Origin of the sequence: Mesorhizobium sp. M0968, from assembly GCF_040319065.1 — a bacterium.
Lineage (GTDB): Bacteria > Pseudomonadota > Alphaproteobacteria > Rhizobiales > Rhizobiaceae > Mesorhizobium.
In genome coordinates, this window is the sequence record NZ_JAMYNL010000030.1 from 1 (window position 1) to 50,834 (window position 50,834).

Annotated in this window: 38 protein-coding genes and 7 pseudogenes; 21 read left to right on the plus strand and 24 right to left on the minus strand. The window is 59.1% G+C overall.

The window, feature by feature from the left end:
* Positions 1–411 precede the first annotated feature (411 nt).
* The 4 genes and pseudogenes from NKH67_RS29240 to NKH67_RS29255 form a co-directional block, all read left to right on the plus strand.
* On the plus strand, positions 412–606 hold the full coding sequence (locus tag NKH67_RS29240; protein ID WP_352473845.1) for a hypothetical protein: 195 nt from the start codon (positions 412–414) through the stop codon (positions 604–606).
* 157 nt (positions 607–763) lie between these two features.
* A complete protein-coding gene (locus NKH67_RS29245) occupies positions 764–991 on the plus strand; it encodes a hypothetical protein (RefSeq protein WP_352473844.1) in 228 nt (75 codons plus the stop codon).
* Positions 992–1,161: 170 nt separating this feature from the next.
* Entirely contained in the window at positions 1,162–1,419 is a 258-nt protein-coding gene (locus NKH67_RS29250) for a hypothetical protein (protein ID WP_352473842.1), read from the plus strand.
* A gap of 265 nt (positions 1,420–1,684) precedes the next feature.
* Positions 1,685–1,861: pseudogene (locus NKH67_RS29255) on the plus strand (DUF982 domain-containing protein); the annotation flags it as partial.
* Between the two features lie 911 nt (positions 1,862–2,772).
* On the opposite strand, the gene NKH67_RS29260 reads toward NKH67_RS29255, so the two are convergent.
* The 16 genes and pseudogenes from NKH67_RS29260 to NKH67_RS29340 form a co-directional block, all read right to left on the minus strand.
* The gene (locus NKH67_RS29260; protein WP_352473841.1) at positions 2,773–3,381 is read right to left on the minus strand and encodes a hypothetical protein; all 609 of its coding nucleotides are present in this window, start codon (positions 3,379–3,381) and stop codon (positions 2,773–2,775) included.
* A 296-nt stretch (positions 3,382–3,677) separates the two neighbouring features.
* The gene (locus NKH67_RS29270; protein ID WP_352473839.1) at positions 3,678–4,226 is read right to left on the minus strand and encodes a class I SAM-dependent methyltransferase; all 549 of its coding nucleotides are present in this window, start codon (positions 4,224–4,226) and stop codon (positions 3,678–3,680) included.
* 124 nt (positions 4,227–4,350) lie between these two features.
* Positions 4,351–5,172 (minus strand): PA3715 family protein, encoded by an 822-nt coding sequence (locus NKH67_RS29275; RefSeq protein ID WP_353032391.1) that lies wholly within the window; start codon positions 5,170–5,172, stop codon positions 4,351–4,353.
* Positions 5,173–5,693: 521 nt separating this feature from the next.
* Positions 5,694–6,050 carry a GYD domain-containing protein gene (locus NKH67_RS29280; RefSeq protein ID WP_352473837.1) on the minus strand — a complete coding sequence of 119 codons (357 nt, stop codon included), beginning with the start codon at positions 6,048–6,050 and terminating at the stop codon, positions 5,694–5,696.
* A gap of 75 nt (positions 6,051–6,125) precedes the next feature.
* The gene (locus NKH67_RS29285; RefSeq protein WP_352473836.1) at positions 6,126–8,426 is read right to left on the minus strand and encodes an AGE family epimerase/isomerase; all 2,301 of its coding nucleotides are present in this window, start codon (positions 8,424–8,426) and stop codon (positions 6,126–6,128) included.
* A gap of 755 nt (positions 8,427–9,181) precedes the next feature.
* A pseudogene (locus NKH67_RS29290) lies at positions 9,182–9,625 on the minus strand (NAD-dependent epimerase/dehydratase family protein); the annotation flags it as partial.
* Between the two features lie 15 nt (positions 9,626–9,640).
* Positions 9,641–10,711: a GDP-mannose 4,6-dehydratase gene (gene gmd, locus NKH67_RS29295; protein ID WP_352473835.1), complete on the minus strand. Its 1,071-nt coding sequence runs from the start codon at positions 10,709–10,711 to the stop codon at positions 9,641–9,643.
* A gap of 254 nt (positions 10,712–10,965) precedes the next feature.
* The gene (locus NKH67_RS29300; protein WP_352473834.1) at positions 10,966–11,103 is read right to left on the minus strand and encodes a hypothetical protein; all 138 of its coding nucleotides are present in this window, start codon (positions 11,101–11,103) and stop codon (positions 10,966–10,968) included.
* Positions 11,104–11,191: 88 nt separating this feature from the next.
* Positions 11,192–11,890, minus strand: coding sequence for an FkbM family methyltransferase (locus NKH67_RS29305; protein WP_352473833.1), 699 nt, complete (start codon positions 11,888–11,890; stop codon positions 11,192–11,194).
* 722 nt (positions 11,891–12,612) lie between these two features.
* On the minus strand, positions 12,613–13,389 hold the full coding sequence (locus tag NKH67_RS29310) for a phosphatase PAP2 family protein (RefSeq protein ID WP_352473832.1): 777 nt from the start codon (positions 13,387–13,389) through the stop codon (positions 12,613–12,615).
* A gap of 45 nt (positions 13,390–13,434) precedes the next feature.
* A complete protein-coding gene (locus tag NKH67_RS29315) occupies positions 13,435–14,772 on the minus strand; it encodes an NAD(P)H-dependent oxidoreductase (protein ID WP_352473830.1) in 1,338 nt (445 codons plus the stop codon).
* Positions 14,773–14,817: 45 nt separating this feature from the next.
* The gene (rfbC, locus tag NKH67_RS29320) at positions 14,818–15,351 is read right to left on the minus strand and encodes a dTDP-4-dehydrorhamnose 3,5-epimerase (RefSeq protein ID WP_352473828.1); all 534 of its coding nucleotides are present in this window, start codon (positions 15,349–15,351) and stop codon (positions 14,818–14,820) included.
* Positions 15,352–15,457: 106 nt separating this feature from the next.
* Entirely contained in the window at positions 15,458–16,540 is a 1,083-nt protein-coding gene (locus NKH67_RS29325) for a GHMP family kinase ATP-binding protein (protein WP_352473826.1), read from the minus strand.
* Positions 16,541–16,572: 32 nt separating this feature from the next.
* Positions 16,573–17,628: an NAD-dependent epimerase/dehydratase family protein gene (locus NKH67_RS29330; RefSeq protein WP_352473825.1), complete on the minus strand. Its 1,056-nt coding sequence runs from the start codon at positions 17,626–17,628 to the stop codon at positions 16,573–16,575.
* Positions 17,621–18,889, minus strand: coding sequence for an HAD-IIIA family hydrolase (locus NKH67_RS29335; RefSeq protein WP_352473824.1), 1,269 nt, complete (start codon positions 18,887–18,889; stop codon positions 17,621–17,623). Before NKH67_RS29335 ends, NKH67_RS29330 begins: the two co-directional genes overlap by 8 nt.
* Positions 18,886–19,539, minus strand: coding sequence for an SIS domain-containing protein (locus NKH67_RS29340; RefSeq protein WP_352473823.1), 654 nt, complete (start codon positions 19,537–19,539; stop codon positions 18,886–18,888). The genes NKH67_RS29335 and NKH67_RS29340 overlap by 4 nt, the downstream gene beginning before the upstream one ends.
* A gap of 138 nt (positions 19,540–19,677) precedes the next feature.
* On the opposite strand from NKH67_RS29340, the pseudogene NKH67_RS29345 reads away from it, so the two are divergent.
* Positions 19,678–19,797: pseudogene (locus NKH67_RS29345) on the plus strand (bifunctional Delta(1)-pyrroline-2-carboxylate/Delta(1)-piperideine-2-carboxylate reductase); the annotation flags it as partial.
* Positions 19,798–19,999: 202 nt separating this feature from the next.
* Here NKH67_RS29345 and NKH67_RS29350 read toward each other — a convergent pair.
* Positions 20,000–20,125, minus strand: a pseudogene (locus tag NKH67_RS29350) (helix-turn-helix domain-containing protein); the annotation flags it as partial.
* A gap of 271 nt (positions 20,126–20,396) precedes the next feature.
* On the opposite strand from NKH67_RS29350, the gene NKH67_RS29355 reads away from it, so the two are divergent.
* The 8 genes from NKH67_RS29355 (at position 20,397) to NKH67_RS29390 (ending at position 30,329) form a co-directional block, all read left to right on the plus strand.
* A complete protein-coding gene (locus NKH67_RS29355) occupies positions 20,397–21,185 on the plus strand; it encodes a WecB/TagA/CpsF family glycosyltransferase (RefSeq protein WP_352473821.1) in 789 nt (262 codons plus the stop codon).
* Positions 21,186–21,347: 162 nt separating this feature from the next.
* Positions 21,348–22,667 carry an oligosaccharide flippase family protein gene (locus tag NKH67_RS29360; RefSeq protein WP_353032396.1) on the plus strand — a complete coding sequence of 440 codons (1,320 nt, stop codon included), beginning with the start codon at positions 21,348–21,350 and terminating at the stop codon, positions 22,665–22,667.
* Positions 22,668–22,677: 10 nt separating this feature from the next.
* Complete coding sequence (locus tag NKH67_RS29365) at positions 22,678–24,402, plus strand: GumC family protein (RefSeq protein WP_352473818.1); 1,725 nt, start codon at positions 22,678–22,680, stop codon at positions 24,400–24,402.
* Positions 24,399–25,739, plus strand: a complete 1,341-nt coding sequence (locus tag NKH67_RS29370; RefSeq protein ID WP_352473817.1) for a hypothetical protein — start codon at positions 24,399–24,401, stop codon at positions 25,737–25,739. Before NKH67_RS29365 ends, NKH67_RS29370 begins: the two co-directional genes overlap by 4 nt.
* Positions 25,740–26,013: 274 nt before the next feature.
* Entirely contained in the window at positions 26,014–27,312 is a 1,299-nt protein-coding gene (locus tag NKH67_RS29375) for a polysaccharide biosynthesis/export family protein (protein ID WP_352981087.1), read from the plus strand.
* Positions 27,218–28,516: a glycosyltransferase family 4 protein gene (locus NKH67_RS29380; RefSeq protein ID WP_352473815.1), complete on the plus strand. Its 1,299-nt coding sequence runs from the start codon at positions 27,218–27,220 to the stop codon at positions 28,514–28,516. The genes NKH67_RS29375 and NKH67_RS29380 overlap by 95 nt, the downstream gene beginning before the upstream one ends.
* Before the next feature lie 277 nt (positions 28,517–28,793).
* Entirely contained in the window at positions 28,794–29,819 is a 1,026-nt protein-coding gene (locus NKH67_RS29385; RefSeq protein WP_352542502.1) for a glycosyltransferase family 4 protein, read from the plus strand.
* A 105-nt stretch (positions 29,820–29,924) separates the two neighbouring features.
* The gene (locus NKH67_RS29390; protein WP_352473812.1) at positions 29,925–30,329 is read left to right on the plus strand and encodes a recombinase family protein; all 405 of its coding nucleotides are present in this window, start codon (positions 29,925–29,927) and stop codon (positions 30,327–30,329) included.
* A gap of 19 nt (positions 30,330–30,348) precedes the next feature.
* Here NKH67_RS29390 and NKH67_RS29395 read toward each other — a convergent pair whose 3' ends face one another.
* Positions 30,349–31,260, minus strand: a complete 912-nt coding sequence (locus tag NKH67_RS29395) for a right-handed parallel beta-helix repeat-containing protein (RefSeq protein WP_353032398.1) — start codon at positions 31,258–31,260, stop codon at positions 30,349–30,351.
* A gap of 520 nt (positions 31,261–31,780) precedes the next feature.
* On the opposite strand from NKH67_RS29395, the gene NKH67_RS29400 reads away from it, so the two are divergent.
* The 5 genes from NKH67_RS29400 to NKH67_RS29420 all read left to right on the plus strand — a co-directional run bounded on the left by NKH67_RS29400 (position 31,781) and on the right by NKH67_RS29420 (position 39,087).
* The gene (locus NKH67_RS29400) at positions 31,781–33,442 is read left to right on the plus strand and encodes a GMC family oxidoreductase (RefSeq protein ID WP_352473810.1); all 1,662 of its coding nucleotides are present in this window, start codon (positions 31,781–31,783) and stop codon (positions 33,440–33,442) included.
* 34 nt (positions 33,443–33,476) lie between these two features.
* Positions 33,477–34,637 (plus strand): glycosyltransferase, encoded by a 1,161-nt coding sequence (locus NKH67_RS29405; RefSeq protein ID WP_352473809.1) that lies wholly within the window; start codon positions 33,477–33,479, stop codon positions 34,635–34,637.
* Positions 34,638–35,072: 435 nt separating this feature from the next.
* Positions 35,073–36,518: an undecaprenyl-phosphate glucose phosphotransferase gene (locus NKH67_RS29410; RefSeq protein ID WP_352473808.1), complete on the plus strand. Its 1,446-nt coding sequence runs from the start codon at positions 35,073–35,075 to the stop codon at positions 36,516–36,518.
* Positions 36,519–36,916: 398 nt separating this feature from the next.
* A complete protein-coding gene (locus NKH67_RS29415) occupies positions 36,917–38,089 on the plus strand; it encodes a PqqD family peptide modification chaperone (RefSeq protein ID WP_352473806.1) in 1,173 nt (390 codons plus the stop codon).
* Complete coding sequence (locus tag NKH67_RS29420; RefSeq protein ID WP_352473804.1) at positions 38,086–39,087, plus strand: nucleotidyltransferase family protein; 1,002 nt, start codon at positions 38,086–38,088, stop codon at positions 39,085–39,087. The genes NKH67_RS29415 and NKH67_RS29420 overlap by 4 nt, the downstream gene beginning before the upstream one ends.
* A gap of 640 nt (positions 39,088–39,727) precedes the next feature.
* On the opposite strand, the gene NKH67_RS34230 is transcribed toward NKH67_RS29420, so the two are convergent.
* The 3 genes and pseudogenes from NKH67_RS34230 to NKH67_RS29430 form a co-directional block, all read right to left on the minus strand.
* Complete coding sequence (locus tag NKH67_RS34230; protein ID WP_502893828.1) at positions 39,728–39,811, minus strand: hypothetical protein; 84 nt, start codon at positions 39,809–39,811, stop codon at positions 39,728–39,730.
* A gap of 1,207 nt (positions 39,812–41,018) precedes the next feature.
* Positions 41,019–41,216: pseudogene (locus NKH67_RS29425) on the minus strand (hypothetical protein); the annotation flags it as partial.
* Positions 41,217–41,617: 401 nt separating this feature from the next.
* Positions 41,618–43,360: a right-handed parallel beta-helix repeat-containing protein gene (locus NKH67_RS29430; protein WP_352473803.1), complete on the minus strand. Its 1,743-nt coding sequence runs from the start codon at positions 43,358–43,360 to the stop codon at positions 41,618–41,620.
* Positions 43,361–43,737: 377 nt separating this feature from the next.
* Here NKH67_RS29430 and NKH67_RS29435 point away from each other — a divergent pair.
* Both NKH67_RS29435 and NKH67_RS29440 read left to right on the plus strand, forming a co-directional pair.
* Positions 43,738–44,020 (plus strand): annotated as a pseudogene (locus NKH67_RS29435) (DegT/DnrJ/EryC1/StrS family aminotransferase); the annotation flags it as partial.
* Between the two features lie 1,225 nt (positions 44,021–45,245).
* A complete protein-coding gene (locus NKH67_RS29440; RefSeq protein WP_353032401.1) occupies positions 45,246–46,067 on the plus strand; it encodes a LuxR C-terminal-related transcriptional regulator in 822 nt (273 codons plus the stop codon).
* A 584-nt stretch (positions 46,068–46,651) separates the two neighbouring features.
* On the opposite strand, the gene NKH67_RS29445 is transcribed toward NKH67_RS29440, so the two are convergent.
* The 3 genes from NKH67_RS29445 to NKH67_RS29455 form a co-directional block, all read right to left on the minus strand.
* A complete protein-coding gene (locus NKH67_RS29445) occupies positions 46,652–47,404 on the minus strand; it encodes a LuxR C-terminal-related transcriptional regulator (protein ID WP_502893827.1) in 753 nt (250 codons plus the stop codon).
* 727 nt (positions 47,405–48,131) lie between these two features.
* A complete protein-coding gene (locus NKH67_RS29450; RefSeq protein WP_352473800.1) occupies positions 48,132–48,788 on the minus strand; it encodes a Crp/Fnr family transcriptional regulator in 657 nt (218 codons plus the stop codon).
* 586 nt (positions 48,789–49,374) lie between these two features.
* Positions 49,375–50,049: a protein-L-isoaspartate(D-aspartate) O-methyltransferase gene (locus NKH67_RS29455; RefSeq protein WP_352473846.1), complete on the minus strand. Its 675-nt coding sequence runs from the start codon at positions 50,047–50,049 to the stop codon at positions 49,375–49,377.
* 297 nt (positions 50,050–50,346) lie between these two features.
* Here NKH67_RS29455 and NKH67_RS29460 point away from each other — a divergent pair.
* Positions 50,347–50,834, plus strand: a pseudogene (locus tag NKH67_RS29460) (helix-turn-helix domain-containing protein); the annotation flags it as partial.

The following is a 50,834-nucleotide window of genomic DNA, read 5'->3' on the forward strand; positions in this document are numbered from 1 at the left end:
GCGCTGTGCAGCAGGATACGAACTGCGGTCGAGGCCGCAGACCGCTTGATGGAGATCGATCCCCCCAGCTTTGAACGACGTCGCGTGGGTTGAACTGCGCCGGCGTTTCATTCGTCGCGGCCTTGCGGCACCCCGCCGCAAGCGCCTGCCCTATTGGCATCACAGCGTGAGCAAACATTGGACAGAAGCATTCCAACGTTCACGATGTGCAACGCGGACGCCAGACCGACACAAATCTTCAGTTCAAAGAGCGAGGATAATGCTGCGGCAAACGAAGGTGGCACGGGGGGTCTTCGCGCGAGCCGGTTATCCGATCTCCCGCTCAGAAATTTATACTTAATATTCCGACGTCCTGATGGAACCCATTCGTTGCGGGCGAGTTGCGGCTCATTGGGAAGAGACTCCCCGAACATGGCAACCAGCAACAAAGCAGACCATCAGTCTGTCTCCGAAGCGTTTCGGAAACTGATCCGTTCCGATGGCTATCGTCATAACCTACAAACGTTCTTAAATCTGGGGGTCGAACCAGAACTGCCGCCAAACCTTCAGTCATTACTTGCGGCTATTGATCGGGCCAAAGAGGGGCCGACCGAAGAAGTCCCTTAGCGCTGGCTGAGCTCAAAGCGGAAGAGTACAGAGGCTCGCTCCGTACTTGTTTCTCTGGTTCCCGCTAAGAAATTTCCATCAAACATTCTTCTTGATTTTTCCCGACAGAGGATCATGAATGTTCCGCGTGGGTTCTCGCTGAGGTGGGAGGCCTAGTATGAACGTTTGGACGAACTGCCGACCGAGCAAAGTGACTGCCCATAAGCTTGTTAAAGAGCTGATCTTACAAGCCGGTCGCGGCCAAATCATCTCCGTGAAAGAGACCATCGCAGCGGTGCGCCGAGCCGGGCCGCATCTGGTGGAAAGTGACTGCGCGCTGGTCGAGCTTATTGTCGAGATTGGCCCAGCCTTTGGCCTGTTCGTCGCGTTCGACCTTCGCGAATAGCCACATGGCAACCCATTGGTTCAACCCTCTATGAGATCGAGAGCGGCACGGGGAACTTCGCGCGAGCTGGTCATCCAATCCCGGCTCAGAGATTCTCACCAAATTATTCGCTTCCCCTTCGGAACCCTTTCACAACGAAAGTGTTTCAGACCGAATGTGGGAACGACCTTATGCCGGCACGACCAACAGCAGGGACAGCCTTTCAACGGCTGATCAGCTCAGAAGATAATCGTCAGATGCTCCGCAACAGGCTTGGTCTCGAAGTCGACGAGAAACTGCCGGCGTCCCTTGCTGCATTGTTGCAGGAGCTTGAGCGGCGAGAGCAGGTCGAGGTTGATTGGAGCGCCACCACTTTGGCAGCGCGGGCTTCTATGGCCTTCGACGAACCAGAAGGAAGCTTCAGTGACCCTCATGGCCATCCTGCGTAGGGGACGTGCCTTCCGAGGGATGATCAGTTCGGAAGACTACTGCCGGAAGCTGCGCAGGCTCCTAAGGTTTGTAGGCGAACCAACTCTGACACCGACGCTTGCCACACTGGCGCGGGAGCTTTCAGAGCAGTCTGAGCTGCGGAAGCTGGAATCGGCCGACAAAATTCCATAGTTGCCCGACATTTCCCCACATGACAACCCACTGGTTCAACCCTCCGATCCCTGTCAAGACTGAGCGTCTCGGGATCATCCGCAATGTCAACAACGCCGAGGCAGCCGGCGAGGAACTGATGAACTGGACCAAGCGTGGCCCTTGTGGGACGTCGCGGTGCGTGTTTGCATGGCCGTGATTTTCGACGAGATGGAACCTGAGAAGGCTCGCAAGGCGTTCCTGGCTGCTGCAAAAGAGGAGGGGACGTTACTCCCCCCCAATGGCAACTAGCTAACTTGGATGGCGGTAAAGATTCTCTGACCAACACCGCCTTCGCGAAAGGAGCTCGCCGCCGGTGAGGAAGAGAGGCGACGGACCCCCCTACAGCGGCTGCACATCACGAAGAATCCGCTGCCGCCTCTAAACCCGCGAGGGCCTACATCGTTCCGTTAGCTGCGGCTAAACGGGGTTGGTCGGCGGGCTCTTGCGGCTTTAAGTTCCTCTTATGGGTCCTCTCTGGTTCTCTCTGACTTCGGATAGGAGGCGCGGGGGTCGCTTTCGCCGCTTCGGCGGTCCCGTCCGGCTGTGCTTTTCGGACAAACGCAAGGTATGAGACCGAAGTATGCTACAATTTTCGGACACGCGTTGGCGGCCTCCATCGTCCTTCGGACGTGGCGCTCGGCCACCAGGCCGCGCGGCTGGTTGTCATCGTCCTCGGCTTCAATTCACATAGTGGCTACGCAGGTATTATTTGAGAAGTTGCACAGCGCATGGAATTCAAAGGATACACGGCCTTCGCGCTAATACGATAGCATCCCACCTTCCAGCTTCTCAAATTAAGCGCCTATCCTGACGCCAGTGTCCGTAAGGACCACCTGTCCTGGCATTGCCTATCAGTGCAACGACTTCGAGCGGGCCGCCGAGCCGCTGAGCAACTGTTGCACAGGACCAAGCAGCGTGGCCCAAATGGCTCAGCGCAGTGCAGCTCTGCCAGCATGCCTTTGATTGATCAGGTGAAACGCGAAGTGGTCCGCGGGGCGTTTCTCGAAACGGCCAAGGAACAAGGAAACCTACTGCCTCGTTAGCATCTGCGACTGAAAGCCCTACTCTCGGCCGGGCTCGAATCTAACAAAGAGCATCGTCGGCTCTGCAGCAAGGCGGCGGTCATGGAACTGGCGAGCGAGGACCATTGGCTTGTCCGACTATCGTTGCGCCTTCAGCAGACGCTCTAGCGTTGAAAAGTCACTCATGTCGCGGTAGGGCGTCAGGTCAAGATCCTTGGGAATCTTCTTGAGCTTCTCTTCGGAGATCGGTTTTTCGTTCTTTTTGTTGACGGCCTGGTAAGCGGACCAGCCAACACCCGCCGCCTTCACGGCATCGCGTTCGGCTCGAAGGGCGATCTGATGCGCGTGCAGGTAATGAAGCCCGAGTTCGTCTAGGAGCGCCTTTTCAACGATCTCGTGCGTTAGCAGAAATGGGGCAAGCCGGACCTTGGCCGATTTCCAATCCATAGTGCGAGGCATATGGCGATCGATATAAATCGTCCTGCCATCTTTGCTGTAGCCAGCAATGTATGGGATATCGAAATCATGAACGATCTTAACCCGACGATGCAGCGCCCGCACAGCGTCACTCAGTACATCATCGTCCAAGTCTTCGGAAACGTGGCGGACTTCATCTTCAAGCTTCATTTTTTCCACGCTGAGACCAGCGGCGCTTCCTCCCATAGACCGGGAGCCTTCCCGTGGACGGCCAACTGGGTGACCGGTGCCGGCCGGAAGAACTGCCACGTCGCCGGCCTTCAAGGACAATGTACGGCCCCTGTTGCCCCGAACCGAACCTTGCCGGTTCCGCGCGCAACCCCAAGCACTTCATTTTTGCGGGAATGGTAATGAACGTAGTGGTAGATGCCGTCCCGCCAGCCGCTACTCCAGCCATTGACCTTGAAAAGCTCTTCCAGCACGGCTGCGGAGTCAACCTCAATGTCAAAGGCATAGGCCCGACGTCCATCCGCAAGGTGCTTTCTGCCGGCGAATCGGGCTCTCCCGGGACTGCGTTGCAGGCAGGCAGCGGGTCTGCGCCCGCTGCTGCCACATGGATGTCATCTCTATGGCTGCGGATTTCGTAAGGCGGGTTTCTCAAGCACGAGCACATGACTACCAAGAGGCGATGTGTGAGTGCTCTTGACCTGGAACCCCTCGTCAGAAAGCGTTTCGATGAATTCGCCATCCGTTCCAGGCGGAACGCGGGCAACGACGTTTGAGGTGCGCCTCACAATATTGGAAAGCACCGTTCGCGCCTTGCCTGGGCCGATGTTGCGCTGCATGTGCTGATAGACGGCCAGCAGCAGGACGATATCGTATTTCGGTAGAAGGATATTGCCGAGGCGCCGGCTGCCAAGATTCAGGCGATCGAACCTGGCATGTACCGGGGAGCCACTCAACAACATCTTTGCGGTCTCGATGTGCGGCTTGGCAATGTCGATCCCGTGGATCGAGCTGGGTTTCAGCTTGGATATCTCATAGGCGACAACACCCATATTGCAGCCAACATCGAGAATGGATTTTCCGGCGTAGTCGACCTTTGCGGAGAATAGCCCGTCAAGTCTGTCGTCCCACGTTCCGGCAAAACCCCTTTTGAATCTTGACCACCACAAATCATCAGCTCCTTTGAGAAGAGCCCCCTTGAGCGCCTCCTACCACGAGAGAATTAACGGTCGATACCCGTTCAACTGGAATTGATGACATTGACGAACCAAGGCAGGGACGTGTGCGGCCGCCTCACAACCCCATCACCTTGAGTGCCGCGGGAACCGCATAGCGGCTGCCATCATAGCGCATCCAGTAGGTCCGCTTCGCAGGCTTGCCAGGATGGGACTGGCATTCGCCATTGTGGTCGGGGGAGGGATTATCGGTATTCGACCGCTCAATCGCGGTGATATCGTGATAGCCATGATCGTGATAGCCATGATGGCGCGCCGGGCTTATCGCCAGGCTGACCTGGCTGGAATGAAAGTATCCGGCGCAACTACCATCGCTATCGCCGCCAGAGCCGGCCACCACGAGGCCGTCGAGCACCACGCGTAGCGTATCGCCGGTGAGAGCGTATAGCCGCAGGTCGGTTCCAGTGAAGGGAGCGGTCAGCGAATGGTGCGCCATTTCGATGCGCAGGCCGAATGCGCTGACATTGGGGGCCAGTGCATAGCGGCCCGTCTCGAATTCCACCTTCTCGATGACAATCGCGTCATCGGTCATCAGACCGGGCTGGAGCAGGCGCTGGCGCACGCGCCGCGTATTCCTGTCGACGACCAGAAGCTCGATATCGCCGACATGCAGGTGGTCGCCGTTAGCGCTGTCAATCAGCGGCACTGCGACCAACAGCAGGTCGACATGGGCGGGCCAAATCTTGCAGACCAGGCCAAATGGCGCTTCGCTCTCCGTGAACGTTGAGGTGATGCTAGTATGAGGTTCAAGCGTGAACGAGGTGCCGTCGGCGCTCTTTCGGGCGTTGGGATAGGCCTGCTGCACCAGCGCGGCGGCATCCCCGCAATCGCCCGCCGCGGCCTTGGCGGGCGACAGGCTGGCAAGGGCGGCGCCGAGCAACAGGACAGGCAACACTATTCGCATGGAGTTCTCGCGTCGCAGGGCCGGGTTCGGCCAGGGCCCTTCTACGCGAGATTGGTGGCGGCGCACAGGGCAGGGAAGTGACGGATAGCTCCACCCGCTGCGTCAGGACCATAGGTATCCTGGAAAGTCGTAAAGTCCGAGCACCCTTAGGGACGGTGATCATGAGAACGCCGCCCGAGCGGCCAATTTTTGCTGATGCTGTTCGAGCTACCTGAAACAGATACTGACAATGTGATCTCGATTGACTTGTCGCGCTCCGATTAGAAGCGCTCCGAGAAGAAACCTCTACAAAACCGGACCTCGCCGGTCCGTCAAGCGCACCTTCTAGGGTGTACATTCGTACATTCCAAAATTAACTCGGCATGACCTCCGTTTCTGACCCCTGAGCCGGGCGCGTTCGCTGTCGGCGCGGTATCAAAGCAGAACCAATGCCGCGCCTGCTTCGGCTTTCCGAAACCGCAGCGTGTCTTTCCTTGAGACTTGGCAGCACGGCGCGTTCAACGGAACCGTGCTGCCTTCAATGTGCAGCCAGTTATCCAATCAGCCGGCGGGCTTGTAAACGCGGCAGCCTTTTTGGCGGCTGCGAGCGCCGCCTTCATGTCGAGTTCTTCCAGGACAACTAGCTCGTTTATCCAGCCGCTTGCCTGGACCGCCAGTGCTAGGTCCATCCCATCGGCCTGGTCCGGAACCTCAGCATTGATGACAATATCATAGGCGCCGCGAGTAAACATCATACCGGATACCTTGCCACCAACGCTTTCCAAAACCGCCTTGATTGCAGCTTCTCGGTCTGAGCCTTGCATCAATCCCTTGTAGGCATGGGGCGGACAGTTTCCCAGGATTGTCACTTTCATGGGTATTCCTCCCGATCTTGTACTAGTTTCGTTATTGGTCGTTTGACCAACACGGAGCTATGGCGGACGGTTGGGTCAGCCGTAACCCTGCATCGCAACGTTTTTGCTCACATCCAAAGCTGGCAGCGGGAAAGGTTCGACTTGCCCTGCGGTCTTGTCCAGATACTGCATCAACGCCGTCACGAGGTGGTAGAAAATGCTCGCGGGCACCTCCGTCGCCAGTGACCTTCCGCGCTCGTCAATTCTGTCGATCCACAAGCCTAGCGGTGCGGGATCGATATGCCATTTGAAGAGGCGGGCGACACGAGCTTCGATCTCAGGTTTCAGATCAGGCCCGCCGATGCCGTCCAGGGCGACGGCCGCCTTGACGGCTTCGCATTGCGGCCAGCTGCGGGAGAGCCGGTCGAAGGGAATTCCCTGCCGCGACACGGCTGCATAAGCCAGGCCCGTGGACCGGTTCAATCCGCTTGCGATCGCCGACGAATAGAGCTTCCTTGCATAGGCTGCCAAGTCTTTCTGCCCGCTTGCCCGCGCGAAATCGATGAGGAGCGAGGCCCATTCGAAATGGTGCCCTGGTTCGGTCCACTGTCCCTCCTCTCCCGACAACGGTAGCCAATCGACATCGAAATGTTCCCCAAGCGTCCAGCTCTCCTGATCGAAGAAATGGCACCGGAAGAGATCGACGACACGTGCCGCCCGACGGAGATATGCACGCTCGCCGGTGACGCGATGCCAGGCAAGGAAGGATTCCAGCATGTGCATGTGCGGGTTCGAGAACCGCACCCCCTTCCAGCCGGGGGTCTCGAGGAAGCCGTTCAGGCTGACGTCCTCGAGATGGGTGTCGATGAAATGGAACGTCTCTTGTGCCAGCTGCAGGGCATCCTGATGGCCGCATCGGTGAGCATGGGCAAGCGCCAGGAGCACACAGGAATGGTCGTAGGCGTCCTCCGTCGGGTCAGCCACGCTGCCATTGGAATTAAGGATGCGCACCCAGCCACCGCGTTCGGTGCGGCCGTGTTTGGCGATAAACTCGATGCCGTGGTCGATGAGCTTGTCGGCCGGTCCAACCCAGCCGCGTTCTTTGGCCACCGCGAACGCGTAAATCTGGCGAGCCATCGTCCGCATGCGCTTGGGTTTGCCCAACGGCCTTGCATCGAAACCGAGCGCCTCGTGGAAGCCGCCATACGCATCGTCGACACCTGCAGTGGACCACAGCGGCAGGGTTTCGTTGAAGAGCCAGTGCTCGACCCGCTTGCGCCATGACCCGCTGATGATGACCCGGTCGTCCGACCCCGTGAACTTCGTTTCAAGGCGTCCGCTCTTCTCGAGTTGTTCGACGACTTTCTTCGCGTTCTGGCTGTGGCTGACAGGAGCGACGAATACCGCGTCCGGTGTCGTCACCACCGCCACATGCTTCATTCCAATGACTGTCAGCAGTCTGCCCTGGCTTCTGAGATAGGAGTTGCCGCAATCCATGGCGACAACGTCGCCCATTACGACATTGCCGTCGCGGTCCGTCGGGCTGGCTTCCAGCAGCGATTGCCACGATCCAAGGTCGTTCCAGCGGAAGGAAGCCGTAACCATCGCAATACCGCGTGCATGCTCCATGACTGCGTAGTCGATCGACGTCGACGGGACAGCCGAATAGAAGCCCTGGGGCAGGTAGATGCCCAAGACGTCGGTCCGTGCAGCCTTATGGGCCCGTTCCGCGGTGTCCCAGATGTCTGGCCGGAACTCGAGAAACGCCTCCCGCATCGTGTCGGCACGAAACAGGAAGATGCCGGCGTTCCAGTAGAATCTTCCCGAAGCCACATATTTGCGGGCCGTCTCGGCATTGGGCTTTTCGACAAAATGTGAAACGGCGGCCCCGCCGTCACCATTTGCCGTAACCTCGATGTAGCCGTACCCGGTTTCGGGATGGGTCGGCCTGATGCCGAATACGACAATGCTTCCTGAATCGGCGGCAGGCATGCCAGCCTCGACGGTTTGCCAGAATTGCATTTCGGTCGATATCTGATGGTCGGAGGGCACCACGAGCACAAGCGCGTCACCGCCATATTCGGAGATCGTCTGCAACGTGGCTATGGCCACTGCAGCGGCGGTATTGCGGCCGACGGGCTCGAAAATCGGTCTGCCGCCGTTCAGGCCGAGCGGACCGATGTCCGAGATAACGCGGTCGGCATGCCGTTCGGATGCTATCAGATAGATCGGCGTCTCGCCGTCCGAGCGCGCCTTGAGGCGCCGGACAGTCTTCGCAAGCATCGAGCCGTCGCCCGAAAGGTCGTGGAATTGCTTGGGATTGTCTTCGCGCGACAGCGGCCACAGCCGCGAGCCGACGCCCCCGCTCATCACAAAACTGACGATCCGCTCCGGCATGATCCAGTCCTCTCAAATTTTCTGGTTGTAGGCTCCGACCTCTGGATTGCGGCGCAGCACGGCATCGACAGCCTCGAACATCTCGCGACGAAGACGAATGTGTTCGGCCTGGCTTGTCCGACTGTGTCCTGGGTCACGCATTTTGCTCGGCTCTCGCGCAGACAGGCGTAGCACGCTGCCGGGCGGGAGGCTCCTTCATGAATTGGGGTAGCCCTAACGCCCCGATTGGCACCCCCTAGTCCAATAGGAGCATGCCTGTCGGCGACCGAAAGGATGTCTCGTGCGTGCTGCTCGGGCTGACGACAAGGGTGGGCTGGGCTGCAACATGCCGGTGACCGCGTTCAAGTTCCGGTTCCGCGAGAATGGCGACGAAAGGCATTTCGGAGGCTGGCTCGCCTTCTCACGCCTTTCAAGGAATCAGCGGAACGTCGTCTGTTCAGAGAAGGAATGACGGATTAGGCCGCGCTCTCATTGGACCGACGCAAACGGCGAGTACCCGAACGCACGCCCGCGAGATCGATACCTCACGAGAGCGGCTGCCGCCCACTCTGCCAAGGGCGCAGGCCCATAGGTCCAGAATTGGCGGCGTCTATCTTTCGTGAAGTTGCAGGCACGCCTAGGCCGAAATACTCCCAAAGCGAGGTGAACCAAGCGCTTTTCTGGAGTCGGAGAACTTCAACTGGGGACGCTGACCGGCAACTCCCGGCGTGCCAAGCCGATTTTCCGGAACGGCCCCCAGGGCGGCAAGCGGATCAACCGGCGATCTTGGCGATAGCGTACCACTCGTTGGTGGGTTCCAAGGGGCCTGTGAGAAGCGCGTCTTCCGGGATCGGCTGTGGCGGCAGATTCGGATAGATGCAGGATGAGCCCAAGAACAACAGTCGGCCAACGTCACACTGGAACGCGGCGTGGATGACATTCGTTTCGATCAGCAAGTTGTCTCGCAGGAATTCGGCCGGATAACGATCGTTGGCGAGAATCCCGCCGACCTTTGCGGCTGCAAGGACCACGGCGTCGGGCCTGGTTTCTGTCATCCAGCGATGCACGGCGTCCTGATTTCGAAGGTCGAGAACGTCGCGCGGTGCCATTAGGACCTCGCAGTTTTCCTCCTCCAATCGCGGCGCCACAGCCGAGCCGACCATGCCGCGGTGGCCAGCCACGAATATCCGTTTTGCGTCGAGCCGGTAAGCGTTGTTCATGACCGGTGGCGCTTTCTAGACGCTACTGTCCATATGCCAGCTCTCTCGCTCCAGACGTTTCAGATCGGCGGCCACCATTTCCGCCACGAGGTCGCTGAACGTCGTCTTAGGCGACCAGCCGAGCTTTGAGCGGGCTTTCGCCGGATTTCCCATCAGGAGATCGACCTCCGTTGGACGGAAATGGCGTGGGTCGATTCGGACGAGGATCTCTCCTGTCTTGCCATCCCGGCCGATCTCGTTCACCCCCTTACCTTCCCAGACGATGACACGGCCGACTGCCCGAAAGGCACGCTCTACGAACTCTCGAACCGAGTGGGTTTCGCCCGTGGCGAGGACGAAGTCGTCTGGCTCGGCGTGCTGAAGAATCCGCCACATGCCCTCCACATAGTCGCGAGCATGCCCCCAGTCGCGTTTCGCATCCAGATTTCCAAGATAGAGGGCGGACTGAAAGCCTCGCTCGATACCTGCAACCGCACGTGTGATCTTGCGGGTCACAAACGTCTCGCCGCGCGTGGGGCCTTCATGATTAAACAGTATGCCATTGGAAGCGAACATTCCGTACGCTTCACGGTAGTTGATCGTGATCCAATAGGCATAGAGTTTGGCCGCCGCATAGGGAGAGCGCGGGTAGAACGGCGTCTTCTCCGTCTGGGGCACCTCCTGGACTTTGCCGAACAGCTCGGAGGTTGATGCCTGATAAAAGCGCACCCGCTCTCCCATCTTCAGGATGCGGATGGCTTCAAGCAGCCTGAGTGTGCCAAGGGCATCGGCGTTGCCGGTATATTCAGGCGTCTCGAAGCTTACCTGGACATGGCTTTGGGCCGCCAGATTGTAGATTTCGGTAGGGCGCGTCTCCTGAACGATGCGAATGAGATTGGTCGCATCGGTCAGGTCGGCGTAGTGGAGAAAAAAGCGTGCGTCCGGTTCGTGCTGATCGACGTAGATGTCGTCGATGCGGTCGGTATTGAAGGAGGAGGATCTGCGTTTCAGTCCGTGGACAATATAGCCGTTCTCCAGCAGCAGTCTGGCAAGGTAGGCACCGTCCTGACCGGTCACACCAGTTATGAGCGCAATGCGATCTGTCATCGGGTCCCATCCAATTCTTGAGGGCTGTGGTGGCGCCGTCGACCGACGGTCTGCCCCACACTCCTCTAACGAAAGGCGAAAGTGCCTTGTTCTGCCAGAGTGTCATTGTGGGAGGCACGCCAGCAAAAGGAGGTAATCCCCACCGCTCGATGCCCGTCCCAGCTACTTCCCGTGCGTCCCCTTTCTGGTTGGCTAGCCTCTTCAGCCTATGCTCCTATGGCATGGACGTAGCCGCCCTGCCGCGAGCCGTCAGTTCACAAGCGCTTGCGCCACAGCTTCTCCGGGAGTTGCATGCCGGCCATGCTGCCGTCGGCAATGCCGAACATGTGGGTCGGCTGATCAGTGCGGCGCGGGCGATGCCTGCCGAGAAACGGTTCGCGTTCGGCCTGCATCTCGGGTCACTTGGCAAGCGTGGCGTCAGGTTGTTGCCGACGATCCCCGCCACCGAGCGCGGCTTGTCGAAAGTTCTCGTATGGCTTGTTATCGGGTCAGCAAAAATGACAATTCGTGGCCCGCAGGAGAAACATGGAACAGGGTGTAACCCTGGCCCTTTATCGCTTCCACTGTTCGGTAGGTTTGCTCCACTGGAGTGCGGTGCCACCAGTGGTGAAACTCGACGAGAATCTGTCTTGGTAAGACATCAGATCCAAGCACCTCTGGAAGGACGTCGTGCTCTGCCCCCTCGACGTCGAGTTTCAGCACATCGATAGTTGCCAGTCCGAGCATATCCAGGATAGTAGAATAACGCCTCACGTTGCAGATAATGCTCTTGGCTGTAACCAACTTCGTGGAAAAATTGCTGCGTGTGTCATCTTCGTACACAGCAAACGTTTGCTCCCCGTCGAAATTAGATATTCCCAAGGGGTAGATCCGCACAGTGGGAGGTAATTCCTGAGCGGCAATCCAGTCAAGACTGGCCGGAGTCGGATCAAACCCAAAGACCTTTGCACCGAATACTTTGCTGACTTCCAGATCAAATGAAATATCGTCCCCTAAGCCAAAGGAAAGAACAATAGGGGAGGGGGCAGCTAGAAGAGGCTCGACCGCAACGACCCAACCTCCATATGCGGAGCCGAGTTTTTGTGTAGGAATGGAGCATTCGGGCCGGAGAAGATGATCGAATCCTAAGGCCGCTCTTACAACTCGCTTACAATACCGGAGCCGATCTGGATTGTACATCAATGGTTGCCTTTGGCTTATTCCTAGTAGCTGTTCCGCTTGACTGCGCCGTCCTCACTGTGTCCGCCGTCCTCACTGTGTCCAAAATAGACAACAGCGCCAGATGAGGTTCAGTCTGGCCTAACGCGGAGCGGCTATCGCCCTGTGAATTTTACATCGATTCCCTCCCGCGACCAGAGTGTCATTGTGGCAGGCGCTCCAACAAAAGGAGGTAATCCCGTCGCTCGGCGTTCGTAACAGATGCTGCGGGAGCATCGCCTTGGGCTCGGCCAACGTCGTCGCCCTACCGCGTAGGAAGTAGGAGCCGCCCGCTGCGAGCGCCGGCTCACGAGTCGCCTCGTCCCCGGGGCCGTGCCGGCTACTGCGGAGCCAAAGAAGTGGCAATCCTGTTCGTTGCGGAGCTGAACGCAGGAAGGGCGGGCAGTTCGAATCGGTCTTGGCGGGTTGCAACGAAATTGACCTTGGGTTCGCCGATCGGAGAGATCGGGCTTGTCGAACAGCGCGGCGCGCGCAGTGTGTTGGGTACCTCAAGATGGCAGAGGTAGTAGGGCAAGTGGAAGCCGTAGAGCGGCCTTATCCAGCTTGCCGGATGCCTAATCCGCTTCATTGAGGTAATCCGCCGCTGTTGCGAACACGTTTCAGCATGATTGTTGTTGTCCGGCCAAGATGACGCTTCAGCGCGGCGATGCACGTCATGTCGCTGGCCGGCTTCACACCAGTTCCTATTGCAGAAGCCCTTTGGCAAGTTCGCGCAACTCCTGGAACGCAACAACGAGGTATGAGGCCAGAAAGCTGCACAGATAGAAGCTTGGTGGGGCGCCGCGCTCCCACCGGAGAACCAGGGCGCCGAGTTCAAGGCTCGGGTGCGTTTGTGCTACCCATACCAGGGTGGCGGCCAAGGCGAGGCTACCCAGAGCATTGGTCGGGTAATGCAGCCCCAAGTAGACTCGAGCAAGCTCTACCACCAAGGTGCAGGCCAGGGCGAGCAGTCCGAGTTCGAAGCGAACGAGAAGAATGGCGATCGCTAGACCCGCGAACAGAACCGCTCGCTCGCTGGGGAACCCGGGGGTGCCGGCGAAAGGCGCTGAGCGCAGAACGGCAGCGTCGCCCAGAACGTCCGGGATATGAAGCCCAAGTGCGGAGTCAAAAATCGGCTTTGGCGTCGTCGGCAGAGTGCCCTGCAGGAAATGCGCGACGAGCGCCGCGAGGACAGCTGCGCAGACGCCGCTCACCAGCCTTGCCCTCGATTCCGGCCCGTCATGGGCGAACCAGCAATACCAAAGCAAGGACACAACTATAGCGCCCTCGGTTGTTGGGTAGACGGCACCGAAAGCGAGCCGGCTGGCGAAGGGCTGATTGCTCGCTACGGTGTTGACGGCCGTTGCGAGGGGCCTGTCGATCCAATCCGGGTTAAGGGCCAGGAAAGTCGTACCCACAAAGAGGAGGCAAAGCGCGGCGGCCTGTGTCAGGCAATGGAAATCGGACATCGGTTCGGCCATCTCAACTCTAAGGTTCGGGCGGCGGAACAACTGGAGTCCCGCTAACTAGGCGGTTGCAGAAACCTCGCGGCGCAGGGAGGCTACAGAGCGGCCGAAGAAGGCAAGATCCTGCTCCCGGCGCAGTGTGTCGCAAAGCCGCCCGATCGGAGGCTCGATATCGTCATAGCCGAGAACCTCGTCCCGCTTCACGTCGCGCAGCAGCCGGCAGCCCTCGGCGAGCCCGATCGGCACAAGCCGCTCGGCGTTCACCGTTCGCGCGTTCTCGCAGAGCCCGTAGGTCATGTAATGTCCAAGGCCATCGAGGATCTCTCCGGCACTAAGGTCCCGCTTGGCGGCGGCCACCACATCAACGGTCGGCGCGCCCAGGGGCGCAATCGCAGCATCGCGGAATATTGCGGCCCTGGCGACCGTGGAGGGCACCTCGAAATGACACAGATGATAGGGCCAATAGAAACAGTAGAGCGGTCCGGGGCCCATCTTGTAGAGTGAGAGATAGTTCTTCTCGACGGCATCCTCTGTGGTGCCAAGAACGAAGATGCCGGGGTTGGGCATGGCGCCGACACAATAATCAACTATCCCCGGCCCCTCGAGGAGCTGATTGAGCGGATACCACCCGACCGCCCCCTGGATCGGGGTACCAGGCTCGACCACAGGCCCGTACATGCCGCGCTTCGCCACCCGCATGCCTGTGGCGTTGGCGACGATGGCGTTCTCGAACGAGATCTTCGTGCCGTCCGCGAAGGAGGTGACCATTGGGGCCTTCATCCCCCACTTCTTGGCAAAACCCTCCTGAGTCGTCGGATTTCGGTAGGGATCGTGCAGGCCCTTGATGTTCCCGCAAAGCACCGGACGTATGCCCAGGCCCCTGACCCAACGGTAGAGGTTCATGATAACGCCGGGCTGATCCCCCTCCACATTGGTGAGGACCACTCCTGCCCGGTCGGCATACACTTTCAGGATCGGTCCGATCGTGCCGTCGAGTTCGGCGTTCATCAGAGCAACATGCTTGCCGTGCCGGATCGCCCGCATTGTGACGTGAGCAGCGAACTCGATCGCGCCTGTCGCCTCGACGACGACGTCGATGTCGTCGGCCTCGCAAATGTGCATCGGGTCGGCCGTGATCGAGCGGCGACCGCGCGCCACGAGATCCTCAAGCGCTTTGGTGCTGGTCGCCTCGGTCACGTCGTCTTCACCTGCGGCGGCATAGGCATCTCGCGCCTTTTCCACGTGCCTGTTGGAAATCGCCACGAGCTCCATGCCTGGGACATATCGCAGCATCTGCAGCGCGATGCCTTGGGCCATGAAGCCGGCCCCCACCATACCCACGCGAATTGGCCGCCCCTGAGCCTGGAGCCTCTCCAACTCCCTGTCGACAATGAACATTTACGTCTCCCCTGTGCTGCTCCCGAAAGGTCGGGTGGCGAAAGGTTAGCGGTCATAATCGGGCCAGCTTCGGTCCTTTTCAGAAATCAGCGCCGGCGCATCCACCGGCCACTTCACTGCGAAAGCAGGATCGTTCCAGCGAACACCACGCTCGGCCGCCGGTGTGTAGAATTCGGAGACGAGATATGTCGCCTCGGAGTGGTCCTCCATGGTGAGAAAGGCGTTCGCGCAGCCCTTCGGGATGACCAGCATCCGTTGGTTCGCCGCTGACAGTTCCACCGTGAGGTGCTGCTTATAGGTGGGCGATCGGGAACGCAGGTCGATCAGCACGTCGTACAGGCTGCCCCGGATGCAGCGAAGCATCTTGTCCTCGCACTGGGGAGCCAGCTGGTAATGGAAGCCGCGCAGTGTATGCTTGTGCCTGTTGTATGAAATATTCACCTGCACGACACGATCCGGAAGCCCCTGCTCGGCAAACTCCCGCGAACACCAGCCGCGTGCGAAAAAGCCCCGCTCGTCTTCGAATTTCTGCAGTTCCACCAGGGTGGCGCCGGGAATATCGGTCTTTGTGAAAAGCATCGTAGATCCATTGGTCAAATGAGTGTCACGTCGGGTTGCATCTCCGACGATCTCTGCTCAGGGTGGCTCGCGCCGGCGGTCCTCTTGTGCGATCGAAGGACGGCCATCAGACTTGCGCCGGATGCAAGAGGCGCGAGCCGTGGACTTCATAGCCGATAGGCACATAGGCTAGGTGTGAGAGTGCGCGTCTTACACTTTCCCGGCGTTCCGGCTTGACCGCGAACATAAGGAATCCGCCGCCGCCGGCGCCGCACAGCTTGCCGCCTTCCGCACCTGCGTCCCTGGCGAGGTCGTAGTGGCCATTGATCGTCGCGTTGCTCACGCGGGACGCCAAACTCCGCTTCATCTCCCACCCTGCGTGAAGGACGGCACCGAAGCGCTCTACGTCGATGACGGGCTCCGCAAAGATCTCCTGAAGCATGAAGGCGTCGTCCCGCATCCGCCTGAGCGTATCGAGATTGCTTGACGTTTTCGCCTTCTGCTCTGCCAGCACGGAACTGGCCGGCCGCTGATGCGACGTCCAGAACATCATCAGGTTGCTGAAGAGATGTTCGATGGCGCCATTGCGCACCCGCTGCGGCTCGACCGTTACCGCGCCGTTCGGCTGGAAGCGGAACAGGTTCATGCCCCCGAACGCGGCGGCATACTGGTCCTGCTTGCCAATCGGCTCCTTGAGGATGTCCATCTCGATGTGACATGCCTCTTCGGCCAGTTGGCCAGGGGTGACACGTTCTCCCCGGAATGCATGCAGGGCGTTGAGCAGTCCCACCGTGAACGAGCTCGACCCCCCCATGCCCGTCGAGGCAGGCATGTCTCCGACCGTCGAGATGTAAATCGGCGGTTCGATCTCCAGGAAACGCAGGCATTCGCGAGCGATGTTGTTCTTGATCTCCCCTATGGTGTTTACCTGCTCGGTCTGTGAATAGTTCAAGCGGATGGGTTCATTAAAGATCTCGCTGTGACGCTTGACGGTGACATAGATGTACTTGTCCACTGCCGCGCTGAAGACCGCGCCGCAATCGAGATTGTAGAAATCGGGCAGATCGGTACCGCCGCCAGCAAAACTGACGCGCAAAGGAGTGCGCGTCAGGACGAGAGACGGTAGACGCTGTGCAGCGCGATCGATGATGGTCGGAAGGTCCAGTCCTGAGCGGCGCTCCACCGCTTTGGTCCCGTCTAGCTGTTCCATATTTTCCCCCTTGAAAATCGACGGAATGAAAATTAGGCAACACGCGGCTGTGCGGTTCGCCAGCGCAGCTGACCATCGAGCGTCCCCGCCTTGAGCAAATGATCGAGCCAGCGCAGCCGCGTGAAGCGCTTGTCGGTAAAGTCTTCAAATCTAAGTGCGATGGAGCGGAACGCCTCGCAAAGGTCCTGTGCTCCCTTTCGCGCTGTCCACTGAAACTCGAAATCCGGGAAAGTCCGTGAGAACTTGCTGAAGTCCGCCTTGTAGGTCCTTTGATCCGCGCCCGGCTTCGGTGTCATTGTGAGCTGCGCGCCGGCGACGGCCTCAACGGCGATCTCCGCTATCTCGCGCACCTGAAGATTGAGGCTTTCAACACCCATGTTGAACGCCTCATTGTGGATGTCCTGTAGCGGCGCCTCCAGCATCAATTTGAAATAGCGCGCGACATCCTGGACATGAACCACGGGCCGCCATGGCGTGCCATCGCTGTGCACTTCGACACGTCCAGTGGTGAAGGCGCTGCCCACGAAATTGTTCAGCACGGTGTCGAAGCGCATTCGCGGCGACAGACCATAGACGGTGCCGTTGCGGCAATAGACGGGCGAGAACCCGTCGTCCGCCAGCGCGCGCAGCGCTTCTTCGGCAACAACCTTCGATCTTGCGTATTCTGTTTGCGGCGCCAGCGGGGCGGTTTCGTCGACGACGGCGGCTTCCGACATGCCATACATGATGCAAGAGGAGGAAAATAGGAACCGCCGGATGCCCGCCGCCTTGGCCATCGTGGCCAGACGAACTGTTCCTTCCGCATTGATCTGCCTCGTCCAATCCGCGTTGAGATTTCCGATCGGGTCGTTCGAGAGTGCCGCCAGATGGATCACCGCGTCAAAGCCCTGCAGATCCGGGGGTTCGATGGCGCGTAGATCCTTTGTGATCTCGGGCACACTGGTATTGTCGGCTCCCAGGGTGCACGTACGAAAATATCCCATATCCAGCCCGACCACCTCATAGCCCGCCGCCTGCAACACGGGCACCATGACAGAACCGAGATATCCATTGTGTCCGGTGACGAGAACGCGTGTTGGTTCATTCATGTCTGCCCTCGCTCCGCTTCGAAAGGAGTTGACGGGTGAGGTCCAGAAGCGAGCATCGCTCGCTTACTTGCGCATATAGGCAGTCCGCGGCTTCGGCCGCTTGACGGTCACGATCGTCATCGCCGACAAAGAGTGTGCGTGTGAGGTCGAGATCAAAGTCGCGCTGTGCCTGATACAGCATACCGGGTTTGGGCTTGCGGCAGTCGCAGCCGTCGTCCCAGCCGTGTGGGCAGTGGTAGATCTCCGCGATCTTGCCGCCGACGGCTTCGCACTCGGCGCACATGCGCTGGTGAAGCGCCTCGAGATCAGCGGCGGTCATCGCTCCGCGCGCTATCCCTGCCTGGTTGGAGATGATGATTATGCGGTAGCCAGCCTCGTTCAGAAGGGCCAACGCCTGCTTTGCACCCGGAACCCACTCCCACTGGTCCCATGAACACACATATTGAGCCCGTGGCGGTCTGCAGTTGAGTACGCCGTCCCTGTCTACGAGCATGGTTTTTTCGCGGCTAATAAAGCGCTCCGTCGCGGGTAGACGCTCGATCGAGCCCACGCTGTAATAGCGGTGCTCGCTCACGAAGCCGGCGAGGCGATGCTGCGTCGCGAGCGGCGTGTAGATGGCCTCCTCGAAGAGGGTGTCCTCGTCGGGCAGGAGTTCGAGGGCGAGATCGGTTAGTATGGCATAGCTGATCTCGACTCCCTGCAGCCCGGGCGTGGTGCGGAGCCGGTCGAAGACGGTCACATTGTCGTTCGCATCAAGGATCACGCTGCCGCGTGAATAGCCGTCCTTGTTGCTGTAGACCGTAATCATTCCAGGCTTGCCGGCCGCACAGAAGCGTTGCCACAGCCGCTCCATGCGCATCGGCCAGTAATTGTCGCAATACAGCAGCAGGAAGCACGGATCTATGAGGTGACGGGCATTGGATACCCGGCTGCTGGTGAGGTCGTCGGGACGGGTGACGGCATATTCGATACTGACCCCGAACCTGCTGCCGTCGCCGAAATGGTCCATCACCACATGGGGCAAATACCCGAGTAGAAGAAGAACCCTTTCGAACCCCTCCTGCCGCAGCTGTTCGATCTGGTATTCCAAAAAAGGGCGGCCGAGCACCGGCACCATTGGTTTCGGGCGATCGAGTGTGATCGGCCGCATGCGCGTGCCACGCCCGCCGGCCAGGATGACCGCCTGACGCGGCCGGCTGTAGCCGCGGCCTTCGACATCTGCCTTTTGCAGGCAGGGCGAGCTCGGCAGGACAATATTCATTGACCGCGCTCCGGTCGGTCGGCGATGAGGTATCGCGTGATGGCATGACAGATCGCGGCGTGGACGTCCTCGACGAGTTCGTAGGTGCCTTTTTCGGACCGCACCCATACTGGCTGATCGACGAGCTCTTTAAGCGTGCCGCCGTCAAAACCGACAATGCCGATGGTGGCTACCTTCCTTTCGCGAGCGAGTTCGACTGCCCGCACGAGATTAAGCGAGTTCCCGCTGGCTGAAATCACTATGAGCACGTCACCCGGCTCGGCGAAGTTCTCCATCTGGCCGGCAAAGATACGCTCGTAGCCTTCGTCATTGCCGAGTGCCGTCATCCAGGAGACGTTGTCTGTCAGGCCTATGACCCGGATTGGCTGCCTTCCCGAGCGTTTCGTGGCCTTACCGAGGTCATTGACCCAGTGGGAGGCGGTCGCTGCGCTGCCGCCGTTGCCGGCGACGAAGACTGTGCCGCCCGCATCGCGTACGGCGCGCAGCAACTGTATCGCCTCCTGCACGGCGTCCGTATCGATCTGCGCCAATGCGATGCAAAGCGATGCCAGATAATCCTGTGTGAATTCTTTAGGCTGCAACCAGAGGGCATCATCCCGCGAAGATTTGCGACATGCCGTCACTCCCTGATCGATCGCGAGCTCTGTCATGCCACCCTCGATTGCTGCAATGGTGAGCGATCATCACAGCGTGCGAGCACTTCGAGTTCAATTGCTATTCCGAACGGAAAGCTGGCGGGCGGCGCTCATCGGAGGTACTTAAAAGGAATATCCCTTGTTCTCCGTACAGCTGACACGTCGGCACATGGCCATATCGGCGTCAAGATCGTCACGGTGTCGCCCGACAACAATGCCGTAGGCAAACCCGCGGTGATGGGGCTTTACCTCCTGCTCGACGGCGCGACGGGCCGCTCCTTCCATGCGCTCTTTCGGCAGCACGGAGAGAACAAGTTGATAGATGGGTAACGCTTTGAACCGGATACCCGACGAGACGCTCCAGTTCGCCGATCCGAGCCAATGCCTTCGAAAGCTCGTCAAGCGCTTCCGACGGCAATGCCGGCGCTGCACCGCCCGGGTCGTCCGCCTCACCTAGCCGGCGTACCGCTCGCGGCGGACCCATGCGACCGCGCAGAGCTGCTGGCCCGCCTGCACGAAACTGCTTCTGCCAGCGATAGAGACCCTTGCCAGAGATGCCGAGCTCCCGCGCCAACTTGCTCATATTGGCGCCCGCAGCCATGCGTTACACCGCCGCTCTCTTGAATTCGCCACTGAACCGCCGCCCCGGGTTCTTCTCTCCTCATCAGCTCTCCTTAACGAATGGAGAACTGTTACCCTTTTCGTGTCTCAGAATCGGGGTGCACCACACCGGTTCGGACAGGATATTCGGATATTCCTTTTAAGTACCTCCGATGAGCGCCGCCCGCCAGCTTCCCGTTCGGAATAGCATTTGCACTCGAAGTGCCCGCACGCTGTGATGATGGCTCACCATTGCAGCAATCGAGGGTGGCATGACAGAGCTCGCGATCGATCAGGGAGTGGTGCGCGAGCAAGTGCTTGGGGTACCCGTGCACGCGCTGGGCTTGGCGCAGGCAGTCAACTGCGTCTTCGACTGGGCCCTGCGGCGGGAGAGCCGAACGGTTTTCCTGTGCAATGCCCACAGTGTCGTCACCGCCCGCCGCAATCGCGCCCATGCCGAAGCGATGGATAGCGCCGATCTTGTCGCGCCCGATGGAGCGCCGGTGGCCTGGATGCTGAGACGGCAGGGACACGCGGATCAGCCGCGCATCGCCGGACCGGACCTGATGTGGATTTGTTGCCGGAGGGCATCGGAACTGGGCTCGGCAATGTTCCTGTACGGCGGCAGCCCGGGCACTCTCCAGCGTCTCGAACAGTGCATTCGAACCGAGTTTGCCGGCATAAACATCGTGGGCTCTTACTCACCTCCGCCCCGCCCTCTGTCGGCCGAGGAGGATGAGGCAGTGGTCGGAATGATCAATCAGTCCGGTGCGAGGATCATGTGGGTGGGGCTCGGATGTCCCAAGCAGGAAAGCTGGATGCAGGCGCATCGCGGCCGGATCAATGCGGTCATGTTAGGGGTAGGAGCAGCTTTCGATTTCCACGCCGGAGACGTCAAACGGGCGCCGCAATGGATGCAGAAGAGCGGGCTGGAATGGCTGCACCGGCTCTTCCAGGATCCCCGCCGGCTGGCGAGCAGGTATCTCGTGACGAACAGCCTGTTCATCCTGGCTTTGTTGCAGGCAACGCTGCTTCCCAGGCGCAGACTTCGTGACGGTTAGAGGGAGGCGGAACCAGTGAACACACTTGGACCGCCGTATTGCCGATCTGCGCCAACTTCTTCACGGCCGGCTGTTCTTTGGCGCTGCTTCTGGGAGGCGGCGCTGCCATATCTGGACTGGGTGGTTTGCATTGCCTCGACAGGCACCTGACTGGAGGCTACCATGACCCTGAGCAAACAGGCCGCCAGTCTGGCTGTCCTGCATGTCACCGACGTCCTGCAGCCGCTGATCATCTTGCCCTATGCCGGGCGTGTCCTCGGACCCATGAGTTTCGGGCGCTACGCGTATGCGCTCGCCATCGGACAACTCGCTGCCGTCGTTGTGGCCTATGGATTTCATTGGACGGCGCAGCGCAGGGTAGCTTCCCTCCGATACGAGCCGGCGGCGATCGCGTCCCTGGTTGCTCAGGTCATGGCCACCAAGGCAGTGCTGTTCATTGCCGTATGCCTGGTGGGCCTTGTGCTGGCCGGCGACGTGCTGGCGCTCAGTAGGCCGACATTCCTGTGCGCGATGCTCTCGGCCGCCGGCGGCATTATTTTTCCGGCATGGCTCTTCGTCGGCCTTGAACGCGCCTGGCAGGCGGCCGTCGCCGTGGTTGTTGCTCGCGTTCTGGCGCTCGTCTGTTTCGTCGCCATGGTCGCATCACCTGACCAGGTCGCACTCGCCGTTGCCATCCAGAGCGCAGTTCCCGTCGTCAGTGGCGTCATCTGCTTACCTTTCATCCTTCCCATTGGGTTCGGCGGCTTCAGGTCCGTCACGCTTTCGACGATTGGAATGCAGCTGCGCAATGGCTGGAGGGGATGCCTTTTCATAGCCGTGGAGACTGCCCTCGTCACCCTCCCTGTTGCCCTTGTCCAGCATTTCGCAGGCTATGTCGCAGCCGGGCAATATTCTGTCGCCGAAAAGTTTCTGTTAGCCTCGAGAGTATTTATCAAGTTGCTTATGGATACTTTCATACCGAGGGTTTCATACTACGCTCATGTCGATCCGGCTGCCGGGGTTCGATTGATAAGAAGATCACTATTCACCGTAGCGGGCGGGGCGGCGATGAGTATTGGAATGTTCTTTATTGCTCCATACATAATTTTGATTCTGTTTGGAGATAAATTTTCAGGAGCGACACCTATAGTGCGTGCGATGGCAATCATACCATTTCTTATGAATATAAATACATTCACATCAAATGTATTTATGTTTAGTTACGGATATGAAAACGAATGGGCGGCCCTTAATGCAGCCGGTCTGCTAGTATTCCTGGTGGCCGCATATTCTTTGTCTTTCGTCATGGCGGAGCAAGCCATTGTTTACGCGATGGTGGCGAAGGAAGTCGTCGTGCTGGTGGTTTCAGCCGGCTTCTTCCTCATTGGCGGAGCTGCAGTCCTTCGCACGGCGGCGGCTTGCGACGCAGGCCGGGTGCGAGCACATCCCCCGGCGTCCCAATCCGCGCCGTTGGAGCACGAGGCCGATCGTTTCCAGTCGTAGGAGAGTCTGTATGTTCGCCACCGATCACTTCGTCGTTCAGCCGTCCGGGTCGCCTCACCAGCAGATACCTCCCAAGGATCGCGACGAGCTGACCGTGAAAGACATCTTGAGATTTATTCGAAGCAGTTGGCGCCTTTGCCTCCTCTGGATGGTTGTAAGCCTTGGTGTCGGCGGCGCATATACAGTCCTTTCGCCTGGATATTACAGCGCTTATGCGACGATCCTCCTTTCATCTCCGCCCGCTCCGCAACCGGGCGAAGCTCAGGCGGATGAGAGGGTCTATGTAGAGAGCCAGATACAGGTCATTCAGTCGGACGAAGTCGTCGGACGTGTTGTTGACCACACTGGCTTAGCGGAAGACGAAGAGTTTGTGACGGACGACAGCTTGCGCACCCGGATATCCAGCTATGTGCAGGGCCAATTGGCGTCTCACTTCGGCACCGAACTGCCGACGGCGGAGCCAAATATTCGGGATGAGGCGATGGTCCTTGTGAGGCGCGCGTTTTCCGTTCTTCAGATGGGTTCCTCCAGCGCCGTCGAGATCGGGGTCACCTCTTCCGATCCTCAGTTCTCCGCCATGCTCGCGAACGCGATCGCCGACGGTTACATCGGAAATCAGCGCGAGCGCAGGCAGGCGGCTGGCGCGGAAGAAGCATCTGATCTGCACAAGCGGCTGGCGGAACTTCGGGAAAAGGCTTTTGTGACCGAATCACTGAAGGAACTCCAATCGGACCCTGAATCTGCGGAGAGGGCAAGAGTCCTTTTCCGCGAGCAGCAGAGCGCGGCCGAGGTTTATCGCTCGCTTTACAATGCCCTTCTGCAGCGGACCCTCTCCGATTTTAGCGCCTCGTCGCTGATCCCGAGCGCAAGGGTCATCACCGCGGCCGAACCGCCTCGCCAACGCAGTTGGCCGCCACCCGTCCTGATGGTAGCCCTCTCCGTTATGGCCGGTGGGGTTGCCGGCGTTGGTCACGCATTGATCAGGCAAGCAATGAACCACCGCCTGATAACGGTCGAGGATGTGCACAGGTCGACCGGCCTTGATCGGATTGTAGGGATACGCAGAATTCCCCGCCGCAGGTGGAATGTTGTGGGGCCATGCGAGCAGTCTTTGCAGCCCGTCTACTCAAAGGACGCTCCCGAGCTTCACAGCTCGCTGAGCAAAATTGCCAGCCGTATGCGCGGAGTTCAGGGCCGCCAAGGCGGATTTGTAATCGGCGTTGCTTCACCCCTCGCGAAGTCCGGAAGCTCCACGGTGGCGGTTCATCTCGCAAGGCTCATTGCGGCGACCGGGCAAAAGACACTGCTCATTGATGCCAATTGGCAAAAGCCATCGATGAACCAGCCAATGGTGAACGCGGAGCCAGGTCGCAAGCTCGCAAGGGCGTTTGCCATCATTCCCGCGCATCAGGGAGGGCTGGAAGTTCTGGTTCTCAGGCCCACCGGGTCAATCTCCGAGTTGAATGCCTCGCTCTCCATCTCCGCTGCACTCCAGCATCTGCAGCAAGAATACAGTTGTATAGTGGTTGATTTTCACAGCACCGATCGCATCGCTGATCTGGAAGCTGCCATGGGCGTCATCAACGAGGTCCTTTTGGTGTTGCAGGCACGCCGCACTTTCGCGGATCACCTCAAAGGAATCCTGCGCATCATCCCTGCAGAGAAACTCTCGGCAGTAATTTTGACCAGGATGAACCGTGCGGCTTTCAGTCCTAACCGGGAATACAGGCCATGACCTCGCCAGCGACATTGTCACGCAGGAAGGGTTCAAAGCCGGTCGACCTCGTTTCCAGCCATTCCCCTGACGTGCTCGACTACACCCTCTTTCTCTCGGGCATTTGGCTGGCCTGCGCCCTCGCAATATCCCTGCGCCTGCTTGGCCTTTTCTTCATAGTGGTCCCGGTCGGTGTCTGTCTGGCCTATGCCTTGCTGCGGCAGACGGTGCCGCCTCGTCTGCTCGCGGTCTACACCGCCTTCTGCCTCTTCATTGCCCTGCTGTCCAGATACAGGCTGATGCCGGATTCCTGGCAGGTTCACTTCCTTCAAGAAGCAGTCACAAGGCAAATCGTCCCGATTGTTGGATTCTTCGCCGTCGCATGGGCGTCCAAGGCTTATTTCCGCCGCAGGCTGATGAGCGGCAATGCCTTTTTTGGTGCACCCGTTTTCCTGTTCCTGTCTCTCGTTGTCGCGCCGGCGGTGATGTTTCAGCAGGACGTGCAATATCCGCGCGCATCTGGGCAAGCCGCGATAGTGATTCTTTATGGTGCGCTGATCAACAACATGGTCATTGCCGTGTTTTTCATTGCAGGCGGTATCTTTCTGACGAACGACTGGCGCCGATACGGCGGCATTTTGCTCCTTTTGGGAATAGCCCTCGCCAGCCCCTTGGCTCAGTTCAAGGTGCTTGCGGTCACGACGATCGTCATTCTGATTGGCGTGCCCGGCCGGTTGATGGCCGCAGCTTTGGCGACCGCACTGACTTCGGCTTATGCCGTCGGGCTCAACTTCATACCTCAAACCTTTGCTCTGGACCCGAACTCCGGGATCCGACTCGCGTTCATTTCGGACGCACTCGTATCCGTTGCGGATACATACGGGTTTGGCATCGGATTTGGGAGGGAATCTGTCCGATGGCGATACGAGTTTCCCGGATTCGAGGATATTACCTTTCTTCCCGACACCCATAATATTACGCATGCCAGAATGCTTGAGGTACTCTCGACAGGAATTCACAATTCGTTCTTTCAAGCCATATTGCGGACGGGGGTCATTGGTTTCATTTTGATCGTGTCTGCCATTTTGGTGGCCTTCCCGCCAAATCGACTGCCACGCGGTGTTCGCAATCATGCGTCCACGGTCTTCATCACGATTTTCCTCGCCATGTTCGTCAATCCGGCCCTGGAGAGCCCTCTACAGATTGTGGGAATTGCTTTCTCATACGGCTATTTGATTGCGCTTCGCGCCAGCGTTCCGGCCTTGGCTGTGGAACTTCCTCCAGTTGAACCGGATCGAACGCAGCATTACGCTTGTTCATACATCGGAACGAACATGGATGCGGCCCTCCCGACATAGGGCAGGCTATCGGTCTCGGTAGAAGGGATCGCGTTGTACGATTTTGGCGCGGCAGGAGCAGGGGAGCCGTCCACTGATGTGCCCGCTCATGCGGCGGCGCCGTGCCGGTCCATCAGGAGTGCCTCGAAAGAGCCAGCGAGCCAGCCATTTTGCCTCGGCCTCGGCTATGCCTCTTCTGGTAGCATAGGGCCATCCACTGCGCAGGTTCGCCCGCGCCGGAGAAACCCGTAATAAGCCGCCCGTAGAGATACGGGGGCAACCCGTTGGGGGACCCATGAAGCTGTTGAGATCCTTGTTGTCGGCGCTGTCGATGACCATGGCTTCGACCCGCCTCGCTTCGTTTGCTGGCGCCATCGCTCTGATTCCGACAGCGGCACTTGCCGACTACAAGCTAAAGCCCGGAGATACGCTGGAAGTATCGGTCCCTGGTATTCCGGATTTCAGGCAGCGATTGCTGATCGGAGTGGACGGCGAGGTGAACTTGGCGCTGGTTGGAGCGGTTCAAATCAGCGGCCTTTCCGTTCAACAAGCGCAGGAAATAATCGCCGGCAGTCTCGCCAGCAAGCCCTATCGGCGGGGGACCGAGGACGGCCGTGAAATAACGCAGCTGATCCAGACGGACCAGGTCTTCGTTTCGCTTGCCGAATACCGGCCCATCTATGTTTATGGTGATGTGGCCAGGCCGGGAGAGTACATCTTCCGGCCGGGTATGACCGTCCGACAGTCTGTGGCGGTTGCGGGTGGCTACAGCGCTGCCCAGGTTCGCATCGCCAATCCGCTCATGGAAGCGGCCGATTTCCGTTCCGAGTACAAAGCCCTATGGGCGCAATTCGCAACGGAACAGGTTCGCATTTGGCGCCTTCGCACCGAACTCGGCGAAGAAGTCGAACATGTCGAGAACGCACCGGTGCCTGAGGCGCTCGCCGAACGATTGAAGCAAACGGCAACAGCGCATATCGAAGCTCGTCAGTCAGACAGTGAAAAGGACAAGGAGCTTCTGCGACGTGCTGTCGAGGAGGCTAACATGCAACTGGGGCTCCTGTCTGAAAAGAAGAAGAAGGACGAGGAGGGAAGCCAGGCCGACACCGACGACTACGAGAGAGTCAGGACGCTGTTTCAGAAGGGCCTGGCGGCGACCACGCGCCTATCTGAAGCCCGTCGAGCGGCGCTTATGTCATCAACCCAACTGCTCGATACGATCGTCCAGGCATCGAACATCGAGCGCCAGCGCGGCGAATATGTCAGACAGATGAACAAGATCGACAGTGAACGACGAATCGCGGCCTTGGGAGAGCTACAGGAGGCCTATATGAATCTGGCCCAGACCTCGGCGCGTCTTGAGGGTACTGCGCAGAAGCTGGCGCTTACAGGTCAAGCGCAATCCACCTTGCTGATAGCCGCGGGTCGGCCCGAGATAACAGTGCATAGAAAGCGAGAGCAGGGCGCCGAGACGCTCCCTGGCAGCGAAGATCTCGGGCTTGCGCCCGGCGACGTTGTGGAGGTCGTTTTGCCAAAGGTCGACTTTTCCGGAGCCGTCGCGTCGTCGCCACCGGCGTCCGGGATGCCGAATTGAGATTCGGACGTGGCGGACTGCGATGCGCGTCTTAATGGTTCATAATTTCTACCAGATAAGGGCCGGAGAGGACAGCGTGGTTCGGGAGGAGCTCGCGTGCCTCAAGCAGAATGGGGTCGACGTCGAGCTGTTCTCCGCCACGAATGACGATATCGTGTCGGTCGCGCGGAAGATTTCTAGCGCCGTGGGGGTCATCTACAACCCTCATTCACGGCGGACCCTGTCCCGAAAATTGGCGGAATTTTCACCGGATGTCGTCCATATCCACAATTTCTTTCCTCTCCTGAGCCCCTCCATCCTGGATGCGTGCCGCGAGGCCGGCGTGCCATCAGTGATGACCTTGCACAATTTCAGGATTCTCTGTCCCAGCGCCTTGCTTTATCCCGATGAGAGGCTTCGGGAGCGAAGTCTCCGCCACGCCTGCTGGTGGACTGTTCCGAAGAAGGTCTACAGGAATTCCCTGGCGGGCACGCTCGCCGTCGCCGCAATGGTCGAGTTTCACAAGCGGGCCGGCACCTGGTCCCGCAAGGTCGACCGCTTCATTGCCCTTACCGACTGGGCCAGGCACAAGCTTGTGGAAGGCGGCCTGCCGGCCGAACGCATCGTCGTCAAGCCGAATGCGGTTGCCAGGCCGCCGATCTTCGGTGACCTTCGTCGCAATGGAGGGCTGTTCGTCGGACGACTGGATGAGCACCACAAGGGAGTGGCCACGCTGCTCGAGGCGTGGAAGGAGATCGACTATCCGCTGCGGATCATCGGCGACGGGCCGTTGGCTCCGCTCGTCGAGCAGTCTGCGGGCGAGCGCGTGGAATATCTCGGGCGTCAGTCGCGCGACACGGTGCTGAAGGAGATGCAGGCTGCAGCATTCCTGCTCTTTCCGTCGAAAGGCTATGAATTGTTTCCCATGACCGTCATCGAGGCCTTCGCAAGCCGGCTGCCGGTCATCTGCACGGATTTGCCGTGGATCAAGGGGGTCGTTGAGCCAGACGTCACCGGCCTTGTCGTTCCTGTCGGCAATGCCGGCGCGTTGGCCGATCAGGTGCGCTGGGCGCTTTCAAACCGATCTGCCTTGCAGGAAGTGGCAGGCAGGGCCTATGCCGCCTATCAGGAGCGGTACACGCCCGAAGCAAACTTCAATCGGCTGATGGCCATCTATGAACCCCTGGTCAGGCGCCCGATCCGGGCCTTAGCGGCAGTGTCGTGAGGTGGGCCGGAACATGGGCTGGCAGGAACCGACCAGGGCGGCCCATAGGGCAGACCAAGCTTCACGCGTCAACAAGCGCAGTGCGGGCCGGGGTACTCCCCATTTGCTCGAGGATCGATCCTGCCGCCTCGCATACTTCGGCGAGGTCCTCTTTTGCTTCCATTGCTGAAACACGGTGCCACTGGAGGCTGCGGCCGCCCGCAGGCACCTGTTGTCACGGTTCGATCGAATGCGCATTGTCTTGACCCGGCGCGAACCTTTGGATTCACCTGATGGTGTGAGCATCTTCATTGTGGCACTTGCCCAGGCGTTGCTCGAACTGGGGCACCAGGTGCAGATCGTGGTCGGCACCTTCGAAAGCGCGAAATTCCAGCGACTTCTTTCGCCTCGCCTCAAGTTGCCGATAATCGGATTGAGCCGCACGCGGTTGACCGGACCGGCCTCAGTCGCGGCATGGCTGCGGGCGATCGGTATCATCAATCGGTTCCGGCCGGACCTTGTCATCCACAGCGAGACGGTGCCGCTACCGCTGCGTGGCACGATCGTCCAGGTCGTTCACGATCTCGAGAGGCGGAAAGGGCCGCTTGCGGCAGTATGGCGAGCCATTCGACGCGCGAGCATGCGGCGCTGCCACTACGTCGTCGCCTCCACGACCGAGCTTCAGGAGGAACTGGTGCGAGATCTTGGGCTGCCAAGCGACCAAATCCTGAAAATTCCCAAATGCATCGATCGCCAGTCATATGCGTCTCGTGGGCTGGCAGAGCGCGAGCGGGCAATCCTCCATGCCGGCACGTCGCCCTACAAGGTGCCAGAGGCGACGATCCGGGCATTCGGCGCCCTCAACGACCCTTCCGTACGGCTCTACCTGACGGGTGACATCACACGACCGGTGACGAAGGCGGTCGACGCTCTTCCTGAAGCGATACGGGGGCACGTGGTCCTTCTCGGGATGGCAGAGGGAGCACGCGTTCGCGAACTACACAGCCGCGTTCGCGTCGCCGCTTTCCCCACGCGCTATACGGTCCCTGTCGCCTCGGCAACGGTGATGGAGGCGATCGCCACCGGCACGCCCATCGTCGGGTCTTCAAGGCTCAGCCGGGATCTGCTCGCGGATGGCGTGAATGGGGCAGTGGTCGAACCACAGGCCGAGGCGATGGCCGCAGCGCTGAAGGCTGTGCTGGACGATGATGACCTTTGGTCGCGTTTGTCGGCAGGTGCCGGCCAGTGGGTGGGACGGTTCGATGCACAGGGAGTCGCAAAGCAATATCTCGAGCTCGCGGATCTCTGCGGACATGGGAGATGACAAAGGGACTGCCGAGCCGCAGCGGCATTCAGGCTCGCAGATCGTCAGCGGCTTCCTCGGGCACCTTGGACCCTCGCTGAAAGCTTCTTACGATTGGGGATTGCGATGATCATCGGCTACTGTCGTATCAACACCTTCGAACCCGCTGCCAGGCTGGAGGCGCAAAAGCTTTATCTTGCCCGCTTGGGAGCCGAGAAGTTCTTCTGCGAGAAGACTGGCATATTCGGTTCGACGCCGGAGCTCGAGAGGGCGATCGCATGTGTCAGGAAAGGAGACGTGATTGCGGTCACGAAGCCGTACCGTGTTGCGCGCACAACCCGCGAAGTGCTGGCGCTCATCGAAAGGCTTGGCAGCAAGCATGTCGGTCTTCGCATCGTCGACACACCTATCGATACGAGCACGACGACGGGACGCATGATTCTTGCATCAGCGCCTCTCTGGACGCTTGGGATGTCGCCGTCGCGGTCAATGCTGTCAGACCTGCTTCTCTTTTGGCGTCGTCGTCGATAGGGCCACATCGGATCTCTGCTCACTGCCAGTTGAAGGCAAGCCGCAATGGCGGTCTGGGATCAAATGGCTTGCGCTCGATGGACCAACCGGCATGCACGGCCGCCCTTTGCCAGATGAGGTTGCGGGGACTGGCGAGCGCGTAGACGCAGCAGTCCCTAACACTGTGCTTTTCAGCGCCTTCTGATATCCGGGTATGGAACGACAGGCCGTTGGATGTCGGGGTGTCCCTGCCGTCCCGTGGCTCATTGTAGGTGTCCCGGCTCCGGCAGCGGTTGAACGAACAACCGCCACTGCCGACCTTGCCCTGCGGAACGGCCGAGAAGGCGCCGTTGCCCTGTTGAACGGCATCGACGTCATCGACCCGGCAATTGAAGCTTCCCTCCAGCATGACGCCAGCGCCCGTGGGACTGTTGTTGTAGAAGACGAGTCCACGTCGAATTGTACAGCGATCCGAGTGAAAGGCGGAAATGTTGTCCTCGGTCCAGGAGGTGGGACCGTTCTCGGCCGAGAATTCTTCCAGGCTCGTATCCGGAGAGCGGTCGAACTGCACATTCTGTCCACGGGGGAACGGCCCGCGCGCGTCGTGGAGTTCGAGGAAGCTCATCTGGGTGCCTGGACAGTCGAAGACATAGATATTGGAGGAGCCGCGGGACGCCTTGACACGGATGATGATCGCATCGGGGCAGCTTTCCAGCTCTATGTTGTTGCGGTTCTGGCTTGGTTCGGTCCCCGGGGGAACGCCGACATGATCGATCTCGAGATCCTGCAAGCGTATTCCGGCGGCTCCGCGGGCGTATATTCCGCTGCCCATGGCATGACGAATGCGGCAGCTGCGTACGATGACGCCCTGATGGAGTGCCGTGATCCCGTTGCCATAGGGGGCGTAAATGTCAAGGTTTTCAATGATCTGCCCATCCGCGCGCGTGAGCACGGGTCCACTTGGACGCGCAAGGGAGACGGCACCCCCGAACCATTTATCGCCCGATCGCCCCTGGGCCAGAGGCACCGCTGCACCGACGGCACCCGAGGCAGGCAGCGCTAGCAGCCCGGCAAGGAGACGGCGCCGATTAAGGCGCCGGGGTTCAAGAGACTGCCGGCCGCGCAACATGAAATTTATCAGCCCGCCCAGTTCGGGTGCCAAACGTCGATTCGGCTTGTGCGGAGACGTCGAGGTGGCCAACGCGATGCAGATAAACCCTACCTCTCGGCAAGGCGGCTTCTTCGGTCAGGTTGTCGTCAGGCATCCCCATTTTTCCCCTGTGCGCCAGCGGCGCAGGTTCGCGAAGAATGCACATCGGCGGCAGGCTTATGCACGCACAGCACTTCGCACACCATCTCTCCATTCTGGCCGCCGCGAAAGCCCTCCATAAGGCTTAACTCCGATGGGCAAAGTGCCATCGGCCGGATTCCCTGCCATTCTCTGAAGCTGGTAATAAGCGGAGCGCGAGGCGATGTCGGTTGAAGCGGACGTCTTTGACTATGTGATCGTCGGAGCCGGGGCGGCAGGCTGCGTCTTGGCCAATCGTCTGGCGGCTGATGGGACCAATATGGTCTGCCTGCTCGAGGCGGGCCCGGCCGACAGCAGCATCCTTCTGCACATTCCGGCGGGACTCTACAAGACATCCTCGAATCCGAAATATGCCTGGCAGTTCGACACGGAGCCTAGTCCGGGGACGGCCAACCGTTCTATTCCGATGTCGCAGGGCAAGACACTAGGCGGTTCGACCGCAATTAACGGGATGAACTACAACCGCGGCGCGGCTGCAGACTTCGACGAGTGGGCCCACCAGGGCAATCGAGGCTGGGGCTACGCCGACGTGCTGTCCTATTTCAAGAGAACCGAGCGGAGGCTTGGGGCATGCGATCCCTTCTACCGCGGGACGGACGGACTGCTTCCAGTTACAGATTGCGATTGGCGACATCCACTATGTGATGCATTCATCGAGGCCGCGCTCAATGCCGGCATCCCGCGTAATCCCGACTACAATGCGGCAAGCCAGGCCGGTGTGGGCTACTATCAGCGCTATATCGATAACGGATGGCGCGTGAGCGCAGCGCGGGCTTTCCTACGGCCGATCGCCAGAAAGAAGAACTTGGACGTCCGCACTAACGCGCAGGCCACGGCCGTCCTGTTCGAGGGAAAGCGTGCCATCGGCGTTCGATATGGACGAGGGGGGCCGGGTCATCCCACCAGCTGTGTGAAGGCCCGTCGAGAGGTGATCCTCTCCGCTGGCGCGGCGAACTCACCAAAGCTGCTGCAGCTGTCAGGCGTGGGTGCTGCGAGAATGCTCTCCGGCCTTGGAATTCCGGTTGTGCACGAATCCCCCGGTGTCGGTGCAAATGTTCAGGACCACTACATAGTCCACCTGATCGCCCGGGTGGAGGGCATCGAAACGGTCAGCGGACACGGCTTCGCCCTCCTGCGCGAGGCAGCGAAATGGATGCTGGGCCGCCCGAACTTTCTCGCCGTCAGCCCGTCGCTCGTCTACGGGTTCGTCAACTCGCGGGATCTTCACTCCACCCCCGATATCCAGCTTGACCTTGCCCTGGGCAATTATACCGATCACGGTGGCGCGCGGCGGTTGCCGGTCATCAAGCTTGGCTATTATCAGTTGCGACCGAAGAGCGTCGGACATGTTCGGGCGGTCTCGGCAGATCCGTCACAAGCGCCGCTGATCCAGCCCAACTATCTCGCCGATGATCAGGACCGACAGGTCGTCATCAACGGCATGAAGACTGTGCAGCAGCTGTTTCGGGCCCCCGAGCTCAGGCGCTACAACTGCACGGAAGAGCTTCCCGGCCCGAAAACAACGGACGACGCCGACCGGCTGCAGTTTGCCCGCGAAACCGGGCTGACAGCCTATCATTTGTGCGGATCGTGCCGGATGGGCCCATCCGCTAGTGTTGAATCTGTCGTGGACGACCAGTTGCGGGTCCACGGCCTCGAGGGCCTGCGGGTCGTTGATGCTTCCATTATGCCCTCCGTTCCCTCGGCCAACACTTCGGCCGCTGTCTTTATGATCGCGGAAAAGGCAGCAGACATGATCCTGGGTCGGCAACCCCTCCCGGCACTGGAGCACTATGCGCCGGGCCAACCTGCGGCGGCCGAATAGTTGAAAGTCGAATGACAAGTGCCGGGAGAATTCCTTGAAGAGACGTACACTGGTTGCCTCTGAATTCAATGCGAAGGACCGGGCTCACTTTGCGTCGGCGTATGAGTTTTGCCGCATCGTTGCCGAATGCGAGGATGCCGATCTGATCGCCCCTGGCATCGACAACTACCTAACGAGACGCTTTCACGCCATTTTGCCAAAGCACGACCCTCACAACGTCCAGCGTGACTTCAACAGACTGACAAACGCGTTTCGCAAAGGGCTGGGGTTAATGAATGCGCCAAGCATTGAGCATGTTCGGCTCACGCAAGATTATGACCTTTTCTTCTTCGTCGCCTGGAGTCCGCAAAGCCTTGTAGAATTGTCTCGGATCCACAACTGGCGCCGCCGATGCAAGGTTGCTGTCGCGTATCTGTTCGAGCTCTGGTCGAGCACTCTCGAAGAGGACCGCCGATATCTGAAGCTCCTGGACCAGTTCGACCACGTGTTCCTGTTGCACAGCGCGTGCATACCTCGCCTGCCTCAATACACCCGCACGCCCTGTTCCTTCCTTGCCACGGCCGTCGACGGCCTCATTGCAACGCCGTACCTATCGCCGGTCAAACGCGTGATCGACGTATACTCGATCGGGAACCGAGCCGCGAAGATACACCGACAGCTTCTGAAGCTGGCCGAAGAGCGGGACCTCTTCTATCTCTACGACACGCTCGCAAGCACAGATTCCCGGGTGAAGGCGTGGCATGAGCATCGTTTGCTGCTCGCCAATATCATCAGGCGCACGCGCTATTTCATGGCTTTCAGTCCAGCGACGCTTGCAAACTCGAAGGCCGTCACGGTTGCCGGCGAGCAGGTGCTGCCTGCCCGTCTTTTCGAAGGGGCCGCGGGGGGCGCCGTCATGCTTGGGACCGCGCCGCAATGCGCCGAATTCGGCGCGCACTTCGACTGGCCAGACGCAGTGATCGAGGTATCACCAGACTCGAGCCATATCGCAGACGTAATTGGCGAACTCGACGCAAACCCCTGCCGTACGGAATTGTTGCGCCGGACAAGTACGGTCCGTTGCCTGGAGATGCACGATTGGGTCTACCGTTGGGATCACATCCTAGCCACGATCGGCATGCAGCCGCTCCCACGCCTCCACGTTCGCAAGCTCCAGCTGCGACGGATCGCCGCCGATGCTATGGCGCTCGCCTAGACGATCAGGCCCTAAAATGAGACCCGGTTTCGGGTTCGGCGCTCAGCGGTGCCCAAAAAAAGAGAAAGAGCGGCAGTTTCGAACCGGTCGCTTCCGTCGGAGCGTCCGCCGCTCCAGGCCTGCGCGCGAGAGCATATCATTTCGAGGTACTCGAAAGACTAACAGGCGCCGGAAGCGGGCAAGGAAGGTCGGTGTGTCCGCCGGCTCTACCCTTTGGGGTTAGAGCTTATGCCGAATTGGATTCGCGCAGTGTCGCTGCCATGCTCTGGCCATTCCCCGTGCTACCGCAGCCACCGCAATCGAACTTCGCGTGAAGGGGCAATGATCGCAGGCGAGGGGTGCCACGTCACGCTGGGCACTCCGGTGGTTTTCAGCAGAGGAGGGGGGTCGTCCGATGTTGGTCGATGAATGCGGCTTCGAACGCAGGTGAACGTCATGGCACTTCTTCATGAAGGCCCCCGTGCGGGCGCCACGTCAAACGCACCGCGGTGGAACGCGCCCCTCAAGGTCAATGTTCTTCTGCAGTCGTCTCCGCTTCTCGAGGCAATGTCCGTCGTGCTGCTCAGCATCGGCTCGGGAATGGTATATGATCTTGTGAGTTTCGGACATTTCGGCGAGTACGGCCGGAACTTCGGGCTCGGTGTTGTTGTAGCCGCCCTTTTTTCGACTTCCGCATATGCGCGCGGCCTGTATCTGAGTTCCGAGCTGCGGTCGCTGGCCTCTCAGATCAAGGAGGTCGCGCTGATCTGGACGGCGGTCTTTCTTTGCCTGTCGGTTGTGGCGCTTGCACTCAAGGTGGGAGACATGTTTTCGCGCCAAGCCCTCATGCTGTTCTTCGTGACGGGACTTGGCGGCATCATCTTCGTGCGCCTTGGCGCCGGACGACTGTTTGCCTCGCTGACCAGGTCGGACATGCTTGCCAAACCGCAAGTAGTGATCGTAACGCAATCGGACGTGCGCGTGCCAAGCGGCGTTGTCCAGGCAATCGAGGCTTCCGGATGCCAGGTCTGCCAAACGATTGCATTGCCTGCTGCATCCAGCGAGAGCTCGCTCCTTGAGTGTATGGATAAGCTCATTGAACATGTGCGTCGGCGTTCGGTCGACGAGATAGTCCTTGCTGTCAGTTGGGCTGACATATCCCTGATTGAGAAAATCACGGCCCACCTTTGCGTGGTCGCGGTACCCGTAAGGCTCCTACCGGACCACGTCGTTAGCGCACTCTTGAAGCGACCTGTCGTCAACCTGGGGGGGACGAGGGCGATAGAATTGCAAAGCGCGCCCCTGACGGCGCCTCAGCTCCTGATGAAGCGGCTCTTCGATCTTGTGCTGACCACTGTCGCCCTCCCATTTCTTCTGCCCCCTTTGGCCGTTGTTGCGGCGCTGATTGCGCTCGAATCCAGGGCGCCGGTGCTCTTCTGTCAGCGTCGGGCCGGGTTCAATGGCCGCACGTTCAAGATCTATAAGTTCCGAACGATGACGATCCTGGAGGACGGGCCCATTGTCCATCAAGCCTGCAGGGGCGATCCCCGCGTCACCCGCGTTGGGCGCATATTGAGAAGGTTTAGTATCGACGAGATTCCACAGCTATGGAACGTGCTGAAGGGCGACATGTCGTTGGTAGGCCCACGGCCGCACGCGCTCGCGCATGACAGCGAATACAGCCAGATCATCTCTCTTTATCCGGCTCGGCACAAGGTGAAGCCGGGGGTCACCGGCTGGGCACAAATAAATGGCTGGCGCGGCGCGACGCCTGATGTTTACATGATGATCAAGCGTGTCGAACACGATATGTGGTACGTCAACAACTGGTCGGTCTGGCTCGACGTAAAGATCCTGCTTCTGACCATCCCCCGCATCTGGACGGGGCGAAACGCCGTCTAGCCCAACTTTGCCGATTTATGTGGCAAGTGATTGATTTGCAAGGAGTGGCGGCTGGCCGACGACCCATCGATTGACTGCCAAGCGACACCCCACTCGGAAAAAGCGAACCTCTTCTTCGGTATAAATTGAATACGACTTTGGGTGAGGCTCGACACCATGAGAGGTGCGGCTCTACTACAAAAGGCGCTGTTACAGAACAACTGAATGCAAGCGATGATCAGGGCGAAAAACAGCGACCGCTCAATGCATAACCTGCGACTTCAAGCAAAAGTGCCCGCACGGCAACGGCATTGGCAAGTTACCGCTTTGGGAGCGGAGGGGGAATGCCATCAAGATCGTGTCTCTCTGGTCGTGAGTTCCACTCGAATCGAACGATCTCCACGCCCAGACAAACGAGGATGACGGCTTCTGTGGGCCCTCAACAAACCCGAACCACTGACCGAACTGCGGAGCCTCCCCTTGTAGAGTACGCTACGGCGAGGTTAGTTCCCCAAGGTCGGCTTGCATGCATCAAAGGGCAAAACATCCTGCTCAGTTCAACGCAGGGGGTAGTCTTTGCGCTCAATGACACTGCGGCGGATATCTGGCGCTCGCTTGAAGAAGGCGTGCCGGTCCAGGCTATCTTGGGCGAGATGGCAGCCCGTGGCGTTGATAGGCAAGAGGCCTATGGCTATGTCGAGGCTGCCCTTCAAGACTGGGAACGGCTCGGCCTAATCCAGCCTGCTCCACCGCCGTGCCCAACCGCAGCTCATCAACATATCTGCCAGGTCGTTGCTGTTCCAGGCGTGTGTGTGCGCATACTGTATCCGGCTGCCGTCGCCTTTCCGGCCGCGACCGTATTTCAGCATCTCGAAGTTCGAAACAGGGCCGTCGACGTCCTATTCCATCTGGTTGAGCGTGGGCAGCGGATCCACCTGTTCCGGGATGGCCACTGGACTGATTCCTGTGGTCGAGACGAGATACCCATTATGGTCAAAGGGCAACTGCTGGCCGAAGTGCTTGGGCACAGTGAATATGAACTCGCCCTGCATGCGGCGGCGCTGTTCAAGAACGGCCGCACGCTCCTCCTTTGTGGTAACCCTGGCTCGGGCAAGACGACCCTGACATTGGCGCTGGTCCACGCGGGGTTTGGCTTCGCGGCAGACGATGTGACACTTCTCGACTCGGCCGGACAGGGTATCGGCCTTGCTTTTGCGCCTTCAGTCAAATCGGGATCATGGTCCATTGTCGGACAATATTTCCCCGAACTCGGCAGGTCTCGGGTTTACCGGCGCCCCGATCGCAGGCGTGTGCGTTTTCTTGTGCCTAGGGATCATGTCCCTCCCGTTCCCCGGCCCGTGGGCTGGGTGGTCTTGCTCTGTCGGACGCAGGATGCCAAACCTTCCTTGCGCGTGATTGACCCGAGCGAGATCCTGGGTGGCTTGCTGAACGGCGCCTTTGCGCGGAATAAAGAGCTAAGTAGCACTGCGTTCGACGCTCTTTGCCAAGTCATCCGATCGGCAGAGGGCTTTTGCCTGACCTATGCCAAATTGGGTGACGGGTTGGAACTGCTGAAGGCGGCGTGCCGATGAAGCCTACCAGGGACGCGTTCGAGTCCCTGATCGCGGGACTTAACGGGCGCCTGGTGGTAACGGCCGACTGGCTGGCGGTGATTGCACTCGCCAACCACACTCTGCTTACGCCCGTCTTGTGCGCCACTCTTGCGCACACGGGCCAGCTTGACCGGCTCCCCGAAGAAGTGGGCCAGTATCTTCAGTTCATTTACGGCTGCAACCGGGAACGCAATTTGCGCTTGCGCAGGCAGCTGAATGAAGCCGTTGCTGCCCTCAATCAGGGGAGCGTCGTTCCGGTCCTGCTCAAAGGGGCCGTTCCCTTGTTCCTTTCGTCGAGCGGCAGGGTTCCCGACAGAATCATGAGCGATCTCGACTTGGCTGTGGAAACGACAAAAGAAGGGGCTGCCCGGGCTTGTCTTGCCAAGCTTGGCTACGCCGAAGTGACGGTCGCTGGTGGCATGGCGCGCCCGCAAGATGTCGGTCTCCTGGAGCTCCGGCCGTACCGGGAGATTGACCGCCAGCCCCCGAGGCTTGCCCGCCGTCACGGCCTTAGGGTGAAAATCCCCGCCCCACAGTCGAGGGCCCTCCACTGGATCATGCATGATCTCATCAAGGAGGCGGACTACTGGCGCGGAAGGACCGACTTTCGCCACCTTTATGATCTGGCACGGCTGGCGGAACAGCATAAGCTGGATTGGGCGGAGCTTCGAACATGCTTGCCCGATCAGAATGCGCGGAATGCGTTCGATACTCAACTCTTGGCCTTGAGTCACTTCTTTGGCGTCAGAGCACCGGCGCAATATGTGCGGCGTCCCTTGGTTCGCTTTCAACACTGGCGGCGCGTCTTCCCCTTGTACCATCCCGTCCTCGGCGTTCCATTGCGCCTGGTCGGCAATTCGCTGTGGGGTATGTGGCGACTCCTACATGGCGATGGCTCGGGCCGACGGAGTCCGCTCGACTTTGGACGCCGCGCAACCAGCATCCTCCTTGACGGCGATCTCGGGTCAAAAATGTAGTAATACTTAATTTCCTGGTTGTATCTTGATGGCGGCTTGTCTTCACAAAATGCATATGTCAAGTTAGAGCGTTGGAGTTGTTACACAATGATAGGAGTACATTCGATGGAGAGCGGGAAGTCTGCCAAAGGAAATACAGACATCCAAGTGCCGGAAGAACAGGCGCGTCGAGAATTTCTAAAGAACGCCGGGCGTTTTGCTGTTGTAACACCTCCATCCATTGCTCTGTTGCTTGGCACGAGCTTAAACTCGCAAGCTATTGCCGCATCGCATGGCGCGCGTCCCGGGAATGGATTGGGCGACACGGGCCACGTCCACTCTGGTCCTCCTAGGCACAATCCTTAGAATGGTTGCTTTGGTCGTTCTGACCGTTCCTCGTCTCTGCGGTCTATCCTGATCCCGTCTAAGCAAGGGTCGACCGCAAGGAGGTCAGTAGCGCATGCCGAGACTGAACGCGTCCGTTAGAGGTTGCTCAAGTAGGACAGCACGGTCAGCGCGCCGCTAGCAACGACCACTTCCGCCGGCATACCGGGCCTGAGTTTTTCCATACCGGGCCTGAGTTTTTCGCGGGACCTGTTCGGGGAACTGAGAGACCTACACGGAACCTTTCAATTCGTAGTAGGGCTCTCGCGTCACTTCCTCATGGGGCGCGTCCGCCGGCAACGGTCTCCACCTCGCCGATCGCAACCGGCGTCGAGCGAGCCTTGAACGAAGGCAGTCGCATCTCGGCAGGAAGGCCCTCGGCAACATTGTTGATGTCGACCGGCGACTCTTCGCCGGACGGTCAGAGTGTCGTCATCAGGGATGATCTCCATCAAGGGTTCCCCGGCGCGAACCGACGGCTCGTATCGTGTGTACCTTAAAGCCGACAACGCCCCGGACCGCGGTGCGCGCTCGGTCGGTTGAGCACGTCATCTGCAACGTGCACCTTTTCGCCAGCTTCGGCGAGGCTGGCGACATGTCTCGGCAGTCGTGACCAGTTGCTGCCGTCGCTCGTCGCCCGAACGTAGCGCCGGCACCGCGGCAACCCGTCTGGGATGGAGGGCGCGCCGGACGGCCGGCGTCAGAGGCAGGCGTCCGGGCATCGGCGGGTTCTCCTGGAATATGCTTTCCAGGCGCGCATGGGCGCTGCGCGCGGACACGATACTTTCGATTGCATGATCTCGTCGGGGCAGGCGCCCGACCATAATGAGTGACGCCGCAAACAGGCAAACAGGACGCGCCCCGAAGATTTCCTGGTTGATAGCCAGGTACGCACCGACTCCCATAATGGCCGTTTGAATGGCCATGCGCAGAAACTTTGGATAACGCAAGAAGAGTGCCGCTGCGCTTGCCCGCGCAGACGGACTAACTGAGCCCTTCCTCGGGGATACCGGTGCACGATGACCTATCCCGAGCCGCCGGCGCTACCGTCGGCCGTTCCCAAAGCGGCCTGACGGCATGCTACGACGGCTCGCTATGGCGCAAGATGTCGACGAGACCGAAGTACGATCGGGTAGGTTGGCGTGGAAAAGGCGGGGCTATGGGCTCTGGATGCCCGCGCATCTGCCTTCCTGCTGGTTAGGAGAGGGACAGCCCGCCAGGCGGTCAATTGTAGGTTGGCCGACAGACGGGTGCTCCCGCGGCGCAACCGGACGCGTTTGCCTGGAGAGAAGCAAGCACCGGTTTCCTGCGGCTATAAGGCGTGCCGAGGCGCATATGCGGAATCGGCGGCTCGCTCACAGTGACGATAGAGCTGTTCCCGACCCGCAACGGAGATCTGAGCCTTTAGCGATTCGACCGGATCGTAGTGCCGGATGGATAACCTCGGAATTACACGAACTTGTCAGTGCCGAGACGTCCGCTGCTTCGAGGATCAGAGTATCCGTTCGATGAGAAGCCATGTCGCGCGACGCCGGCGACCCAGGCGCCGGCAATGACGCAGTCGACACGTTATAGCCCTCGGGCAGTCCCAGGATGAAATCATGAAACGCCGGCGAGCGATGCCCCCTCCATGGGGATAGCCGGATCGGCGAGCGCGATGTTCTCGCGAATGGACCGGTTGAAGAGCACGTTCTCTTCAAAACGACGCCGATCTCGCGTCGAAGCCAGGTTGGGTTGACCACCGGCACATCGACGCCATCGACCAGCTTCACAGGCCGGCTCGCTTCGACACATCATAGGCCTGCGCCGCAAGGCTTGGGAAAGACGTCGCTCGATGGCCGAAAGAGCCAGTTCCTCTCGACGCCACGGCGTCAGACGGGCATTCTTGTGAATATTGATTTAGTACCCTCCGGTTAGTGCTGAAAGTCGGTAACTCCAGTCTCCTCGGTTCGGTCCGCATCGACTACAACGGAAAGCTCACAACTCGAGTCCGTTCCATCCCGATGACATCGGGATGGAACTCCATTGAGCGTGATCTTCTCCGAAACCGGGCTCCCCTTTTTGGTACGCTGACCTTCGGTTCGGGATCATGGCTTTTGAGGTACTGTGATCCAGTCCTTATTTGCCAGGGCAGCCCTCGCGGGATGTTAGTTCCCCGCATAGTCCTTCAGGTCACAAAAAACGAGGCTGCGGTGAGCGACAGATGTGGAGAAAGGGTGGCGAACTGTGTTTGAGATGCGCCGCCGGCCCCGTCACTGTCGAAAGAGAGCGCCCCAGTTTCACTGTTGTAGATGATATGATCGGAACTGTCATGCGCGGCTGCACCAACAAAGAAAGCTTTGGATGGAAGCCCTCCCGGCTGAAGCCCGGCAAAAACGGTATCGCTGAGATGGAACGTGTCCAGGGAGCGCTTGAAGTCGGTGATCTTGTCGACATTGCCGGCTCCAAGAGCAGTATTGAACGAGAAGGCATCGTGGCCGCCGTGACCGGTCAAGACGTCGGCGCCAAGCCCGCCGTTGATGACATTGTTGCCGGCATTGCCCTCGATCGTCTGGGCGAACTCGTTGCCGGTGAGGCTCATCGTCTTCGTGCCGGACGGGTTGTTGGTGGCGAGATGCTCGATTTCCGAGCCGGCCGAAAGCGCATAGCTCACCGAGGCGATCACACTGTCGTTGCCGCCGCCCACTGCCTCAACCACCTTCTCGTTGGCATTGTCGACATAGTAGGTGTCGTTGCCGCCATAGCCGATCATCGTGTGGCCGCTGGTTCCATGCAATACATCGGCGCCGCTGGTGCCGTACAAGGTCCCATCGCTGGTGTCGCCGGAAGGAGGGACAGTCCCGGTTCCAGATCCAGTGTCAGTCCCGGTCGAGCCAGTGATTGAGGAAGTGACGCTCGCGTCCGTGACAGTGCCGGTCGAGCTATCCGCTGCGTAGTCCCAGGTGAACTGGTTATCGACGTGTGCCACTGGGGTCGCCGTGGGATCCTCGTGCACGTCGGCCACGACCGCCTTTGACGCGTCCCAAATGATGTTGTTGGGATTGCCAGGGTTGGTGTAGCTCGAGTTCAGGATGCTGACCCCACCGGAGCTTACATTCCAGATCAGTCCATTCGACGAGGGAAGCCCGCGGCCTTGATCCTCATCGATACCGTCGAACGACCTCGTGTGATCGAAGGTCACATCGCTCGCGTAGGAAGAGAACGCGCCATTGCCCTGATGGATGGCGTCAACGTGATCCACCCTGCCGCCGGTCGATCCGTTCTCGAACATGACGGCCACTCCGGTCTGAGAGTTGTTACCGTCGATCACCCCATTTGAGATCGTCGTATTCGGGCTGCCATATACCGAGACGATGTCCTCCGGATGCGAACTGCCGGCGTCGTTTACGGCATGGAAGTCGGTTAGCGAACTATTGCCCGAGTTGTTGAACTGGACGAACTGACCGCGCGGCATTGGGCCATGGAAGTCGTAGCCATCGACGCGTGAAAGACTCGCGCCGGGCGAGTTCACGAGATAGATGCCAGTCGAGCCTTCCCGCACTGTGGTGTTATGAACCGTCAAGTTCGAGGCGTTTTCTGCGTTGATGTTGTTGATGTTCGGGCTCGTCTCGGGGTCGATTCCCGCCGGCGGGTCGGCGTTGATGACTTCGGTGTTCTCGATTGTGACGCCGTTTGCGCCCGATACCACCACCCCGTCACCGTCGACGTGATGAATAAGACAATTGCGCAGGATGACATTGTCGTGCGTAATCGTGACCGCGTCCCCGTTGGTGACGTAGATGTCAAGATTTTCAATCACCTGGCCATCATACTGCGATTGGATCGGTGTGGTGGTGTAGGTAAGACCCTGCGCCGGCTGCGTCGTTGCCGTCGATGCGGAAGTGGTGGAAATGGGAGCTTCGGTCGTCACTCGGCTGCCTCCGTCGTCGCGCGTAAGTTGTTCAACCTTTCCGAGTGTGTCCCCAGTATTTCCTTGTTGCGACTCATCGATCTCATGTGTTTCTCCAGTTAAAGTAATCTCTAAAGTATCTCCAAAGACACTCACGGACAATAAAACGACAATCTATCGTCTTAACGAAATTCTGACAATACAACCAGAAATTTCATGTGGGGATATAATGCTAACGTTCATGACCATAATACGGCGTTGATAAGGCTATACTGAGACTCTCCCGGGCGATTGGCCTTGCGCTCAAGCTTGCGCCTACGTCGAGTTGCAAACGTCGTCGAGTATGTCGGATCACGCGTGAACTTACCCCCGAGGACAGGAGACAAGGTCATGCACGCATGAACGTTACCGATACGGTCCGGCACAGCTCGAAACAGGTGATCTACGAGGGCTATCCTGAATCGGCTACAACTACCGACGGACCGACCTGCACGCTGCCATCGGCGTGAGCAACTGCAACGGCTTCCCGCACTCGTCACGCGGCGGCAGCTTGCGGCGCAATTCGGTGAGCGCCTTCGCGACATCGCCCAACTGGAGACACCTACCGAGCCTTGCTGGACTCGCAGCAATTGGCAAAGCTACTGTGTGAAATTCCCCCACTGGTTCGACCAGCGGCCCGTCTGCCTCCGGAAGGGCGCGGCGTTTGCCTGTTGCGATACCGAGGCGATGCGGGAGCACCTCGCCGAGATCAGTCGGAGCGCCGACGACGGCGCGCATTCGGTGCTGATCCTGATCAGGCCGGATCTAAGTGACGCGGCCGGACAACATCACTCTGATGTTCGTGCCGCGCGCTCACTGGAACTGAACCCAGTCGAACCCCGCGGCAATTCATGACAAGGGGCTCTCCAATGTATATTCAAGGACTACGACGAGATCCTCAATCATTGCTGCGCCGCGAGGAACAAGCTCCTTTTCCAACTCCGGAGGACCTGCGGGCCCGGTGAGCCGCTGTCGCAATGTGGTTCTTGGCGCAGCAAAATGTGCGAGACCGTGCCGTCTGGGCGACAGTTTTGATATGCGCCCGCGCGGCGTGCTGCCGCCAGTCTGACAGCAATTGGTACAGGCTCGATGATCGGAATTGAAAAGCGCGAGCGCAATGCGACTGCCTGCACGGCAAGCAGTCGCACCGATGACGATTGCCTCTGCCGCATCCTCAGCCTCACACGCGCGAGCCAGGGCCCGCTTCAAGGCGGACGGAATCCATTAGTCCGACAACGTCGCCTTGTGTAAGTCGCTCGCCGGTAAGAGAGCCTCGTAACCATATTTGGCCACCCGCTCCAAGACCAGCCCCGTGTAGTCGTCACGACCGAGAATCGGAGACCGTCGCTTGCCGCTTCGATCGTTCCTGCCTCGGCGATCCCGGCAACCGGAATGCACGACTTTAGGTGCAACTGGTCCATTCCAGGATCCCCGGCGCCGTGGTTCGCCGTGGTTCTGCGCCGTCATTCTGCTATGTGGACGACCTGATGCACGGCTTGACGCGTCAGATGAATTAAGACGCGAATCGACCAAGCTCTCAACCTTGGCAATCATATCGAGGTAGCCATAGCGGAACGGGCCGTCTCATGTGTTCCTTTCATCGGCGCGCGGGAAACCAAGCCCGGTAATCCTCGCGGCCGCGCAATCCTTTGCTACGATAGGCTGAGTCGATGAAACCACGAGCTCGGGTTCTTGACCAAAAGCCCCAGGTTGAAGATTCGGATACGCCTCGATGATGCTGCCCTACGCCTAAAGAGGGTATTTTGGTGTACGGTTTTCCTGGCGTAAGGTTAAAAAAGAAACTGTGCGGTTGGCGCGTGGAGCACCTAATCGGCGCGTGTATCCCAATCGCGCCGGGTGAGAATCGATGATGACAAGGCAATCTTTCATAACCGTGCTTGTCGGGCCAAGCGAGTTACTTCGAGAAGGTGTTAGTCGAATCCTGAATGAAGAAGATTTTCGTGTTCTTTTCTCTACGGCTTCTGTTAACGATCTTCTGCAAAAGCCGCTACCGCATCACCGGTCGATCTTGCTAATCATAGATATCGGCGGTGCTGATGCGGAAGCTGAATTCGCGCAGATTGCTGAGTTTAAGGCGATTTACCCAGCCAGCCATGTCGTTGCGCTAGCTGATCACTGTCGCACGACCGATATAGTCTCAGCCTTTCATGCGGGGGCTGACGGGTATCTGACAAAGATCGCTGCTTACGACACCTTCATCAAAGCCCTCGAATTGGTTATGCTTGGGCAAACGGTACTACCTGCAGAAACTTCGATGGTTATTGAAGGTATAAGACAAGGTTCGAAAGATGAACCGATAGCTGATGAGTTACCAGAGGTGGAAGGTAAATTGGATAGTAGAGATCAAGAATTGGTAATTTTGTCGAATCGCGAGAACTGTATTCTGCGCCGTTTGATCCATGGGGAGTCAAACAAAGCCATCGCGCGCGAAATCAACATTGCCGAAGCTACGGTGAAGGTACACGTCAAAGCCATACTTAGAAAGATTCGAGTCCGCAACCGAACACAGGCTGCAGTTTGGGCGATGAATCATGGTATGCTTACTCGACCGTCTGGCAACGGCGCGCCGGGGAACGATACGCTGGTACCTCAGGAATCTCACCACCGGCATGATCTACTTGAAGCAAAAAATGCATACCTCGTTTTCGACAATCGTCCTCCTATCTGACCTGCGACAGAGCTTCGTTTTGGCTGGTGCACTTTCCGAAGCCTCGTTCCCGATCAAGGACGCATGGGCTCAAATCATTCCGGGCGATGGCCGAAGAAGCGGTGGAAACTTTATCACAGGGGCGTATCACTTAGGTCCGGTTGTTTTTTACCCGTTGTCCTCTCTGGCTCAACAGCGGTGGATTCCGAATTAGATCGCCTCAAACAGTTTAAACTCTGCGTGATTGACAAAAATCATAAGAATGACGGATATTTACTGCCATTTTGAATTTGAGGGATTTTTCATTAAATGGGCCAAACAAAAACTGTTTCTGGTTTGTAGTTCAGCGAAACCCGGATAGGAACGGTTGAAGGCGGAGAATGCGGCCTCCTGGTTTGGAAATGCGACCAACCGGTGGCGGTCCTTATCCAGATCGAAGAGGAAGCTTACTCCACCAAGGCAATGGCTCCTCGAAACGGGGTTCGGGCTGCTGAGCGCGTCTGGCTAGACAGCCGTTCAGCTGCCGATTCCGCCCTTGGACCTTCAGCAGTAGAATGCGGCCGCGGGACTCACGCAAGTTGGGAGGTTACGCTTGGGCTCACTCCTCAGCCAGAGTTTCCTTCTGCGAGAAGATCGTTGACCTTGCAGGCGACTTCCGTGCGGTTGGTCGCCTTTAGTTTCTTCATGATATTGCGGATGTGGACCTTCACCGTGCTTTCGCGTAAATTCAGTTCGTGGGCGATCATCTTGTTCGCCTTGCCGCGCCGGAGCGCTTGCGCAACCTCGGCCTGCCTAAGCGTGAACATGCCTGCCAAAGGCTGCGTGTCGCTGCTGCCCGAATCTATCAGGTGCCGCATAGCAAGGACACTGCTCGCCGGCACGAAGATGCCTCCCGCTGCCGCAAGGTTGATAGCCTCGACGCAGACATTGATTGCAACAGAGGTCGGAATGTAACCGCGTGCACCGCATTCGAGAGCGGTCAGTATCTGGGCAAGGTCTTCGGTGTCGGCCAGGACGACCACAGGGACTGATTTGAACTCGCACGAAATATGCCTGATCTCGTCAGCGATGCCACGATCGGTGACCTTCCGACTGCCAAGGTTGAAGAGTATGGCTGCAAGGGGAGGGGCCGATCTCTTTCTGACGCGCCATTCCTCGATGGACCCCAAGGCGGCGACATCCATGCCGAGTTCGTGGTCCACGAGAGCCGATGCGAGACACTCGCGGTCCAGAGCCCTTCCGTCCAAGATGAGGAGGCATTCCCTGCCTGTCTGCCCTTGGTCGATTCCCGGTCCGCCGGACGGAACTTCTGACTGACTGGCCGAATTACAATTGTGCAGTCCTGCCGTGGCACCCATGTCAATACTCCCTCTTTCCCACACAAGCCGTCTCGCGCTGGCCGACATGATTTCCGCATTCTCTCGCAGTGAAAGTTTGGTACTGCGCGTTTTGAAGGGTCGAGACTCGATTACCCCATTTGCGTCGTTGTCAGTTCCCCAACCCCCAGTGATACCCAGCGTGGGGTAAGTGTAGGGGTTATTTATAAGCAGTCTCTAACATAGATTGCTTTTTTGGTAATTTTCAGGGAACCGATGCCAAGCTGGACCCAAAGGGCTGGATTCTGTGCGAAAGGCGCATGCATTGGACACCCAGCCATCTTCAGCCCAGCAGACAGCCGAATCTGGATCAGCGTGTGCCTCCGACATTTCATAGGCAGACCAGAACCGCCGAAAGTGCCGTTGACATTGTCGGGGGACAGTGCTGGCAGCATTGGCTCCCCACTTTAATCGAGCAGGCCTTGGTAAGCGGTCCTCTGCGCATAATTTGGCAGCACGCCGCACTCGCGCGATAGGCCGAGTTGCCGCGGCCACGATGATCTCCCTTGTCACACTTGGTCAGCACGCACGGGTTGCGTTCCGCTCGGCCCAACCGTCGACCGCCTCGAGCCGGATACCGCTGTCGTCGAGACGTCAGGCGTCCTGCGCACGACCAGCCCTCCATAAATGTCGTCTCGAACTGTTCCGGCGACGGAACGACCGTTTTCATTTTGGCGTCCATGCGCTGGCGTTCAAAGAGAGATAGCCGCTACCTGAGGTACTCGCTGTCGAATCCGGCTGTTTCGACCAGCTTCTTGCGGTTGATCACCTCTACATGGCCTGACTTGAAAGAGACGAGATCGGCCTTGCGGAGCTCCCTTAACGTTCGGTTGACGTGAACCGTGGTCATTCCGAGGATGTCGGCCAGTTCATGCTGGGCAAGAGGACACTCATATCTTCCATCAACCGACAGCTCAACCATGGAGAGCCTCTCTTCCAACTCGAGCAGGAAATGGGCGGTACGCCTCATCGCGTTCCGCCGCCCGGTATTTATCAGATGTTCGGCAAGGATGGCGTTCAGGCGCGCCAGCGAGGAGGCGATCTTCTTCCCGATTCGGCCGTCCGACAGGATCGCCTCGACCAGTTCCTTACTGGAAATTTCATAGACAGCTAGTTCGGTTATGGACGCCAGCGACGCAAGACGGGGTCCGTCCAAACCACGGTAACCGACAACGTCCCCCTTGAGGGGAGTGTCTATGATCTGCCGCTCTCCGTCTGGCAGCGCGTGATAAAGTATAGCCCAACCCGATTTTACAATGAATATCTCACCGTTGTCGTCTTCCTGGCGGCATATCACCGAATGGGGTTTATAGGTTTTTGCGGTAACACCGAGAAAATCGTTGTTCCCCCACTCGTCCTTCGACAACGTTCCCCCTATGGGATGCGAGCACATGAACTCCAATAGTGTCTGCATGAAGAATCGGCGAGTTTGATTTTATTTCCATACGACTACAATAGTTTCTCCCGGATAAAGTCGGCCGAACGACCTCTTAGCGTAGGGGAGGGGTGGCCTAATGTCCTCGTCTGTTTGAATGAGGTAAACTGCGTTTAGATCAAGGTGTTGCAAGCATCAGGTGGTTAAGTCTCCCCGCTTGAGCGAGACGATCCACGGCAAGGCCTGCAGAAGTGTGGTATCGAGGGCCGTATGGCGGGCCTCCTCGACGCGCGTGTCGTCGTGCATAATGACAGATGTCGCGGAATCATTTTGCGCCTCGGTCGTGAGGAAATCCCGCGGACAGGCATTCGCCCGCAGGCGAGGCCGCCGAAGACTGCGCTTCCTCAGCAGACTATGCTGGCGCCGTATGTCGCAGTTAACTCAGGCCACGCTGCGGATAAGCGTGCCACAAGTCTGCGACGTGTTGTTTCTCGCGTTCACAAAGGGCGAAGAAACGCGGAAGGCTGGCATCTGATTGACGGCGGAAAAGCGCGGTCGCGTCAGTTGTCGCACCTCACTAGACGGTTTCGAGCCGGCCGAACCGAACCGGGATGAGTTTCCGGGTCTCGAGCTGCCCTGCCGCATCCTTGTCGATGACAGTCAGAAACTGTGCTTCTTTAGATCCCAAAGGCAGAACCAGCCGTCCCCCCGGCTTGAGTTGCTTCAGAAAAGCCGGCGGTGTCTGCTCAGCCGCCGCCGTGACCAGGATCTTGTCGAATGGGGCGTGCTCGGGCCAGCCGCGAGACCCGTCTCCGACACGAATGCCGACATTGGATAAGCCTAGCTCCTGCAGGAGAGCCTCCGCACGGCTTACGAATTCCTCGATGATTTCTACGCTCCAAACCTGCCCGGCGAGTTCCGCGAGGATTGCGGTTTGATAGCCCAGGCCAGTGCCGATCTCGAGGACCGCCTCGTGCGGTTGGGGAGCGAGGAGATCGGTCATGAGAGCGACGATGAATGGCTGCGAGACGGTTTTATCGAAGCCGATCGGCAGCGGCATGTCCTGGTAAGCATAAGGTGCAACCGAGGCTGGCACGAAGCGATGCCGCGGCACTCGCCGCATCGCTGCCATCACCCGCTCATCGAGCGCTGCCTTGCCGAGTTCTTCGCTTGCAAGGTCGGTATGGATTGCAATCATCTCGACCATGTGCCTGCGTAGGACCGCAAGGTGCTCTTCGTTCATTGGCTTCATGACGGTGGGGCCTTCCTCAACCAGCTTGCTGCCGGTGAGCATTATATCCTGTTCGTCACGGTAGCGCCCGCCATCGTTTCCATTACGGGTGCCCACGGCAAGCGTGGGTGACCGTCTTGGCAGGCTATCGCCGGCGGCGACCCTGGAGATTCTTGTCGATGCCGGCTCAATACTCCCCAGACGTGCCGTTTGAATCTTCCCCAGTTTAGCGCTGTCGCCGGTCTTCCGGAGCGCGCTCCGGGAGACCGGCGGCGCGTGATCGTTGATGCTTCTCCTGATGGTCGGGAGAGGGATTCGGTGATCAAGATCGGGGAGATGATGATGATACTGGATTTGCATCGGCAGGGCCTGTCGCTGTCGGCGATCGCCAGGGAGAGCGGGATCGACCGCAAGACGGTGCGCAAATACATTGCGCGCGGGCTCGAGGCTCCGGCCTACGGACCACGCAAGCCGCGTCAGGCGGTGATCGATCCCTTCACGGCCTATCTTCGCGAACGTGTCACGCGATATCCTGGGCTCACCGGCAGCCGGCTTTTCCGCGAACTGAAGGACCTCGGCTATGGCGGCGGCTACACGGCCGTTACCGACTTCCTGCGCGACGTCCGTCCTGCCGCGGCGGAGCGTGGATACGAGGTTCGCTTCGAGACCCCGCCCGGCGAGCAAGCGCAGGTCGACTTCGCTCAGTTCAATGTCGTCTTTGCCGATGAGCCGACCACGCCGAGAATCGTCTGGCTATTCTCGATGGTGCTTGGCTTCAGTCGCCTTATCTGGGCACGCTTCGTCGT

Coding starts and splice junctions, on each gene's coding strand:
- NKH67_RS29240 (WP_352473845.1), top strand. CDS start 412: ATGGCAACCAGCAACAAAGCAGACCATCAGTCTGTCTCCGAAGCGTTT.
- NKH67_RS29245 (WP_352473844.1), top strand. CDS start 764: ATGAACGTTTGGACGAACTGCCGACCGAGCAAAGTGACTGCCCATAAG.
- NKH67_RS29250 (WP_352473842.1), top strand. CDS start 1,162: ATGCCGGCACGACCAACAGCAGGGACAGCCTTTCAACGGCTGATCAGC.
- NKH67_RS29280 (WP_352473837.1), bottom strand. CDS start 6,050: ATGAAAGTGACAATCCTGGGAAACTGTCCGCCCCATGCCTACAAGGGA.
- NKH67_RS29285 (WP_352473836.1), bottom strand. CDS start 8,426: ATGCCGGAGCGGATCGTCAGTTTTGTGATGAGCGGGGGCGTCGGCTCG.
- gmd (WP_352473835.1), bottom strand. CDS start 10,711: ATGACAGATCGCATTGCGCTCATAACTGGTGTGACCGGTCAGGACGGT.
- NKH67_RS29300 (WP_352473834.1), bottom strand. CDS start 11,103: ATGCAGGCCGAACGCGAACCGTTTCTCGGCAGGCATCGCCCGCGCCGC.
- NKH67_RS29305 (WP_352473833.1), bottom strand. CDS start 11,890: ATGTACAATCCAGATCGGCTCCGGTATTGTAAGCGAGTTGTAAGAGCG.
- NKH67_RS29310 (WP_352473832.1), bottom strand. CDS start 13,389: ATGGCCGAACCGATGTCCGATTTCCATTGCCTGACACAGGCCGCCGCG.
- NKH67_RS29315 (WP_352473830.1), bottom strand. CDS start 14,772: ATGTTCATTGTCGACAGGGAGTTGGAGAGGCTCCAGGCTCAGGGGCGG.
- rfbC (WP_352473828.1), bottom strand. CDS start 15,351: ATGCTTTTCACAAAGACCGATATTCCCGGCGCCACCCTGGTGGAACTG.
- NKH67_RS29325 (WP_352473826.1), bottom strand. CDS start 16,540: ATGGAACAGCTAGACGGGACCAAAGCGGTGGAGCGCCGCTCAGGACTG.
- NKH67_RS29330 (WP_352473825.1), bottom strand. CDS start 17,628: ATGAATGAACCAACACGCGTTCTCGTCACCGGACACAATGGATATCTC.
- NKH67_RS29335 (WP_352473824.1), bottom strand. CDS start 18,889: ATGAATATTGTCCTGCCGAGCTCGCCCTGCCTGCAAAAGGCAGATGTC.
- NKH67_RS29340 (WP_352473823.1), bottom strand. CDS start 19,539: ATGACAGAGCTCGCGATCGATCAGGGAGTGACGGCATGTCGCAAATCT.
- NKH67_RS29355 (WP_352473821.1), top strand. CDS start 20,397: ATGACAGAGCTCGCGATCGATCAGGGAGTGGTGCGCGAGCAAGTGCTT.
- NKH67_RS29360 (WP_353032396.1), top strand. CDS start 21,348: ATGACCCTGAGCAAACAGGCCGCCAGTCTGGCTGTCCTGCATGTCACC.
- NKH67_RS29365 (WP_352473818.1), top strand. CDS start 22,678: ATGTTCGCCACCGATCACTTCGTCGTTCAGCCGTCCGGGTCGCCTCAC.
- NKH67_RS29370 (WP_352473817.1), top strand. CDS start 24,399: ATGACCTCGCCAGCGACATTGTCACGCAGGAAGGGTTCAAAGCCGGTC.
- NKH67_RS29375 (WP_352981087.1), top strand. CDS start 26,014: ATGAAGCTGTTGAGATCCTTGTTGTCGGCGCTGTCGATGACCATGGCT.
- NKH67_RS29390 (WP_352473812.1), top strand. CDS start 29,925: ATGATCATCGGCTACTGTCGTATCAACACCTTCGAACCCGCTGCCAGG.
- NKH67_RS29400 (WP_352473810.1), top strand. CDS start 31,781: ATGTCGGTTGAAGCGGACGTCTTTGACTATGTGATCGTCGGAGCCGGG.
- NKH67_RS29410 (WP_352473808.1), top strand. CDS start 35,073: ATGGCACTTCTTCATGAAGGCCCCCGTGCGGGCGCCACGTCAAACGCA.
- NKH67_RS29415 (WP_352473806.1), top strand. CDS start 36,917: ATGACGGCTTCTGTGGGCCCTCAACAAACCCGAACCACTGACCGAACT.
- NKH67_RS29420 (WP_352473804.1), top strand. CDS start 38,086: ATGAAGCCTACCAGGGACGCGTTCGAGTCCCTGATCGCGGGACTTAAC.
- NKH67_RS34230 (WP_502893828.1), bottom strand. CDS start 39,811: ATGCGACTGCCTTCGTTCAAGGCTCGCTCGACGCCGGTTGCGATCGGC.
- NKH67_RS29440 (WP_353032401.1), top strand. CDS start 45,246: ATGATGACAAGGCAATCTTTCATAACCGTGCTTGTCGGGCCAAGCGAG.
- NKH67_RS29445 (WP_502893827.1), bottom strand. CDS start 47,404: ATGGGTGCCACGGCAGGACTGCACAATTGTAATTCGGCCAGTCAGTCA.
- NKH67_RS29455 (WP_352473846.1), bottom strand. CDS start 50,049: ATGAAGCCAATGAACGAAGAGCACCTTGCGGTCCTACGCAGGCACATG.